Origin of the sequence: Pseudomonas sp. UFMG81 (genome assembly GCF_015354575.1) — a bacterium.
In the GTDB taxonomy this organism is placed as follows: domain Bacteria; phylum Pseudomonadota; class Gammaproteobacteria; order Pseudomonadales; family Pseudomonadaceae; genus Aquipseudomonas.
Map to the genome: position 1 here is coordinate 1 of NZ_JACAFQ010000027.1, position 55,710 is coordinate 55,710.

51 protein-coding genes, 4 tRNA genes and 2 pseudogenes (1 of these 57 only partly in view) are annotated in these 55,710 nt (G+C 64.5%); 28 read left to right on the forward strand and 29 right to left on the reverse strand.

Features of this window, described 5'->3' with window-relative positions; genetic code table 11:
• Positions 1-459: 459 nt before the first annotated feature.
• Positions 460-750 carry a hypothetical protein gene (locus IX761_RS18890; RefSeq protein ID WP_194791082.1) on the forward strand — a complete coding sequence of 97 codons (291 nt, stop codon included), beginning with the start codon at positions 460-462 and terminating at the stop codon, positions 748-750.
• Positions 751-787: 37 nt separating this feature from the next.
• On the opposite strand, the gene IX761_RS18895 is transcribed toward IX761_RS18890, so the two are convergent.
• From IX761_RS18895 to IX761_RS18920, 6 genes are all read right to left on the reverse strand, one after another.
• Positions 788-1,108: a helix-turn-helix domain-containing protein gene (locus IX761_RS18895; protein WP_194791083.1), complete on the reverse strand. Its 321-nt coding sequence runs from the start codon at positions 1,106-1,108 to the stop codon at positions 788-790.
• A complete protein-coding gene (locus IX761_RS18900) occupies positions 1,095-1,415 on the reverse strand; it encodes a transcriptional regulator (protein WP_194791084.1) in 321 nt (106 codons plus the stop codon). Before IX761_RS18900 ends, IX761_RS18895 begins: the two co-directional genes overlap by 14 nt.
• 113 nt (positions 1,416-1,528) lie before the next feature.
• Complete coding sequence (locus tag IX761_RS18905) at positions 1,529-2,191, reverse strand: hypothetical protein (RefSeq protein WP_194791085.1); 663 nt, start codon at positions 2,189-2,191, stop codon at positions 1,529-1,531.
• Positions 2,192-2,308: 117 nt separating this feature from the next.
• Positions 2,309-3,391: a pyridoxal phosphate-dependent aminotransferase gene (locus IX761_RS18910; protein WP_194791086.1), complete on the reverse strand. Its 1,083-nt coding sequence runs from the start codon at positions 3,389-3,391 to the stop codon at positions 2,309-2,311.
• 93 nt (positions 3,392-3,484) lie between these two features.
• Positions 3,485-4,066 carry a biliverdin-producing heme oxygenase gene (locus IX761_RS18915; RefSeq protein WP_194791087.1) on the reverse strand — a complete coding sequence of 194 codons (582 nt, stop codon included), beginning with the start codon at positions 4,064-4,066 and terminating at the stop codon, positions 3,485-3,487.
• Positions 4,067-4,132: 66 nt separating this feature from the next.
• The gene (locus tag IX761_RS18920; RefSeq protein ID WP_194791088.1) at positions 4,133-4,918 is read right to left on the reverse strand and encodes a sulfite exporter TauE/SafE family protein; all 786 of its coding nucleotides are present in this window, start codon (positions 4,916-4,918) and stop codon (positions 4,133-4,135) included.
• 191 nt (positions 4,919-5,109) lie between these two features.
• Between IX761_RS18920 and IX761_RS18925 the strand changes: the two genes are divergently transcribed.
• Entirely contained in the window at positions 5,110-5,493 is a 384-nt protein-coding gene (locus IX761_RS18925; protein ID WP_194791089.1) for a RidA family protein, read from the forward strand.
• 170 nt (positions 5,494-5,663) lie between these two features.
• On the opposite strand, the gene IX761_RS27690 is transcribed toward IX761_RS18925, so the two are convergent.
• The 3 genes and pseudogenes from IX761_RS27690 to IX761_RS18935 form a co-directional block, all read right to left on the reverse strand.
• Positions 5,664-6,404: a methyl-accepting chemotaxis protein gene (locus IX761_RS27690; RefSeq protein WP_416366804.1), complete on the reverse strand. Its 741-nt coding sequence runs from the start codon at positions 6,402-6,404 to the stop codon at positions 5,664-5,666.
• A gap of 114 nt (positions 6,405-6,518) precedes the next feature.
• Positions 6,519-7,550 (reverse strand): annotated as a pseudogene (locus IX761_RS27695) (cache domain-containing protein); the annotation flags it as partial.
• Positions 7,551-7,700: 150 nt separating this feature from the next.
• On the reverse strand, positions 7,701-8,579 hold the full coding sequence (locus IX761_RS18935; RefSeq protein WP_194791091.1) for a LysR family transcriptional regulator: 879 nt from the start codon (positions 8,577-8,579) through the stop codon (positions 7,701-7,703).
• A 101-nt stretch (positions 8,580-8,680) separates the two neighbouring features.
• Here IX761_RS18935 and IX761_RS18940 point away from each other — a divergent pair, with 101 nt between their 5' ends.
• Positions 8,681-9,109 carry a PACE efflux transporter gene (locus IX761_RS18940; protein WP_194791092.1) on the forward strand — a complete coding sequence of 143 codons (429 nt, stop codon included), beginning with the start codon at positions 8,681-8,683 and terminating at the stop codon, positions 9,107-9,109.
• A 49-nt stretch (positions 9,110-9,158) separates the two neighbouring features.
• Here IX761_RS18940 and IX761_RS18945 read toward each other — a convergent pair whose 3' ends face one another.
• A complete protein-coding gene (locus IX761_RS18945; RefSeq protein WP_194791093.1) occupies positions 9,159-10,193 on the reverse strand; it encodes a hypothetical protein in 1,035 nt (344 codons plus the stop codon).
• A 93-nt stretch (positions 10,194-10,286) separates the two neighbouring features.
• Positions 10,287-10,730 carry a GNAT family N-acetyltransferase gene (locus IX761_RS18950; protein ID WP_194791094.1) on the reverse strand — a complete coding sequence of 148 codons (444 nt, stop codon included), beginning with the start codon at positions 10,728-10,730 and terminating at the stop codon, positions 10,287-10,289.
• 188 nt (positions 10,731-10,918) lie between these two features.
• On the opposite strand from IX761_RS18950, the gene IX761_RS18955 reads away from it, so the two are divergent.
• Positions 10,919-11,479: an isochorismatase family protein gene (locus tag IX761_RS18955; RefSeq protein WP_194791095.1), complete on the forward strand. Its 561-nt coding sequence runs from the start codon at positions 10,919-10,921 to the stop codon at positions 11,477-11,479.
• A 41-nt stretch (positions 11,480-11,520) separates the two neighbouring features.
• On the opposite strand, the gene IX761_RS18960 is transcribed toward IX761_RS18955, so the two are convergent.
• The 4 genes from IX761_RS18960 to IX761_RS18975 form a co-directional block, all read right to left on the reverse strand.
• On the reverse strand, positions 11,521-12,216 hold the full coding sequence (locus IX761_RS18960) for a GntR family transcriptional regulator (protein WP_194791096.1): 696 nt from the start codon (positions 12,214-12,216) through the stop codon (positions 11,521-11,523).
• A gap of 19 nt (positions 12,217-12,235) precedes the next feature.
• On the reverse strand, positions 12,236-12,937 hold the full coding sequence (locus IX761_RS18965; protein WP_194791097.1) for a FadR/GntR family transcriptional regulator: 702 nt from the start codon (positions 12,935-12,937) through the stop codon (positions 12,236-12,238).
• A 70-nt stretch (positions 12,938-13,007) separates the two neighbouring features.
• The gene (locus IX761_RS18970; RefSeq protein WP_194791098.1) at positions 13,008-14,318 is read right to left on the reverse strand and encodes a C4-dicarboxylate transporter DctA; all 1,311 of its coding nucleotides are present in this window, start codon (positions 14,316-14,318) and stop codon (positions 13,008-13,010) included.
• A gap of 209 nt (positions 14,319-14,527) precedes the next feature.
• Positions 14,528-14,842, reverse strand: a complete 315-nt coding sequence (locus IX761_RS18975; protein ID WP_194791099.1) for a helix-turn-helix domain-containing protein — start codon at positions 14,840-14,842, stop codon at positions 14,528-14,530.
• A gap of 276 nt (positions 14,843-15,118) precedes the next feature.
• On the opposite strand from IX761_RS18975, the pseudogene IX761_RS27700 reads away from it, so the two are divergent.
• The 3 genes and pseudogenes from IX761_RS27700 to IX761_RS18985 form a co-directional block, all read left to right on the forward strand.
• Positions 15,119-15,400, forward strand: a pseudogene (locus IX761_RS27700) (PAS domain-containing protein); the annotation flags it as partial.
• A 174-nt stretch (positions 15,401-15,574) separates the two neighbouring features.
• Complete coding sequence (locus IX761_RS18980; protein ID WP_416366805.1) at positions 15,575-16,684, forward strand: methyl-accepting chemotaxis protein; 1,110 nt, start codon at positions 15,575-15,577, stop codon at positions 16,682-16,684.
• Between the two features lie 12 nt (positions 16,685-16,696).
• A complete protein-coding gene (locus IX761_RS18985) occupies positions 16,697-18,385 on the forward strand; it encodes a putative bifunctional diguanylate cyclase/phosphodiesterase (RefSeq protein WP_194791101.1) in 1,689 nt (562 codons plus the stop codon).
• A gap of 269 nt (positions 18,386-18,654) precedes the next feature.
• Here the strand turns inward: IX761_RS18985 and IX761_RS18990 are convergent, their stop codons facing one another.
• From IX761_RS18990 to IX761_RS19030, 9 genes are all read right to left on the reverse strand, one after another.
• Entirely contained in the window at positions 18,655-23,472 is a 4,818-nt protein-coding gene (locus IX761_RS18990; protein ID WP_194791102.1) for a dermonecrotic toxin domain-containing protein, read from the reverse strand.
• An 87-nt stretch (positions 23,473-23,559) separates the two neighbouring features.
• Positions 23,560-24,045, reverse strand: coding sequence for an Lrp/AsnC family transcriptional regulator (locus tag IX761_RS18995; protein ID WP_194791103.1), 486 nt, complete (start codon positions 24,043-24,045; stop codon positions 23,560-23,562).
• A gap of 13 nt (positions 24,046-24,058) precedes the next feature.
• Entirely contained in the window at positions 24,059-24,871 is an 813-nt protein-coding gene (locus IX761_RS19000; protein ID WP_228533723.1) for an ABC transporter ATP-binding protein, read from the reverse strand.
• Positions 24,872-24,875: 4 nt separating this feature from the next.
• The gene (gene hisM / locus IX761_RS19005) at positions 24,876-25,589 is read right to left on the reverse strand and encodes a histidine ABC transporter permease HisM (RefSeq protein ID WP_194791104.1); all 714 of its coding nucleotides are present in this window, start codon (positions 25,587-25,589) and stop codon (positions 24,876-24,878) included.
• Positions 25,586-26,293 (reverse strand): ABC transporter permease, encoded by a 708-nt coding sequence (locus tag IX761_RS19010; RefSeq protein WP_194791105.1) that lies wholly within the window; start codon positions 26,291-26,293, stop codon positions 25,586-25,588. Before IX761_RS19010 ends, hisM begins: the two co-directional genes overlap by 4 nt.
• Positions 26,294-26,390: 97 nt before the next feature.
• The gene (locus tag IX761_RS19015; protein WP_194791106.1) at positions 26,391-27,173 is read right to left on the reverse strand and encodes an ABC transporter substrate-binding protein; all 783 of its coding nucleotides are present in this window, start codon (positions 27,171-27,173) and stop codon (positions 26,391-26,393) included.
• Between the two features lie 299 nt (positions 27,174-27,472).
• Complete coding sequence (locus IX761_RS19020; RefSeq protein ID WP_194791107.1) at positions 27,473-28,519, reverse strand: ornithine cyclodeaminase; 1,047 nt, start codon at positions 28,517-28,519, stop codon at positions 27,473-27,475.
• A gap of 18 nt (positions 28,520-28,537) precedes the next feature.
• Positions 28,538-29,455, reverse strand: a complete 918-nt coding sequence (ctlX, locus tag IX761_RS19025) for a citrulline utilization hydrolase CtlX (RefSeq protein WP_194791108.1) — start codon at positions 29,453-29,455, stop codon at positions 28,538-28,540.
• 421 nt (positions 29,456-29,876) lie between these two features.
• Positions 29,877-31,655 carry a sigma-54-dependent Fis family transcriptional regulator gene (locus IX761_RS19030; protein ID WP_194791109.1) on the reverse strand — a complete coding sequence of 593 codons (1,779 nt, stop codon included), beginning with the start codon at positions 31,653-31,655 and terminating at the stop codon, positions 29,877-29,879.
• Between the two features lie 223 nt (positions 31,656-31,878).
• On the opposite strand from IX761_RS19030, the gene IX761_RS19035 reads away from it, so the two are divergent.
• From IX761_RS19035 to IX761_RS19060, 6 genes are all read left to right on the forward strand, one after another.
• Positions 31,879-32,973 carry an ABC transporter ATP-binding protein gene (locus IX761_RS19035; RefSeq protein WP_194791110.1) on the forward strand — a complete coding sequence of 365 codons (1,095 nt, stop codon included), beginning with the start codon at positions 31,879-31,881 and terminating at the stop codon, positions 32,971-32,973.
• Positions 32,973-34,070, forward strand: a complete 1,098-nt coding sequence (locus IX761_RS19040) for an ABC transporter ATP-binding protein (protein WP_194791111.1) — start codon at positions 32,973-32,975, stop codon at positions 34,068-34,070. Before IX761_RS19035 ends, IX761_RS19040 begins: the two co-directional genes overlap by 1 nt.
• On the forward strand, positions 34,067-34,930 hold the full coding sequence (locus IX761_RS19045; RefSeq protein WP_194791112.1) for a carbohydrate ABC transporter permease: 864 nt from the start codon (positions 34,067-34,069) through the stop codon (positions 34,928-34,930). Before IX761_RS19040 ends, IX761_RS19045 begins: the two co-directional genes overlap by 4 nt.
• 3 nt (positions 34,931-34,933) lie before the next feature.
• Entirely contained in the window at positions 34,934-35,734 is an 801-nt protein-coding gene (locus IX761_RS19050; RefSeq protein WP_194791113.1) for a carbohydrate ABC transporter permease, read from the forward strand.
• Between the two features lie 11 nt (positions 35,735-35,745).
• Positions 35,746-36,018: a DUF2160 domain-containing protein gene (locus IX761_RS19055; protein ID WP_194791114.1), complete on the forward strand. Its 273-nt coding sequence runs from the start codon at positions 35,746-35,748 to the stop codon at positions 36,016-36,018.
• Positions 36,019-36,108: 90 nt separating this feature from the next.
• Positions 36,109-37,848 (forward strand): ABC transporter substrate-binding protein, encoded by a 1,740-nt coding sequence (locus IX761_RS19060; RefSeq protein WP_194791115.1) that lies wholly within the window; start codon positions 36,109-36,111, stop codon positions 37,846-37,848.
• A 186-nt stretch (positions 37,849-38,034) separates the two neighbouring features.
• Here the strand turns inward: IX761_RS19060 and folD are convergent, their stop codons facing one another.
• A complete protein-coding gene (folD, locus tag IX761_RS19065; RefSeq protein WP_194791116.1) occupies positions 38,035-38,889 on the reverse strand; it encodes a bifunctional methylenetetrahydrofolate dehydrogenase/methenyltetrahydrofolate cyclohydrolase FolD in 855 nt (284 codons plus the stop codon).
• Between the two features lie 253 nt (positions 38,890-39,142).
• Between folD and IX761_RS19070 the strand changes: the two genes are divergently transcribed.
• The 12 genes from IX761_RS19070 (at position 39,143) to IX761_RS19125 (ending at position 49,549) form a co-directional block, all read left to right on the forward strand.
• A tRNA-Arg gene (locus IX761_RS19070) sits at positions 39,143-39,219 on the forward strand.
• Between the two features lie 34 nt (positions 39,220-39,253).
• A tRNA-His gene (locus tag IX761_RS19075) sits at positions 39,254-39,329 on the forward strand.
• 56 nt (positions 39,330-39,385) lie between these two features.
• Positions 39,386-39,470 (forward strand) — tRNA-Leu (locus tag IX761_RS19080).
• 38 nt (positions 39,471-39,508) lie between these two features.
• Positions 39,509-39,584 (forward strand) — tRNA-His (locus IX761_RS19085).
• 209 nt (positions 39,585-39,793) lie between these two features.
• Entirely contained in the window at positions 39,794-40,366 is a 573-nt protein-coding gene (locus tag IX761_RS19090; protein ID WP_194791117.1) for an HD domain-containing protein, read from the forward strand.
• 94 nt (positions 40,367-40,460) lie between these two features.
• Positions 40,461-40,760 (forward strand): DUF6388 family protein, encoded by a 300-nt coding sequence (locus IX761_RS19095; protein WP_194791118.1) that lies wholly within the window; start codon positions 40,461-40,463, stop codon positions 40,758-40,760.
• A gap of 333 nt (positions 40,761-41,093) precedes the next feature.
• Positions 41,094-42,407 carry a trigger factor gene (tig, locus tag IX761_RS19100; RefSeq protein WP_194791119.1) on the forward strand — a complete coding sequence of 438 codons (1,314 nt, stop codon included), beginning with the start codon at positions 41,094-41,096 and terminating at the stop codon, positions 42,405-42,407.
• A gap of 91 nt (positions 42,408-42,498) precedes the next feature.
• Positions 42,499-43,140 (forward strand): ATP-dependent Clp endopeptidase proteolytic subunit ClpP, encoded by a 642-nt coding sequence (gene clpP, locus IX761_RS19105; protein ID WP_023629742.1) that lies wholly within the window; start codon positions 42,499-42,501, stop codon positions 43,138-43,140.
• A gap of 108 nt (positions 43,141-43,248) precedes the next feature.
• Positions 43,249-44,532: an ATP-dependent Clp protease ATP-binding subunit ClpX gene (clpX, locus tag IX761_RS19110; protein ID WP_044487893.1), complete on the forward strand. Its 1,284-nt coding sequence runs from the start codon at positions 43,249-43,251 to the stop codon at positions 44,530-44,532.
• 153 nt (positions 44,533-44,685) lie between these two features.
• Positions 44,686-47,082, forward strand: a complete 2,397-nt coding sequence (lon, locus tag IX761_RS19115; protein ID WP_194791120.1) for an endopeptidase La — start codon at positions 44,686-44,688, stop codon at positions 47,080-47,082.
• 153 nt (positions 47,083-47,235) lie between these two features.
• The gene (gene hupB / locus IX761_RS19120) at positions 47,236-47,508 is read left to right on the forward strand and encodes a nucleoid-associated protein HU-beta (RefSeq protein WP_054892387.1); all 273 of its coding nucleotides are present in this window, start codon (positions 47,236-47,238) and stop codon (positions 47,506-47,508) included.
• A 181-nt stretch (positions 47,509-47,689) separates the two neighbouring features.
• Positions 47,690-49,549: a SurA N-terminal domain-containing protein gene (locus tag IX761_RS19125; protein WP_194791121.1), complete on the forward strand. Its 1,860-nt coding sequence runs from the start codon at positions 47,690-47,692 to the stop codon at positions 49,547-49,549.
• Positions 49,550-49,816: 267 nt separating this feature from the next.
• Here IX761_RS19125 and IX761_RS19130 read toward each other — a convergent pair whose 3' ends face one another.
• The gene (locus IX761_RS19130) at positions 49,817-50,857 is read right to left on the reverse strand and encodes a patatin-like phospholipase family protein (RefSeq protein WP_194791122.1); all 1,041 of its coding nucleotides are present in this window, start codon (positions 50,855-50,857) and stop codon (positions 49,817-49,819) included.
• Positions 50,858-51,012: 155 nt separating this feature from the next.
• Between IX761_RS19130 and IX761_RS19135 the strand changes: the two genes are divergently transcribed.
• The 3 genes from IX761_RS19135 (at position 51,013) to IX761_RS19145 (ending at position 52,954) form a co-directional block, all read left to right on the forward strand.
• A complete protein-coding gene (locus IX761_RS19135) occupies positions 51,013-51,291 on the forward strand; it encodes a hypothetical protein (protein ID WP_028692631.1) in 279 nt (92 codons plus the stop codon).
• Between the two features lie 14 nt (positions 51,292-51,305).
• Positions 51,306-52,073 (forward strand): CHAD domain-containing protein, encoded by a 768-nt coding sequence (locus IX761_RS19140; RefSeq protein WP_194791123.1) that lies wholly within the window; start codon positions 51,306-51,308, stop codon positions 52,071-52,073.
• 83 nt (positions 52,074-52,156) lie between these two features.
• The gene (locus IX761_RS19145; protein ID WP_194791124.1) at positions 52,157-52,954 is read left to right on the forward strand and encodes an acyl-CoA thioesterase; all 798 of its coding nucleotides are present in this window, start codon (positions 52,157-52,159) and stop codon (positions 52,952-52,954) included.
• Between the two features lie 259 nt (positions 52,955-53,213).
• Here IX761_RS19145 and IX761_RS19150 read toward each other — a convergent pair whose 3' ends face one another.
• The 3 genes from IX761_RS19150 to IX761_RS19160 form a co-directional block, all read right to left on the reverse strand.
• Complete coding sequence (locus IX761_RS19150) at positions 53,214-53,582, reverse strand: Mpo1-like protein (protein WP_194791125.1); 369 nt, start codon at positions 53,580-53,582, stop codon at positions 53,214-53,216.
• A 91-nt stretch (positions 53,583-53,673) separates the two neighbouring features.
• Complete coding sequence (locus tag IX761_RS19155) at positions 53,674-55,152, reverse strand: methyl-accepting chemotaxis protein (RefSeq protein ID WP_194791126.1); 1,479 nt, start codon at positions 55,150-55,152, stop codon at positions 53,674-53,676.
• Positions 55,153-55,239: 87 nt separating this feature from the next.
• Positions 55,240-55,710, reverse strand: partial view of a TatD family hydrolase gene (locus IX761_RS19160; RefSeq protein ID WP_194791127.1) — the 3' portion only. Its footprint extends 336 nt past the window's final position; only the last 471 of its 807 coding nucleotides appear in the window; the start codon falls outside the window, past its right edge; its stop codon occupies positions 55,240-55,242.

Genomic DNA, 55,710 nt, shown 5'->3' on the forward strand with positions numbered 1-55,710 from the left:
GGGCGGCGCCAGGAGCTGGGGGCGGGGGTGTTCATTGCGTGTCTCGGTGTGGGCTGCGTTTTCACTGTAGCCAATGCCGACTTGCGCGATTCGGAGCGCCTTCCGAATCGGATTTTCCCTATTCCATGTAGTCCATTTCCCAATCAAGCTTTTCCGGCCTTTCGGCGGTTGTCCTGTTCCCGCGCGCTCCGTAGTCTCGCCAAGTCGTCGCCAATTCGACGGCCGGGTGTGCAAGCCCGCAGGTACAGCGCAACTGCAAGTCGCCAATGGCGGCTATGCGTGGGAGGCCTTCGGGCCTGCCGGGTTCCTGTATCCTCGGTCTTGCACACCTGCGCATAGCTGCCACCCCATTCGAGTGCAAGCGGATGTCGGCAGTTTTCCCATGACGGTACAGGAGTGCTGAACCATGCTGAAAATCGTGCCCGATCCCCCTCGCACTGTGTCCCGGGAGGTTCGCCCATGACCACCGACACTCTCACCACCCGAACCTCCCGACCGACCACGGCCCATGCCCACTTCGGCACCTGCCACGACGCCCATCCACCGATGTTCTCGGTGCGTGCCGGTATCGATGGCGAAGATGCCCTGGTCTGCGCCGTCGCGGCGCTGCAAGCCGCCTACGAAACCAATGCCACGGCGCTGGAAAAGGCCGACGAGCCACTGCGCAGCCTGCTGGTGGCCACGGAAAACTCGCTGGAGAAGGGTTTGGCGTTGACCACGGCGGTGCTGGAGGGCATAGAGCGGGGTTGATCGATGACAGCGGGCCGCTCAAGCGGCCCCTTTTGTTCTAGGCCGTGCGGCTCTGCAGGACTTCACGGAACACATCGGGCCGTGCGGCGGCAATATGCAACAGCGATCGTGCCGCCCCTGAGGGGGTACGTCGACCTTGTTCCCACTCTTGCAGCGTGCGTACCGATACGCCAAGCAGTTCGGCGAATTGAGGCTGGGAGAGCCCCGTCTTGCTACGCGCCGCGGCGGCCTCGGTCAACTCGACCTGATGCACCGCGCCATATGCCCCGGCTTTGACATCGCGAATGGCCTGTAGCAGCTCATCGCCAATGTTGCGCTTGGCATCGCGCTGCAACAGCTCTTTTTCAGTCAGGGGCATGGTTCATTTCCTTCACGATCTTGCGCAGCAGGTGCGCGGGGATGTTCTCAGTGGCGCTCTTGCCGTAGATGAGCAGCGCTACCAGGGCGCCATTGGCCAACTCAGCGGTATAGATCACCCGCACCGCGCCGCGTTTACCCTGGCCTTCCACGCTCCAACGCACCTTGCGACATCCGCCAGAGCCCGGGATCACAGACCCGACATCAGGATGGTTGGCAAGGTGCTGCATGAATGCGCCGTGTTCATCCTCGGTCCAGTAGTCTGGCCATAGCTTGGTGAAGAGTGGAGATTCAATGATCGTCAGCATACTGCATCCCTACGTCGTTGACGTAGGGATTTTGCTGTCAGTAGCGGTAATGCAAAAGTGATCGCGTGTTTCCAGGCGTTGCGGGTCGCTGCTGTCACACGTCGGCAGCAGGCTCAGATTGAACTGCGTGCCGCTCCTGTCGCTGGCACTGGCTGCAGGGGTTGCGCGGGGGCGGCCGGGGCGATGGCCTGCGGCTGTGGCGCTTCCTCCGGCAACTGCGGCCCGCGGGCCTGCTGGGCGTAGTGACGGATCAGTTTCCAGGTGATCAGCGCGCCGCCAGTCAGGGCGATAAGCACGATCAGCACCACCAGCGCGGCTTTGCGGTCATCCTTGCCTTGGAACAGCTTGGTCACCCGCTCGAACGCCGCCGGCATGGCATGGGTGGCGCGCTCCAGGCGCTGGGCGGTGGCGAAGGCGTTCCACGCAGCCACGGCGATGTTGCTGAAGTTACGTTCGCGCCAGGCGTTTTCCAGCGAATGCACGGTGATCACCACGGCGCTGCCCATGGCCGGGATGATGATCAGCAAGTACCAAAGGCTGCTCACGGCATCGAGGTATTCCTGGGGCAATTGGCCGTTGGCGTAGAAGTACAGGGTCACCAGCAACAGCAGCACCGAGCTGAAGCCCAGGGTGGCTTCGATGGCGCCGGCCCAGGCCAGCAGGCGCATGGTGCCGCCGACATAGCGGGCCTCGTCCCAGATCTGGCCGACGGTGCGGCAGTTCCACCAGCTGATGGCAAGGTTGAGCGCAGAGACGAGGATGAGTATGAGCAGCATTGCCGGGTGACTCCTTTCAGTCGGCGGGTAGAGGCCAGTGGCCATGATCGGGCATGGCCATTGTCAATGCAATTGCAAGCAGATGTTTCCTTGCAATCGCCTCCCCCTTTTGCGTGCTCAGGCGGCGGTCACCCGCGCGAAGGCTTCACGGAACCTGCGCATGTCCGCTTCGTCGCCCACGCTCACGCGCATCCAGTTCGGCCAGCTTGGCCATACCCGGCCGACCAGCACCTGCTCCCGGGCCATGCGCTCGACCAGCGGCTGCGCCGGCTGGCGCAGGTCGATCATGAAGCAGTTGGCCTGGGAGGCGGTGCAATGCCAGCCGCGCTGGCCCAGCCAGGTGATGGTCTGGTCGCGCAGGCGGGCGTTGTCGGCCTTGCGCTGCGGCACCACGTTCGGGTCTTCCAGGCTGGCCAGGCCGCCCAGCAGGGTGCTGGCCGGGGCCACGTTCTCGCCGTCGTACAGTTCCAACTTCTGCAACAGTGGGGCCTGGCCAATGGCCAGGCCCAGGCGTGCGCCAGCCATGCCGTAGAGCTTGGAGAACGTGCGCAGCACCAGCAGTTCGGGGTGGTCCTTGACCAGGTCGAGGCAGCTGGGGGCATCGCTGAAATGGATATAGGCCTCGTCGACTACCACCACGCTGCCGGCCGGCTTGCGTGCCAGCAGGCGTTCGATGTCCTGGCGCGGCGTGAGGGTGCCGGTGGGGTTGTTGGGGTTGCACAGGTAGATCAGCCCCGGGTTGGCGTCGGCTGCCAGCATGGCGTCTATGTCATGGGCGTGGCGCTTGTCGAGGGCGACGGCGTGCACCGCAGTGCCGAAGCCCTGGGCCGCTTCGGCGGGGGCTTCATAGGAGGGTTCGGCGAGGACCAGGCTGCGCGGGCCAGTGAAGGCCATCACGGCATGTTGCAGGGCCAGTTTCGAACCGCAGAACACCTGCACCTGCTCTGGCTGCAGGCCGTGCTGTTCGGCGAACAGGTCGATCAAGCGGTACTGCGCCTTGTACGGGTAGCGGCCGCTCTGGGCGATCCCCGCCTGCATTGCCTGGCGCGCGGTGGCGCAGGGGCCCCAGGGGCTTTCGTTGTAGTCGATCTGCACCGGGCCTGTGGCCGTGGCGGCTGTAGCCTCGGCCCAGTGCAATTGGCTTAGCACGGGGAGGGCAAGGCCCAGGCCGACCAGCGAGCGACGTGATATCTCGGTCATGTCTCAACATCCCTGTTGTAAATTGTTACATGTAGGGACGAGGCTGGCTGGCGGGGATTAAGGGTGGCAGTTGGCTTTCATGGCGGGCTGTCGTCAATGGGCCAATACACGACGCGCCGCGAGCCATTGTTCAAAGCAATCGAATGTGCTGATTGCGGCCTGTACCGTGCGGGCTTCGGCTGCCGTGCCAAGCGCGGCCTGGGCGAGCCGGTCGAGGAAGCTGCGCCAATGGGCGCCGGTCAATGGCCCGTACACGTCGAGAAACGCCGCGCCGCTGTCACTGTCGATACCCAGGCGTTCGGCCATCGCCCGTTTGAGTACCTGGCCACCCAGGGTGGAGCCTTCGAGCACGTACATCACGCCCAGGGCGCTGGCTTCGTCGTCGATGGCGGGCAAGGTGCCACAGAGGGGCAGGGCGGCGAGCTCGGCGTCGCTCAGGCCAAGCGCCCGCAGGTCGTGCCGCAGGGCGGGAGCCTTGTGGCGCTGGGTGGGCTGGTGATCGGCCAGGGCGAGTTCCAGCGGCGCATGGAAGCCCAAGTAGGCCGCCAGCAGCTGCCGGTAGGCGTTCAAGTCGAAATGCTCGCTGAAGAACGGCAGGCGCTGTTCCAGGCGTTTATGGCTGGCGTGGGTGCCTTCACGCAGGGCAAGTAGCAACGGGCTGGGGGGATTGGCCATCGGGCGGCTCTGGCAGTGGGGACAGGGCCCGATACTGACAGATTCCGCCGACAAGCACCTGGTTGATCAGAACGCCAGCTTGTAGCCGATCAGCAACAGCATGGTCGCCAGGCAAGGCCGCAGCACGCGGTCGGAGATGCGCCCGGTGAGGTGGCTGCCCAGGTAGATGCCCGGCAGCGAACCCAGCAGCAGGTAGCCCAGCAGCGACCAGTCCATGTTGCCCATGCCGGCATGACCCAGGCCGGCCACCAGGGTCAGCGGTACGGCGTGGGCGATTTCGGTACCCACCAGGCGGCGGGTGACCAGGAACGGATAGAGCAGGAACAGTGCCACGGTGCCCAGCGCGCCGGCGCCGATCGAGGTCAGGGTGACCATCACGCCGAGGATCACGCCGGTAACGACGGTGAGGATGTTGAGGGTGCGGTCGCTGAGGTGGTAGTGGTCACCGGCATGTTTGCTGGCGAATGCTTGCAGGCGCGACTTGAACAGGATCGCCAGGGCGGTGAGGATCAGCACCACCGCCAGGCCTTGCTTGATCACGGCATTGAGCGCCGAAGTGTCGGTGTGCAGGGTGCTGAGGAACCACAGGGTAAGCGCTGCGGCAGGCACGCTGCCCAGGCTCAACCAGCCGGTGATTTTCCAGTCGATGTTGTTGTTGCGCCCGTGTACCCAGACGCCGCTGGCCTTGGTGATGGCGGCATACAGCAGGTCGGTGCCCACGGCGGTCGCCGGGCTGATGCCGAACCACAGCAGGATCGGGGTCATCAGCGAGCCGCCGCCAACGCCGGTCATGCCGACGATGAAGCCCACGACCAACCCTGCAATGGTGAAACCGAAAGAACCTACATCCATACGCTACTCGACGCCCAGCTTGCCCGTGATCGGATGCTTGCCAGCATATAGATTTTTTTATAGCCAAATAGACTTGTTCGTTATTAGGTTATAACCGCGTCGCAACGGCGACCCTGCGGGCCTTGACCGCCGCAGGCGAGCCAGTGAGGCTATTGCCGGCACGTATCAACCGACCCCCATGGAGGTATCCCGTGAGCAATGATATCCAGCGTTTCCCCAGCAGCCTGCCGTTTCCCTTTTCACGGGCGGTGAAGGCCGGCGGTTTTCTGTTCCTGTCCGGGCAGGTGCCGATGAGCGCCAGTGGCGAAGTGGTACGCGGTGACATCCAGGCCCAGACACGGGCCGCCTGTGAGCGCATCAGCGAGAGCCTGGCAGCCTGTGGCGCGCGTTTCGACCAGGTGGTGAAGGCCACGGTGTGGCTGTCGGACATGAGTCACTTCGCGGGTTTCAACGAGGTGTACAAGGAGTTCTTCGGTGCGGCGCTGCCGGTGCGCTCGACGGTGGCGTCGGCGTTGGCGCTGGGGGTGGATGTGGAGATCGAAGTGCAGGCGTTCGTCGGCGAAAACCAAGCCTGATGGCTGGCACGAACCCTTGTAGGAGCGGCCTTGCCGGGGCGCCGGACCGGCCGGAAAGGGCCGCGTAGCGGCCCCAGCAATCTAGGGCGCGAAGTTAAGATGCCGGGGCCGCTATGCGGCCCTTTCGCGACACAAGGCCGCTCCTACAGCGGCCTGCGCGCTCTCACAGGTCAGATACGGAAGCTGCCCACCAGCTGCTTCAGGCGCCCGGCCTGCTGGCTCAGGGCGTCGCAGTGGCGCAGGGTTTCGTTGAGGTTTTCCACCCCTTGCTGGTTCAGCGCGTTGATCTGGGTGATGTCCAGGTTCAGGCTCTCGACCACGGCAGTCTGCTCTTCGGTGGCGGTGGCCACCGACTGGTTCATGCCGTCGATCTCGCCGATGCGCTGGGTGACGCTGGCCAGGCGCTCGCCGGCCTCGTTGGCCACCTGCACGGTCTCTTCGCTGGACACCTGGCTGGTGTTCATGGTGTGCACCGCTTCGCGCGAGCCCACTTGCAGGCTGGTGATCATGCGGTGGATCTCTTCGGCCGACTCCTGGGTACGGTGGGCCAGGTTGCGCACTTCGTCGGCGACCACGGCGAAACCACGCCCGGCCTCGCCAGCGCGGGCGGCCTCGATGGCGGCGTTGAGCGCCAACAGGTTGGTCTGCTGGGAGATGCCCTTGATCACGTCGAGAATCTTGCCGATCTCGTCGGTGCTGGCGTTGAGCGTCTCGATCTGCTCGCAGGATTCGCTGATGCGTTGCGACAGCGCGGTCATGGCGTTGATCGCTTCTTCCACCACGGCGCGGCCGCCATTGGCCTGCTCGCTGGCGCCGCTGGCATGCTGCGAAGCGTCGGCGGCGTTGCGCGCGATCTCCTGGGTAGCAGCACCCAGCTCGTTGATCGCTGCGGCCACGCTGTTGGTGCGCATGCTCTGTTCTTCGGAACCGGTCAGCGAGGCGTTGGAGGCACCTACTACTTTTTCCGACAGGTCATGCACCAGGCGGGTGGCCGACGACACTTCGCTGATCGAGGCGTGGATACGCTCGACGAAACGGTTGAACGAGGTGGCCAGCTCGCCGAACTCGTCCTTCTGCTCCACGGCCAGGCGGCGGGTCAGGTCGCCTTCGCCTTCGGCGATGTCCTGCATGGCACGGCCCATGGTGGTCAGCGGGCGCATCAGCACCGGGATCAGCAAACCGAGCAGGCCGGCGATGACGGCCACGGCGATGAGCATGGCGATGATCGCCGAGGTGCGGAACTGGCTCAGTGGGGCGTAGGCCTTGTCCTTGTCAATCGACAGGCCGATGTACCACTGCGCCGACGGCAGGCCTGCGACCGGGGCGAAGGAGATGATGCGGTCCTTGCCGTCGAGGCTGACTTCCTGAATGCCGGGCTCGACCCGTAGCGGCGAGCCTGGGTAGATGTCCTTGAGGTTCTTCATCACCCGGTCCTTGTCCGGGCTGACGATGACCTGGCCGTCGCGGTCGACCAGGAACGCATGGCCGATGCCGCCGAAGTCCACGGCGTTGATGATGTCCACCAGGGTGTTCAGGCTCAGGTCGCCACCGACCACACCCAGCATTTCGCCGTTGGCCTTGGCCTTGACCGGCATGGCGATGGTCACCACCAGGCCACCTACGGCGGCCATGTACGGCGGGGTCAGCATGGTCTGGTTGGCGGCAACCGCCTGGCCGTACCAAGGGCGCTTACGCGGGTCATAGTCGTCGGGCATCTTGACGTCGGGGCGCTGGGTGAACAGGCCGGTGTTCTGGCCGAAGAAGGTGAACTGGAAGTTGCTGGTGTAGGACGGCTGGTCGACCAGGCCTGGCACGTTGCTGCCGGCGCCTTGCTGGGCGATGTCCTGGGCCAGGTTTTCCAGTACCAGGATGCGCCCGCTCATCCAGTTCTGCACGCTGCTGGCGGTCTGCAGGCCGGCCTGGCGGACCGACGATTCGATGTTCTGGCGGATGGTGTTGCGCTGCAAGTAGTCGTTGTAGAGGGTGAACAACGCAAATGCCAGGACGACGACGCCGCAGGCACTGAGCAGGATCTTGTGGCGGAATTTCAGGTTCATGTTTCGAGACCTTGATTCAGTGAGGGGAGGGCGCCGCGTGCTTGTGGCACGAGTGACGGGGCCTGTTCCCCAGCTATCGGCCGTTTGCGCAAAATGTTGAAGCACTAAATGTCGCAGGTTCTGGCAGGTATCCCCTTATGTTGTGACAAATCACTTCGAGGCCAGCCGTTGCACCAGCGCCCTGGCTGCCTGCCCCAGGGGTTGCTGCTTGAGCCAGAACGCATGCACCGGTAGCTCCAGGGCATTGTGGGTGTTGCGAAAGTCCAGCCGCACCAGGCGCCCGGCAGCGATCAGCGGGGCAACCCGCGACAGGGGCAGGTCGCCCCAGCCCAGCCCCGCCTCGACCATCTGCAACGCCAGGTCGAAGCTGTCGGTGCGCCAGTGCGAGGTGCCGATCGACGAGCGTGGGTCGGTCAGCGGCAGGTCGCGGCTGCGCACCAGGATCTGGCGCAGGTTGACCAGGTCCTCGAGGTCGCGGATGCGCCCCTCGACGTAGGCCGGATGCCTCGGCGAGAGCGTGGCCACCAGCGATTCCATGGCGATGTGCTGGAAACTGCGCCGTGGATCGACCTGTAGCCCGGCGAAAGCCAGGCACAAGTTCACCCGGCCCTCGTCGAGCAGGTGCAGGGCTTCTTCTTGTGGCGCCGAGAGCAGTTCGATGTCGAGCAGTGGGTGGCGCTCGCCCAGGTGGGCGATGGCACCGAGCAGCGGGCGCTGGTCGATGTCGGGCACCACGGCGATCGCCAGGCTGCTTTCCAGCCCGCGCGACAGCTCCAGGGCATGCACCGCCAGCAGGCCCAGCTGCTCGGCGATCAATCGTGCGTGGGGCTCCAGCGCCTGGGCCTGGGCAGTGGGGCGCACCTCGCGCGCGCCGCGCTCGAACAGCGCATAGCCCAGCTCCGCTTCAAGGTTGCCGATGGCCATGCTCACCGCCGAGGGCACCCGCCCCAGCGCCCGGGCGGCAGCCGAGAACGAGCCGTGGTCGAGCACGGCGAGGAACAGCAGGATGGTGTCGCTGGAAAAATTCATGGCAGTCTCCTTTCAGTAAATCTGAAAGCTGCCAACTTTTTCTGTCAAGCCTGGTGATGCATCCTTGCCGCCTTTCATGAACATCGCAACAAGGTAACCCCGTGCAAGGACTCCAACGCAAACTGGTCTACGTGACCTTCTACGAACTGATCGGCCTGTGCATGTCGACCCTGGGCCTGGCCTACCTGTCCGACACCCAGGCCTCGCACACCGGCCCGCTGGCGGTGATGATCACCACCATCGCCATGGCCTGGAACTTCATCTACAACAGCCTGTTCGAGCGCTGGGAAAGCCGCCAGGCCACCCGCGGGCGCAGCGTGAAGCGGCGGGTGGCGCATGCCATCGGCTTCCAGCTTACGTTGGTGGTGTATTTGATCCCGCTGATCGCCTGGTGGTTGGACATGAGCCTGCTGGAGGCGTTGGTGGTGGACTTCGCGTTCATCATCCTGGTGCCGTGCTACACCTTCGTCTACAACTGGGCGTTCGACCGAATCTTCGGGCTGCCGACCTCGGCGCTGGCGACGGCCTGAAGGTCATCCGCGGCCCTTTCGCGGCACAAGGCCGCTCCTACAGGGCCAATCACGGGACCAGGCGAATCAGTAGTGGCTCCTGTTCCCGTTCAGGCATCCGGTTCGCCAGCAAGCTGTCCTCCACCTGCCCCGACAGGTAGTACACCCCGGCCATGGCGCCGCTCTGGCGGTTCTCCATCAGTTCCTGCCATTCCTGGTTCAACGCCACATTGAGGATCACCCGCAGTTGCTCGACCATCTGCGGTTGCTCGCGGTCGTGGCTGACCATGCCGTAACCGGCCACCGCCAGCGAAATCAAGGTGCCCGCTGCCTTGCCCACCGCTGCGGCGATGGCGCTGGCGGCGCCACGCGGGGCAAGGGTGGCGCCGAGCTTCTCGCTGGCCTGGGTGGCCACCGACGAAAGCCCTGTCTCGGTCTGCCCCGGGCCTTTCGCGGCTTGTTGATGCAGGTGCTCGCGCAGCGATTGCCAGGCCGGTTGCTGGTCCAGCGACTTGGCCCTGAGCAGTTGATAGAGCGTGGCGTTGCGGGCGTCGGGCGGGCCGAGGGTGATGATCGGGATGCGGTTCAGGCGCTGGCTGAACTGCTCCGGTGGCGCGTTGTAGCGCTGGATGATCGCCGTCAGCTGCTGTCCGAGCAGTTGCAGGTACAGCTCGCTGGCGCGGTCGCGAATGCCTTCGGGGTTGATCTGCTCGGCCACCGGGTCGATCACCCGCTCGTGGTACTGCGTCTGCAGGTACAGGGCCAGACGCTTTTCCGGCGGCTCGGTGCCGTTGCCGCTGTTCATCTTGTACCAGGCCACCTTGAGGGTCAGCCATTGCTGGGTCCAGTAGCCGGTGAACCAGGGGATGAAGTCGTTTTCGGTGCGTTGCTGCACCTGTTCCTTCCACACCCGCATCGAGCGCCGGGCATAGTCGTTGGCCGAGCCTGCGGCGGCGGCCGAGGCTTCGATGATGTCCTGGTCGATGCGTTGCCAGACGGCAGGGGGCAGGTTTTGCGGGGGCGGTGGGGCCGCCGGGCGTTTGCCGGCACAGCCGGCGAGGGCCAGCAGGAGGCAGAGCGGGAGTGCCGCGAGGAGGGATTTCACGTGGGTTGCCTCCCAGGGAAGAGGCTGTGGGGGAATTATCCGAAGTATAGGTTGGGCCGCGGAGCGGCCCTCTGTGCAGGTTCGATTGGCATGTCAGCCCCCCAGTTTCAGGTGCAGCAACGGATAGGGATCACCCTGCCCATCCACCTCGGACCGTCCAATCCGGACGAACCCCTGCTTGAGGTAGAACCCCACCGCCTGGGGGTTTTGTTCGTTGACATCGACCTCGCTTACGCCCAGTTCATCGACCACGCTGGCCAGCAGTGCCTTGCCGATGCCCTGGCCACGGCAGGCGGGATCGACGAAAAGCATCTCCAGCTTGCCGTCATGCACGCCAGCAAAGCCATGGATGCGTCCGTCACCATCGCGCCAGGCGCGCAGCTCGACGAAACTCAGGTACTGCTCGCGCACCAGGGGGCGCAGACGTTCTATATAGCCTTCAGGCAGAAAGTCGTGGGTCGCCCGCACCGAGGCTTCCCAGAGCTCGGTGAGGCGGTCGTGGTGTTCCGTGCCCACCGGCACGATGCTGTGGTTCATGGTGTCTCCAGTTGAAAAGGGCCTCATGGTGGTCGCGCACCCCTGTGGGATCAGAAGTGTGTGCTGACTGTAGTGGCCCATTCGCCGGCAAAGCCGGCTCCTACAGGAAGTGCTTCGAATGGCATGGTACTGACCGCAGCGGCCACTGCGCTATGCTCGCACGCTGGTCCCTCACTTCGGAGACATAGGTGACTGCCCTCTGTGTTCCCAAAGCCGACGCACTGCTGTTGGTGGATGTGCAATGCGCGTTCATGCAAGGCCCGGACGCCGTTCCGGGCCACCTGGCGCTGCAGTTGAGCATCGCCCGCCTGCTGTCCAGGGCGCGCGCGGCCGGCGTGCCGGTGATCTTCCTGCAGAATGACGGTGACCCCGGTACGCCGGATGCCCCGCACAGCGCCGGTTGGCCGCTGTACTTCCCGCCAGCCCGAGGCGAGCACGTGCTGTTCAAGTGCGAGGATGATGGGTTCGCCGACACGCGGCTGGAAGCGCTGCTGCGCGAGTTGGGTGTTCAGCGCCTGGCCCTGTGTGGCCTGTTGTCGGAGATGTGCCTGGCGGCCACTGCCCGTGCCGCCTTGCAGCGTGGCTTCGGCGTGCTGCTACCCCACAATGGCCACGCCACCTATGACGTGCCGTCCGGCCCGGGCGGGTCGCTGGGTGTGCCTGCGGCCCTGGCGGCGCGGGCGGCGGAATGGTCGTTGGGGGATGAGGTGGTGATCTTGCCGGACGTCGACGCCGTGGTCTTTTCATAGGAGCCGGCTTTACACGTTGCCCCTCGCCAGCAAGCTGGCTCCTACAGGGGAGGGTGCTGGTCCAGGTCGAGCTTGGCTTCCAGGCGGTCCAGATGTTCGTGCATCAGCGCAAGCGCGGCTTCACCATCGCCATTTTCCACCGCGTCGATGATCGCCGCATGCTCCTGCCAGGCGCAGTGCTCGCAGCAGGGTGACTCGTAACGGGCGATGATCAGCGAGGTCATCGGCACCAGGCCATCGAGAAAGCGCGCCAATGGCGCATTGGCGGCCATCTGCGCCAGCTTCATGTGGAACTCGCCGCCCAGGCGGATCGCCGTGCAGCGTTCGCCCTGTTCATGGTGCTGGCGTTCGCGCTCCACCAGCTGGCGCAGCTGGCGGATCTGCGCCGGGCGCGCGCGCTGGGTGGCCAAACCGATCAGCGTGGTCTCGGCCAGGCGCCGGGCGCTGAGCACCTGGCGCGCCTGCTGCGGATCGGGCGCGGCCAGGTGCGCGGTGTGGCTGGGGCGCTGCACCACCACCTGCTGGTCGGACAGGCGCCCGAGCACCCGACGGATCACCGTACGGCTGACCCCGAACGCATTGCCCAGCGCCTGCTCGGGCAATGCACTGCCCGGCGGCAGGCGCTGCTCGAGGATGGCGTCGAACAGCCGGGGGTAGATCTGCTCCGCCGACAGGCGGGTCTCGCCGGCACCGAGCAGGGCAGGCAAGTGGGGGGCGGCTTGGGCGCAGGCGGTCATGGGCGCTCTCCTTCTTTATTCAGGGGCCTGGGTGGTCGTCCGGGATGTTCAGGGCGATGCCCATGCGCTCGCCTTCGGCGAGGATGTGCCGGCGCATCTGCAGGCTGGCCAGGGCGCTGTTGCGCTCGCGGATGGCGCGCACCACCGCTTCGTTTTCGCTCAGCCGCGCGGCCAGGTGTTCGGGCGACTTGCGCAGCATGTCGGCGCTCTCCTTGAGGGCGTTGCCGGTCTGCTGCACCACGCTCTGGAAGATCGGGTTGGTGGTCAGGGCGAACAACGCTTCGTGGAAGGCGATGTAGGCGTTGATGCCGGCTTCGCTGTCACCGGCGTCGAGGGCTTCGCGCATGTCCATCAGGGTCAGGCGCAGTTGGCCGATGTCCTGGCTGCCGGCCGATTGCGCCACCAGCCCGGCGATGAAGGGTTCGAGGGTGTAGCGCAGCTCCAGCACGTCGGCCAGGCTCGCCGCGGCGACCGCCTCCGGCTCGCTGGCGGTGGCGACATCGGCGTCCAGCACCAGCACGCCCTTGCCGGGCATCGAGCGCACCAGGCCCAGGGTTTCCAGCACGGTCACCGCCTCGCGCAGGCTGGGGCGGCTGATACCCAGTTGCTCGGCCAGCTCGCGCTGGCCGGGCAGCATGTCGCCGCTGCGCCACTGGCCACGGGCCAGGGCCTGGCGGAGCTTCTCCACCACTGAATTGACGACGGTCGATGAGCTGATCACGTTTCGCTCCTTGGTTGACGCTGCATCTTTGTGCCGAGCTGGCCGACGCTTGGCGCCGGCCACCGGGTACTTAGAATTCCTGTTGATGGGGTTGGCCCTGCTTGCGGGTGGGGGCGGCGAAACCAGGCTTGCCGGCCAGCACATTATTGGCGCGCTCCAGGTCGATATCCTTCTCCCAGCGGGCGATGGCCACGGTGGCAACGCAGTTGCCGATCAGGTTGGTCAGCGCGCGGCCGATGCCCATGAACCAGTCCACCGCCAGCACCAGCACCAGGCCCACCACCGGGATCGCCGGCACCGCGGTCAGGGTGGCGGCGAGGATCACCAGGGCCGAGCCTGGGATGCCGTGAGCCCCCTTGGAAGTCACCAGCGACACCAGAAGAATGGTCAGCAAGTCGGTCATCGCCAGCGGTGTGCCGGTGGCGTTGGCGATGAACACGATGGCCAGGGTCAGGTAGATGGAGAAGCCGTCGAGGTTGAACGAATAGCCGGTGGGGATCACCAGGCCGACGGTGGAGCTGCCGATGCCGAGGTGTTCGAGCTTGCGCATCACTTGCGGCAGTACGGCGTCGGAGGACGCGGTACCCAGCACGATGCTCAGTTCTTCACGCAGGTACTTGATCAGCGGCAGCAGCTTGAGCCCCGACAGGCGCATGACGGTGCCCAGGACGATCAGCACGAAGCCGGCGCAGGTGAGGTAGAACAGCGCCACCAGACCGCCCAGGTGCTGCAGCGAGCTGATGCCGTACTTGCTGGTGGTGAAGGCGATGGCGCCGAACACACCGAGCGGTGCCAGGCGCACGATCATGCCCATGATGCGGAAGATCACGTGGCTCAGCTCGTTGATCAGCCGCGAGATGCCCGAGGCCGACTCGCCCACCAGGTTCAGGGCGCTGCCGAACAGCACCGAGAACAGCAGCACCTGGAGGATGTTGTTGTCGGCGAAGGCGCCCACCACGGACGTCGGGATCAGGTCCATGAGGAAGGTGGTGGTGGTGTGCAGGTGCGCGCCACGTTCGGCCAGGGCACCGGCGTCGGCACTGGACAGCTGGTCGAGGTGGATGTTGGCGCCGCTGCCGATGCCGCTGGTGAAGGCGAACACCAGGCCGATCACCAGCGCCAGGGTGGTCAGCACTTCGAAGTAGATGACGGATTTGAGGCCGATGCGCCCGACCTTCTTCAGGTCGCCGGCGCCGGAGATGCCGCTGACCACCACGCAGAACACGATCAGGCCGATGAGCATCTTGATCAGCTTGATGAAGCCGTCACCCAGGGGTTTGAGTTGCAGGGAGAGCTCGGGGAAGCTCAGGCCACAGGCGACGCCGAGGGCGAGGCCGAGCACTACCTGGAGGAAGATCGAACGCGAACACCATTTGAGCATGGGAGGAGTCTCTGGTCGGTGTCCTTGCCCCCCAGCCACACGGAGCGAAAGAGTGCAGGACTTAATTATTGTGGTCTTACCGGTTTGTTCACTGCGAGGCTCATGTAACGCCGAAAAATCCTACAATGCAAGGGTTTTTGGCCTTACCGGTCTGACCAGTTGTGGTGCAGGATCGGCAAGAAGGCTCTACAAGGGTGCACAAGGGGATTTCAGGGCTTGGCGAGGACCTGATCGACGGCAGCGATCAGCTTGCCCAGGTCTTTGGTGGCGGCGTTGTGGATGACACCGAACAGGTAGGCACGCTGCTCTTGTTCGTCGTCCGGTTCGGCGAAGAAGGCTTTCGGCTTGACCCCCAGCGTCTCGGCGAAGTGCAGTAACGCCTCGACACTGGGGGTGTAGGTGCCGGTTTCGAAGCGGCTGATGGTCTTGGGGTCAAAGCCGGTGCGCTCGCCCAGTTGCGCCTGTGTGAGGCCCGCCAGTTTGCGGTAGCGGCGCAGGGCGGGACCTAGACCTGATCTCGTCATCGCTTAATTCCCATTTAGAATCAAGCACTTAACGATATCTATTCGCTTAAGGCAACGCCACGATTCATCACCTTTATTTGCAAAGTGTGATGGAATTCGTAGAATCGCCCGCTTTGACTGAACGGTCATTCAACTGCCTGCCTAAGGTGATCGCGCCCGGTTTCACGGTTGTGAAACGGCTGCCAGGCATTGGAGCCGGCCTGCCTCGAGCGGTTCCGGCACGCGGGTGCAGCCTGTCGGGCGGCCTGACGAATCGTTTGTGAATGGAGTCTCATCGTGCGTCTGAACCTGCCGGTCAATCCGGTCGAGCAAAGCTTCCCCGAGCATCAGCGGCTGATCTCCGCCACCGACACGGCCAGCCTGATCACCTACTGCAACGCCGAATTCGCCGCCATCAGTGGTTACAGCCAGGACGAGCTGATCGGCAGCCCGCACAACCTGGTGCGTCACCCGGACATGCCCGAGGCAGTGTTCGAATTGATGTGGCAGTACCTCAAGGCCGGCAAGAGCTGGATGGGCATCGTCAAGAACCGCTGCCGCAACGGCAACTTCTACTGGGTCAACGCCTACGTCACGCCCATCCTCGAAAACGGCCGGGTGGTGGGCTACGAGTCGGTGCGGGTGCGCCCGACTCGCGAGCAGGTGGCGCGCGCCGAGGCCCTGTACGCACGGCTGCGGGCCGGCAAGGCGGCGGTGTCGCCGGCACGGCGCCTGGGCCTGCTGCTGCGGGCCATGGCGGTACCGTTGCTGGGTGGCGCCCTCGCTGTGGGGGGCAATCGGCTGTGGCCGGGGCTGCCCGCGCAGGGCCTGACGCTGGCGCTGTTCGTCGCCGTCGGCGCCTGGGCGCAGAGCCGCATGGGCCGCCACCTGCGGCGCATCGCCGAGGGTGCCGGCGATACCTTCGGCGACCCGGTCGCGGCGCTGACCTACAGTGACCTGCACGGGCCGGCCGGCCAGCTCGAGCTGATCCTGATCAGCGAAGAGGCCCGGCTCAAGACCGCGCTAACCCGCCTCAGCGACCTGGCCGCGCAAATGGCCGAAGCCGCGCGTGATGCCGGCCAACTGTCGCGCGGCACCGAGGCGGCGCTGCTCGAACAGCGCGCCGAAACCGACCTGACCGCCACCGCCATGACCGAGATGGCCGCCTCCATCGGCGAGGTCGCCGGCCACGTGCAGCTCACCGCCCAGGAGGCGCACACCGCGCACTTGCTGGCCGAGCAGGGCAGCCAGGTGGCCGACGCCAGCGGTGCGGCGATCAATGGCCTGGCCGACACCGTCGGGCAGATCAACCAGGCGGTCAACGACCTGGCTGGTCAGACCGGTGCCATCGCCGAGGCCGCCGGGATGATCCGCGCCATCGCCGAGCAGACCAACCTGCTGGCGCTCAATGCCGCGATCGAGGCGGCACGGGCCGGTGAGCATGGCCGGGGTTTCGCGGTGGTCGCCGACGAGGTGCGTGCGCTGGCCGACAAGACCCGCCAGTCCACCCTGCATATCCAGGCCATCACCGACACCCTGCGCGGCGGCGCCGAACAGGCGGTGAGCATCGCCAGCCTGGGCATCGAGGGCGCGCAGCAGGGCGTAAGCCAGGTGGCCCAGGCCCAGGACGCGTTGCAGGGCATTCGCCAGGCGGTGCTGCGCATCAGCGACATGAGCCAGCAGATGGCCGCGGCCTCGCAGCAGCAGTCGGCGGTGGCCGAGGATGTTTCGCGGCAGATCAATGGCGTGGCCGGTACGGTCCAGCTGAGTGCTCAGCAGGCCAATGCCGCCGCCTCGCGCGGTGCAGAACTGGAGCAGGTGTGCGCCGGATTGCGCGCCCTGGTGGAGCGTTTCAACCGCTAGGTTGCCAAGGTTATGGACGACAACTACCGCGCGGCCGTGGACGCGGCCGCGATCTTTTCCGAGACCGACCTGGGTGGGCGCATCACCTACGTCAACCAGCAGTTCTGCAGTATCTCTGGCTACAGCCGCGAGGAACTGCTGGGGGTCAACCACCGCATCCTCAACTCTGGGTTGCACGAGCCGACGTTCTTCCTCGACATGTGGCGCTCGCTGGCAGCAGGGCGGGTGTGGAAGGGCGAAATCTGCAACCGGGCCAAGGATGGTTCGCTGTACTGGGTAGACAGCACCATGGTGCCGCTGATCGACCCGCAGACCAACAAGGTGCGCAAGTACGTGTCGATCCGCTTCGACATCACCGAGAAGCGCCAGCTGCTGCACACCCTGCAATGGCGCGTGGGGCATGACGTGCTGACCGGCCTGCCGAACCGCGCCTACCTGTCTGACTTGCTCAACCAGGCGTTGGCCTTCTCTCGCCGCGAACGTGTGCCGCTGGCGGTGTGCATGCTCGACCTGGACGGTTTCAAGGCGGTCAACGATGGCTACGGCCATGCCACCGGCGACCTGTTGCTGGTGGAGGTGGCCCGGCGCCTGCAGGGTATCCTGCGCGGTGGCGATGCGGTGGCGCGGCTGTCGGGTGACGAGTTCGTGCTGATCCTGCGCAATGTCGAGGGGCCGCGGCCGTTGCATGCCGCCTTGCAGCGCGTGTTGCAGGCCCTGGCCGCGCCTTATGTGGTGCGCGAGCAACCCTTGACCCTCAGCGCCAGTATCGGCGTGACCCTGTTCCCTCAGGATGAAGAAGACGCCGACACCCTGGTGCGCCATGCCGACCAGGCCATGTACGTGGCCAAGCAGCGCGGGCGCAACCGCTACCACCTGTTCGATGTGTCGCAGGAGCAGGAGCTCAAGGCCACCCACCAGACCGTGACCCGAGTGCGCCGGGCCCTGCGTGACGGCGAGTTGCGCTTGTACTACCAGCCCAAGGTGAACATGCGCAGCGGCCGGGTGATCGGCTTCGAGGCCCTGCTGCGCTGGCTGCACCCCTCGAAGGGGCCGGTGCCGCCGGGGGAGTTCCTGCCGCTGGTGGAGCAGACCGACCTGATCGTCGAACTGGGCGAATGGGTCATCGACCAGGCCCTGAGCCAATTGCAGCAGTGGCAGCAAAGCGGTTGCGACTGGTCGTTGAGCGTGAACATCGCCGCCCGCCAGTTGCAGCGTGGCGATTTCGCCGAGCGCCTGGCCCAGTTGCTGGCACATCACCCAGGTGTCGACCCGGCGTGTCTGGACCTGGAAATCGTCGAGTCGGTGGCCATCGACAACCTGGCGCACGTCGGCCGTTGCCTCGACGCCTGCCGTGCCCTCGGCGTGCGCTTTTCGCTGGACGACTTCGGTACCGGCTATTCCTCGCTGAGTTACCTCAAGCGCTTGCCGGCGCAGACCATCAAGGTCGACAAGTCGTTCGTGCGCGACATCCTGCATGACCATGACGACCTGGCGCTGACCACCGCAGTGATCGGCCTGGCGCGGGCCTTTGGCCGCGAGGTAGTCGCCGAGGGGGTGGAGAGCGTCGAACATGGCCGGGTACTGATGGGGCTGGGCTGCGAGTTGGCCCAAGGGTATGGCATCGCCCGGCCGATGCCGGCAGAGCAGGTGCTCGCTTGGGCGGCCGGCTATCGGCAACCCAGCGAGTGGTGCAAGGCGTGAAGGTGTTCCCGGCGGCGGGCCTGTGCGTGGGCGATGCCGGCACTCACGGGCGCCAACTGTCTTGCACAGGTTTTCTGTAGGAGCGGCCTTGCCCGCGAAGGCACCGCGCTGGATGGCACGGGCTACGCCCGTGTTCGCGGGCAAGCCCGCTCCCACAGGGATCGCGCAGGCTTTTTAGATTTTGAGCAAGACAGTTGCTCCTACAGAGGCCTGCGCAAGACAGTTGCTGCCACAAGGGGCGCGGTGGGCTTAAAAGAACGTGACCGCAATCATGCCAGCAGATCCGCGATCATGGCTTCGGTCAACTCGCGCAGCAGCGCGGCCTCGGCGGCCTGTCGGCTGCTCAGCAGCAACTGCGCCGCGCGCTGGTATACGGCGTTTTCGTCCGGGTAGCGATTGGACACCAGGTCGATACGCTGCAGCACACCGTCAATCTGCCACGCCAGGCCCTGCACATCGCCCAGCTCACGCTCCAGCGCCGCGACATACTCCGCTGCTACCGCCGGGCCGCGGTAGGCGCCCAGCGGCGCGGCTTCGCTGAAACTGTCGAAGTACTCGCTGGCCCCCGACCACCGCTCGGCCAAGGCTTCATAGGCCTGCGGCCGCAAGCGCCGTACCCAGGGCGCCCAGAAACCCTGGTCAACAGCCCAGTCGACCAGGCGTTGGCCGTCGGCTTCCAGGCTCACGGCGTCGGCCAGGCGGGCAAGGGTCGCCTCGCTCAGCCGCGCCAGGTAGTCGAAGCTGATTTCATCGGGTTGCGGTGGCAGACGCAGCACGTTGCGTAGGTGGATACGCGCATGCAGCGCCATCTCCACTTCATCGAGCAGGTAGTTGGGCTCAGTCAGTTCGGCATCGCTGAGGTCGTCGTCGCTGTGCAGCGGCGGGGCAGCGTCGCGGTCGGCCTGGTCCACCGCCTCGCCCAGGGCTCGGCGCCGGGCCACTCGGGCGTTGTACAGCTCTGCAATGCGGGTATCCAGCTGCTGCTGGCGTAGCAGGGCGGTGGCGCTGTCGATCGCCACTCGCTCGTCGGCAAGCCCGGGCGTGGCATGGATGACGGTCTGCCACACCGTGACCTCGGTCTCGACCTGCTGGAACAACAGGCTGGCCTGGTCGACACAGGTCATGGCGGCATCGTTGAGGGTATCGATGATGTGTTGTTGCACCTGGGCACGGCCCCACCCCCCGTCGGTCGAGCCCTGGCCATCGCCGGCCAGCGCCTCCAGCACCCGTTGCATGCGCTGGCGCATGGCTGGCGGGTGGCGTAGGAAGTCAGCAGTGTCGGGCAGGCGCTCCATCAGGTCGTACAGCGGTCGCCACTGTGGGTCGGGGTAAGTCAGGGCGATGTGATCGAGCAGCCTGTCAGGCCAGCCGGCAGACCACTGCGGCGGGCTGTCCGGGAGGGTGTGGGTGCTCAGGCCGGCGTCCTGCAGGCGGTTGCGAGCGGCATCGGTGAAGGGGTTTTCGTCGAAGGTGTAGAGGATGTCCTGGTCGCCTGCACGCACGGCCATGGCGAAGCTGCTGTTGCGCAGGTCCGGCGCATCGCTCAAGGCGTTACGGTTCAGTTCCAGTCGGCGCAGCACCAGCGGCTGCTGTTCGAGCAACCCCTGCAAGCCGATTGGCCATTGAGCGATGCCGGTGTATTCCAGGTCCAGCCATTCCAGCTGGGTCCAGCCGGTGACATCCGGCGGGAAGTCCAGTGGGTTCTCGTACAGTGACAGGCGGCGCAGGCGGTTGAGCCCGGCCAGCGCAGTACGCGTGGCTTCGTCCAGTTCGATCTGGTTCTGCCCCAGGTACAGCTCGCTTAGTGCCGGCCAGCGTTGCAGGGCCTGGAAGTGTTCGGCGCCCAGTTCCAGCTCATTGAGATCGGCCTGGAAGACCCGCAGCTCGGGCAACTGCGCGAGGCTTTCAAGGCTTGCTACCGACAGGGCTTGCAGCGCTTGGGCAAAATTGAGGTAGGTGAGCCGTGTCAGTCGGCCCAGGATGGCCAGTTGCCCGGGGGCGTCCAGGTCCAGCAGGGCGCCTGAAAGGTCCAGTGTTTGCAGGTGGGACATCAGGGCCACGGATTCAGGGATCATGGCAAGGGTACTGTTGCCCAGGTTCAGGTGCCGGACCTGGGGAAAGGCGAGCAGGAAGTGGTTGGGGTCGACCGAGGGCTCCAGATCTTGCACGGACAATTCACGCACGTGTGGCAGTTGCACGGGCAGGGTTGGTAGCTCGTCGAGGTACTGGCCATGGATGCGCAGGCAGACATGGTTGATGTTGGCGGCTACGTCGGGCTCGCTTTCCCGCCGCCAGGCCTGGCGGATACGGTTGGCCACCACGCCACGGCGTATGCGACGCTGCTCGAAGGTTCCCGCGCGGACATTGTCCGGGTCGTGCACCCAGCGTTGCAGGCTCTGATCCAACTGCCGGTACTCGCCGCGCAGGCGTTCGAGCAGACGGCCGAAGGCGCCCGGCCGGGGGCCCGCCTCGGCGCGCAGGGCGGCACGCAGCACTTCGCGGTCAGCCGTGGGCGAGGCGGGGTACAGCTGGTCGAACAGTTGGTCTTCACTGAGCCAGCCGCGGCCGCGGCCACTGAGCCGGTAGCCGATGCGGCGGTTGCCTGGCAGCCGGGTCGGTAAACGGTACATCGGCCGTATGGGCACCATGCCCAGGGTGTGGGCGGCCCGCCGTCGGTCGCTGACCGCCAGTTCGAACAGCGCATCGCACAACCCCGGCGCGTCATGCACCTGCAGTTTCAGGGCGACCCGCTCGCTGTCGGGTAGCGCCTGGAGAATGGCCTGGAACAGATCGCCGAGATTGGCCAGCACCTGGTCGCGCTCATCGCGGGGCTCGTATTGGCCAGCCTTGCGCACGATGATCTTCAGCTGCTTGCCCTCGGCGCCGGCGGCATGTACCAACTGGCCGTCCTCGCGCAGTTCAAGGCGCACGTCGCCGGACCAGCCCGGCAAGTGCTCCAACAGGCCTAGCGCCAGGGCGTCACGATCAGCGCTGGCGCCCGCGGACTGCTGAAGGCCAGCCAGCGCTCGGTTGATTCGCGCTTCGCGCTGATACACGCGGGCGGTATCGGCCATTTTCAGCGGTACCCGCGCCTTCTGGTGCAACCGAGCCAGGTCGGCCGGGTCGGCGCTCGCGACGATCTCGTTGCAGGCGCGCCGGCTGAGCGAAGGAAAATCCCGCTGCAGGACCTCGCTGCCAGGCAAGGGTGGCAGGCTGCCGGGCACTTTGGCGCCGAGCGTTTCGAAACTGTCGGCCAGCAGAGCGGGCAGCGGCTGGTGGTCGACCAGGGCCATGCGCAGATTCGTGGCGTCATAACCGCTGCAGCGCAGCGCCCGCTCCAGCGCCTGCTGGTCAAGGCCGGCGCCGACCGGGCCGACCCGTTGCAGCAACTGCGGGGTGTCCCAGCTCAGCGGGCGCTCGTGGGGCAGCAGCCAGGCACCCTGGTCATTGCCCAGCAGTTGCGGCTGGTGCTGGTGCCCGCGGCCTTTGCCCAGGCGCCAGCCGCCATGGCCGTCGCGCTCCAGCGGGCAGGCTTTGCCCTGGTGATCGAGCCAGGCCTTACCCTGCCAGTGATGAAGGCCGTCGGCTGCCGGCAGCGTGCCTTCGGGCCAGGGTGCGGGGCGCGAGAAGGGCGAGAGGTCACCAGGCCACAGGCGTTGGCGGTTACCCTGGGTGACAGGGTGCCATTCGTGCAAGGCGCCGGGGGTTTCGACGAACGCACCGGCGGCACCGAGCACCGCCACCTGCGCCAGGTTCTCCAGCACATCGAACAGCTGCTCGATGGCCGCCTCGGCATCGCCCTCGTTGGCTGCATGCACGCCGTCGAGGAACTCGCCGAGCAGCTGCGCACCGCCGATCACCATCATCACTTCGCCCAGCGCCGGTACGAACAGCGCGGCAATGTTGAGCACGCTCATGCCCAGGCCCAGCCAGCCGCTGATGCTGGCCAGCAGCGCGGCGCGGTCGCGCTGGGCTACCGGTACCGCGACTGCCGCAGCATCGTGCAGCTTGCGCTGCACGTGGGTGCGTGCCCGCTTTGTGAAGCAGTCGTTTTTCCACGAGGTGAAGGTCAATGGCAGGCGGGCGTTCTTGTCCAGGGTTTCTTGCCACAGGTCGGTGGGGGCTGGGAACAGCCGTCGAGTCCAATGGCTGGGGGCGTCTTTTTCCCGAGTTGGCGCACTGGCTTGCACGGTGGCATAGGGGTAGCTCGGGTACAGGGCGTCGTGCAGCTTGCTGGCGAACTCGGGCTGGCGTGCTTGATCGACATAGCGGGTGAACAGGCGGCGTTCGTCGTCCTTCCACAGCGCCTGGGTGAGCGCCCGGCTCAAGGCTTTGAACGAGCTGTACTGACGCATGGCCTGGCGACGATGCCCGGGCAGGTACAGTACGCAGGTTTCGCTGGTCTTCAGCGGGTCCAGGCGCAGCACCAAAGGGCCGTCGAGGGGGATGCCGAACAGGCTGAGGTAGCCGCAGTACAGGGTCCGTTGTTGGCCGTCGACGGTCACCTGGCGGGTGTCGGACAGTGCGGCCTCACCCAGTGTTTCGCCCAGTGGGTCCAGATGGCCCTGCAGGCGTGCGGTGGTCAGTTCGGCGGCGAATGCGGCGCGGTCTTGCGCGCGCACCAGGTCACGGAAAGCCTCGTTGTCGACGTGATCGGCCAGGTGGTACTGGTAGCGTTGACCCAGATCGAGGTTGCGTACACCGCTGACGAACACCTTGGTGTCCAGGTCGAGTGGCGTCGAACTGTCGTCGTCCTGGTAAAGCTTGACCTTGGCGCCGTCGTCGAAATTCTGCAAGGCAGCTTCGAGCCAGGTCAGGTCGCGCTGGTCGTCCTGGCTCCACAGCAGCGTGTTGTCCAGCGGCGGCAAGGTGGCGCCTGGGTACCAGCGTGGCAGGGCGTCTTCCAGCAGCGGCCGGCAGAATGCCTCGATCGGCTGCACGGGCTCCAGCGCCTTGGCCACGGCGCGGCTGGCGCGGTAGCTGGCGAGGGTGCGCTGCTTGAGCACATGCCGCTGGTGAGGGCTGGCGTGCTTGTACCATTGCGGGTGGTGTTTGTGCAGGTGGCTCAGGTGTGGCGAAAGGGGCATGGCTGCTCTCCTGGTGGGAAAGCAGCGAGGTTAAGGCCGGAGCTGCGGCGGGGCGGGGTAGATAGCTACCGCGCCCGTTGCGAAGGGCTACAACTGCGGTGCCGTGCTCTTCACCGCCGCCAGCTCCGGGTGCGCCACCAGCTTGTCGATATGCAGCTCGTCGTTGTTCATCCAGGTCTCGGTCAGCACCCGGTAGTGCTCCATGTCGCGGCAACGAATGCGCAGGCTGTAGTCGAAATGGCCGCTGATCAGCTGGCAGTCGTAGACCTGCGGGCAGGCCCGCACGGTGGCTTCGAAAGCTTTCTGCGCGGCGCGCCCGCTCTGGTTGGACAAGGCCACCAGCACCAGCAGCGACAGGCCTGGTGAGACTTGCTGCAGGTCGATGATCGCGCCGTAGCCGCGAATCACCCCGCGCCGCTCCAGCTTGCGCACCCGCTCCAGGCAGGGCCTGGGGGTCAGGTGCACGAGGGTGGAAAGCTTTTCGAAGGTGATCCTTCCGTGGTGGCGCAGCACGTCGATGATCGCTTCGTCGATGCGGTCCAGCGGTGCGCTGGGGGTGGCCTTGGTATCCATATGCGGCGTGACTTCACTTGAGGCGGTTGGAGAGGAACTGGCGCAGGCGCTCGCTCTGTGGCCGGTCGAGGATCTCGGCGGTACCGTGCTCCTCGACCAAACCCTGGTGCAGGAACAGCACCTGGCTCGACACCTGGCGGGCAAAGCCCATTTCGTGGGTGACCATGAGCATGGTACGTCCTTCCTCGGCAAGCGTCTGTATCACCTTGAGCACTTCACCGACCAGCTCGGGGTCCAGCGCCGAGGTGGGCTCGTCGAACAGGATGATTTCCGGCTCCATGGCCAGCGCCCGGGCGATGGCCACGCGCTGCTGCTGGCCACCTGACAGGAACGCCGGGTATTGGTCCGCCGCCCGGGCCGGCAGGCCGACCTTGTCCAGGTACTTGCGCGCCCGTGCCTCGGCCTCGCTGGCGCCGATGCCCAGCACCTTGCGTGGCGCCAGGCAGATATTCTCCAGCACCGTCAGGTGGCTCCACAGGTTGAAGTGCTGGAACACCATGGCCAGGCGCGTGCGCAGGTTATGCAGCTGGGCCGCTGGCGGGGTGCCCTGGCTGAGGTCGAGGGTCTGCCCGTCGAGGGTGATGCTGCCGGCGTTGGGCTGTTCGAGGAAGTTGATGCAGCGCAGGAAGGTGCTTTTGCCCGAGCCGCTGGCGCCGATCAGGCTGATCACGTCGCCCTTGCGCGCTTGCAGCGACACGCCCTTGAGCACCTGGTGTTCGCCGTAGTGCTTGTGCAGGCCGTCGACGCTGAGTTTGATCGTACCCGTGTGGGCATGGGCGGCCGGGGCCTGTTGGAAGGTCTTCAGTGGCAGTGCGGTAGCAGTCATCAGGTCAGCCTCGGGCAGGGTCAAGGAAGCGCATCCAGCGGCGCTCGGCCAGTCGGAACAGGCCGACCAGGGCGAAGGACAGCAGCATGTACAGCAGGGCGGCCACACCGAAGGCCTGGAAGGTGAGGAAGGTCGCGGCGTTGGCGTCGCGGGCCACCTTGAGGATGTCGGCGACGGTGGCGGTAAAGGCCAGGGAGGTGGCGTGCAGCATCAGGATCAGTTCGTTGCTGTAGGCCGGCAGCGAACGGCGCAGGGCCGCTGGCAGCACCAGGAACAGGTTGAGCTTCCAACCACGCAGGCCGTAGGCCTGGGCTGCCTCCAGCTCGCCGGCGGGCAGGTTGCGGATGGCCCCGGCGAAGATCTCCACGGTGTAGGCGCAGGTGTTGAGCACGAAGGCCAGCAGGGTGCAGTTGAGCGCGTTGCGGAAAAACTGATCGAGCAGGGCGTGGTCACGCACCACTTGCAGGCTGTACAGGCCGGTGTAGCAGATCAGCAACTGGACATAGAGCGGCGTGCCGCGGAACACGAAGGTGTACAGCTGCACCGGCAGGCGCAGCCAGGCGTGGCGCGAGGTGCGGGCCAGGGCCAGCGGCAGCGAGAGCAGCAAACCCAACACCATGCTGACCACGAACAGCCACAGGGTCATGGTCAATCCGGAGAAACCGCTGCCATCGTTGTACAGGTAGGCCGGGCCGTATTGCTGGAGGAGTTCGATCATCGCGCCAGCTCCTTGATGCCGATGTTGTAGCGCCGCTCGAGGCGCTTGAGCAGCTGGTTGGACAGGGTGGTGATGACCAGGTAGACCAGCCCGGCGATGCACAGGAAGAACAGCACGTCGTTGGTGGTCTTGCCGGCGTTCTGCGCGGCCTTGACCAGGTCGGCCAGGCCGATGATCGACACCAGCGCGGTGGACTTGAGCAGCACCAGCCAGTTGTTGCCCAGCCCCGGCAGGGCAAAACGCATCAGTTGTGGGAACAGCACCAGCCGAAACCGCTGCGCCCGGCTCAGGCCGTAGGCGGTGGCGGCTTCCAGCTGGCCGGCGGGCACGCTGAGGATGGCGCCGCGGAAGTTCTCGGTGAAGTACGCGCCATAGATGAAGCCCAGGGTGATCACCCCGGCGCCGAACGGGTCGATCTCCACATAGTCCCAGCCCAGCGCTTCGGTGAGGTCGTTGAGCCAGATCTGCATGCTGTAGAAGATCAGCAGGATCAGCACCAGGTCGGGGACGCTGCGGATCAAGGTGGTGTAGAGGGTGGCCGGGATGCGCAGCAGCTTTGCGCGCGACAGCTTGGCGCTGGCGCCGAGCAGGCCCAGCAGCAGGCTCACGGCCAGCGACAGCAGGGCCAGCTTGAGGGTCATCCAGGTGCCTTGGGCCAGCAGCGGGCCGAAGCCTTGCAGGCCGTGGGAGAGGAAGTCGTGCATGACAGGGATCTCGCAAGGAGGCCATCGCGGGGCAAGCCCGCTCCCACGCAGTGGTGAGTCCGTGGGAGCGGGCTTGCCCCGCGATCAGCGCTGTAGGTCACTCGTTGTAGATGTCCAGCTCGCCGACGTACTTCTTCTGGATCGCGGCATAAGTGCCATCGGCGTGGATCATGGCGATGCCCTTGTCCAGCAGCGCCTTGAGCTCCGGGTCGGTCTTGCGCAGGCCCATGGCGATGTCCAGCGGCAGGCTCGGGTCCTTGATCGCCGGGCCGCTCTTGAAGTCGGCGCCTTCGGGTTTGGAGAGGAAGTTGAGCTGGGCTTCGAGCTTGTCGGTGACGGTGGCGTCGAGGCGGCCGTTCATCAGGTCGGCGTAGTTCTGGTCCTGGGCCTGGTAGGCCTTGACCTGCGCGCCCAGTGGCGTCAGCACGGCGCGGGCGTAGGCTTCCTGCAGCGAGCCTTGCAGCACACCGACCTGCTTGCCCTTGAGCGACTCGACGCTGTCACCGAAGCCTGCGGACTTGCGCACGATCACTGAGGTGGGGCTGAGGAACAGGCGGTTGGTGAAGTCGATCTGCTTCTGGCGCGCCGGGGTGACCGCCATCGACGACATGATGGCGTCGAACTTGCGCGCCCGCAGGGCCGGGATCATGCCGTCGAATTCGTTGTGCACCCAGGTGCACTTGACCTGGAGCTTTTCGCAGATGGCGTTGCCCAGCTCGATGTCGAAGCCTTGCAGGCTGCCGTCGGCGGCGACGGATTCGAAGGGGGGGTATTCGGGGTAGACGCCGAAGCGGATCTCGGTCCACTCCTTGGCCTGGGTGACGGTGGTGGCACACAACGAGAACAGCAGCACGCCGAGGCGTTTTCGTAGGGTGAGCATAGGTGTAGGTCCCTGGGTGTTGTTATTGGAAGTAGGGGCAGTGCAAGCGCGTAGGTCTGTAACTGTTGTTGTGGGTGACTCGTTGGTCGCGGTCAGGATGCGCGAGGTAGAGCGGTTTTTTGTGTCGTTTGCCGGCTCGCTGGGGACCGGATTCGGCTGTTGAGTGGTTTTCAGCAGCCGAATCGGCTGTTGCGACAAGGATTTATGGAAGTGCGACAGCGGTTTCTGTCATCGCAGGGCAAGCCCGCTCCCACGTGCATCAACCCGCGTGGGAGCGGGCTTGCCCCGCGATCGTGCCATCAGGCTGCGCTGGCCTTACGCTCGACCGCCGCCGGCTGCAACAGCGCAAACAGATCCTTCGGATTGGCCAGCTCGGGCACCAGGTTGATGTCATGGCCAATGTCCAGCGCCTTGGCCACATCCAGCACATAGCGCAGCGCCGAGTAGTCCTCGATGGCAAACCCGACCGAGTCGAACAGCGTCACCTGCTCGGCGCTCTCACGCCCGGCCGCGATCCCTTCGACCACTTGCCAGAACTCGGTGGTCGGCGAGCCGGCCGGTAACTGCTGGATCTCGCCTTCGATGCGGCTCTGCGGTTCGTACTCGACGATCACCCGGGCCCGCTCGACGATGTCGCGGTGCAGTTCGGTCTTGCCTGGGCAGTCGCCACCCACCGCGTTCAGGTGCATGCCCGGCTCGATCATCTCTGGGGTGAGGATGGTGGCGTAGGCCTTGTCGGCGGTGACCGTGGTGACGATGTCGGCGCCGCGCACCGCCTCGGCCACGCTGCCGGCGATGGTCAGTTTCAGCTGTGGATAGCCGGTCAGGTTGGCCGCGAGTTTTTCCGAGGCGGCGCGGTCGATGTCGAACAGGCGGATCTCATCGATACCCAGCAAGGTGTGGAAGGCGATGGCCTGGAACTCGCTCTGCGAACCATTGCCGATCAGCGCCATGCGTTGGCTGCCCTCGCGCGCCAGGTAGCGGGCGGCCAGGGCCGAGGTGGCGGCGGTGCGGATCGCGGTGGTCAGGGTCATTTCGCTGAGCAGCACCGGCGCGCCGGTATCCACGTCGCCTAAAGCGCCGAAGGCCATCACCGTGAGCAGGCCGTTGTGGGTGTTCCTGGGGTGGCCGTTGACGTACTTGAAGGCGTACAGGCTGGCGTCGGACACCGGCATCAGCTCGATCACCCCATCGGGTGAGTGGTTGGCCAGGCGCGGGCATTTTTCGAAGTCGTGCCAGCGCAGGTAGTCCTGGCGGATGTACTCGGCCATCTCGGCCAGGCACGTGGGCAGGCCCTTGCGGTTGACCAGGCGGGCGAGGGCTTGCACGTCGATGTAGCGGGTCATGGTGAGGCTCCTTTGAGATCAGTGGCGCGAGGGCAGGTGCACTTCGGCGAGCATGCAGCGCGCGCTGCCGCCGCCGATGCGTTCGATATGGTCGATATTCACCACCAGTGGCTGGCTGTGGCGCTCGACCTGCTGGCGTTGGCCGGCGTCCAGCGAGCGCCAGGCGCTGCGCGACATCACCAGCAGCGAGCGGCCGGCGCGGTCGTGTACTTCGAGCATGTTGCCGGCGAAGTTTTCGAGCTGGTCGTGGTTCAGCGCCAGCACCTGCTTGCCGGTGTCGCGCAGCGAGTGCTCGAGGGTGCGGCGTTCGCTGGCATGGGGCAGGGCGTCGAGGCACACCACGGCGAGCTGGCGGCCGACGTTCATCATCACGTTGCTGTGGTAGATCGGCGCATGCTGGCGGTCGACGGCGTGGAACAGGCACAGGCGGTAGTCCAGCTGCTCGGCGAACTGGCGCAGCGCGTGTTCGTGCGTGCGGCCGGAGTGGCAGGCGTAGCTGATGCGGTGTTCGCGGTCCAGCACCATGCTGCCGGTGCCTTCGAGGAACAGGTTGTGCTGTTCCAGCGGGCTCAGGTCGATGGTCTGCTTGATGGCGAAGCGCTCGGTCAGTGCCTGGAGCACGCCCTTGCCACGCTCCAGGCGACGGTTCTGGCCCTCCATGGGGTAGAGCACCAGGCTGCCGTCGGCGTGGCTGCTCCACCAGTTGTTGGGGAAGATCGAGTCGGGGGTGTGGGGCTCGGGGGTGTCCTGCACCACCAGCACCTCGACACCGTGCTGGCGCAGGGCATCGACATAGCCGTCGAACTCTGCCAGGGCCTTGGCGTTGGCGCTTTCAGGGTCCAGCGGGGCCTGCTGGAAACGGTTGTTGACGGCGGTGTCGGGGTTGAAGGCGAACCGCGCCGGGCGAATCATGAGGACGGTATTTGTTGTTTGCATTGGGCACGCATCCACGGGTGGGCTGTGTGGCCATTGTCGGGGGGATTGCAGTGGGATACCGGCTGAAGCGGGTGGGAGGCGGCGGCGGGTTCAGCTGAAATAGCGGGTTTGGCAGCACAATCTGCTGTGTCTGCGGCAACCCTATCGCTGGCAAGCCAGCTCCCACAGGTACAGAGCAAGTCTTGAGCATGGCACGGTCAGGGTGGGAACAACGGACCGCCTTTTGTAGGAGCGGCCTTGCCGGGGCGCCGGACCGGTTGGAAAGGGGTGCGCAGCGCCCTCAGGATCTCGAATACACCTCAAGATCGTCGGGGCCGCTTTGCGGCCCTTTCGCGGCACAAGGCCGCTCCTACAGAAAGTGTGCAACCCGATACAATGTGTGAGCCGGCTTGCCGGCGATGGGGCCAGTACAGGCACTGCATCACTCGCTGGAAGTCACCAGGCCCTGTTCGCGCAAACGCTTGTAAAGGGTCGTGCGACTGATGCCCAGCGCGCGTGCCACGGATGAGAGATTGCCATTGGCGCGGCGCAGCAGATCGCCCAGGTCGATCGGGCCCTGTTCACGTGTTGGTGTGTCCACGCAATCACCGGCCTCTGCCAGGAAATTGTCCGGCAGATGCTCCACCCCGACCGGCTGAGTGCCAGCCAATGCCAGCGCCACTTGCATCACACTGACCAGCTCTCGCAGATTGCCCGGCCATGGATGCTGCTCCAGCAACGCCAGGACGTCATCCGCCAAACGTTCGGACTGCCCTGGCTCGCGATAACGGCCATGCACCTCCTCGATCAGTGCCCGCCGGTCACTGCGTTCGCGCAGCGCCGGCAGTACCAGCGCCAATCCGGCGATGCGGTAGTAGAGGTCCTGGCGAAACCGCCCGGCGCGCACCTCGGCGGCCAAGTCCAGGTTGCTGGCCGAGACCACGCGAATGTCCAGCGCTACCGGCTCGCCGCTGCCCAGCGGCTGGATGCTGCGGGTTTGCAGTACGCGCAGCAGACGGGCCTGGGTGGCCAGGGGCATGTCGCCGATCTCGTCGAGGAACAGCACACCACCGTCGGCCTTGCGGATCAGCCCGGGGTTGCCTTTCTGGTGGGCGCCGGTGAAGGCGCCTTTCTCGTAACCAAACAGCTCCGACTCCACCAGTTCAGTGGGTATCGCTGCGCAGTTCACGGCGATCAGTGGCTGGCGCGCGCGGCTGCTGGCCTGGTGCAGAGCGGTGACGAACACCTCCTTGCCCACGCCAGTCTCGCCCTGGATCAGCAGGGGGATGTCTTTCTCGAACAGCAGGCCGGCCTGGGCCAGGGCCTTGCTCACCCGTGTGTCGACGAGGCTCGGTGCACGCTGGGTGGGTGGCCGGCGTGGCCCTTGCCACTGGCAGTGCAAGCGCTGGCGGCCATGGGCGAGCAGGGCGAAGGGACGGCCCTCGGGCTGTTCGAGGATCTGCCGCAAGGGTGTCTGGAACAGCTGTGCCAGGCTCTGGTGACGCGGGTCAGCGCCCAGCAGGCTGTCGGCGCGGTGGTTGGCGGCCTGCACCTGGCCGCGTTCGTCGAACAGCAGCAGGCCGGCCCAAGGGCTGTCGAGGTTGTCGGCGCCGGTATTGAACAGCAATTGCCAGTGCTGCTCCGCCGGCCCTGTGAGGATCAGGCGGTTCTCCAGGCTCTGGCCGATCATGCGCACCAGGCCCAGGGTCTGGTCGGCGGGCAGGTAGCCGTCGCTGGCGATGTCGAGCACGCCCACCAGGCGCCGCTGCGCATCGAACAGCGGTGCCGCGGCGCTGGCCATGTAGCGGTTCTGGCGCAGGTAGTGTTCGTCCTGGCCGACATGGATCGCCTGGCCGCACACCAGCGCGGTACCCAGCGCATTGGTGCCGACACCTTGCTCGCGCCAGCGCGCGCCAGGGCTGAAGGCATGCTGCTGGCGTGGGTCGACGAAGCGCCGGGTGCCCCAGGCTTCGAGCAGGCAGCCGCTGGCGTCGCCGAGCATCACCAGGTGGCTGGCGTTGCCCAGCAGATGGGTGTACTGCGGCAGTACTTGATCACGGGTCAGTTGCAGCAAGGCCTGGTTACGTTCGAGCAAGGCATCGAGTTCGGCGCCGGTCAGGCAGTCGAAGTCGGGGGTGTGCTGGGGTTGCAGGCCGTGTTCGCGGCAGCGCATCCAGGAGGCCTGGATCAGTTGGGCATGGGTCGCAGCGGCGTGGGCCATGGGCCTGTCCTGTGGGTTGTTGTTTTCATGCAGACCGCGCTTGAGTGTCGTTCAGGACTGTTCATTGTCAAACCGGTGGCTGTCCAGTTGTTCAGCCAGGCTGTACAGCGCTGCACAGGTGATTGCAGCTGCCGGGGCGCAGCAGGCCGTGCCAGAGCGGTCGTGGTCACCTGGCACGGAACTGGCTGTGTGTGCGGGACAACAACTACAAGAAGGCCACGCCATGTCCCTGGTGCTGGAACGGGTACGTCGCAGTGTCGACAACCAACGGTGGATCGACGACGCCAGCCTGCGTTTCGAACCCGGCTCGTTCAACGTGCTGCTGGGCCGCACCCTGGCCGGCAAGACCAGCCTGATGCGCCTGATGGCCGGCCTCGACCGTCCGGACAGCGGCCGCGTGCTGATGGACGGCGAGGACGTCACCGGGCGCCCGGTACGCGAGCGCAATGTGTCGATGGTCTATCAGCAGTTCATCAATTACCCCACGCTCACGGTGTTCGAGAACATCGCTTCGCCCTTGCGCCAGGCGCGCATGGCCGAGCCCGAAATACAGCGGCGCGTGCGTGAAACCGCCGAGATGCTGCGCATAGAAGCGTTTCTCGGGCGCCTGCCACTGGAGCTGTCGGGCGGCCAGCAGCAGCGCACCGCCATGGCCCGGGCGCTGGTCAAGGACGCCTCGCTGATCCTGTTCGACGAGCCGTTGGTCAACCTCGACTACAAGCTGCGCGAGGAGCTACGCCAGGAGCTGCGCAGCCTGTTCGCCGAGCGCAAGTGCATCGCCGTGTATGCCACCACCGAACCCAATGAGGCGCTGGCACTGGGCGGCACCACCACGCTGCTGCATGAAGGGCGGGTGATCCAGAGCGGCGCCACCACCGAGGTCTACCAGCGGCCGGCCAGCGTATTGGCCGCCGAGCTGTTCTGCGAACCACCCATCAACCTGGTGCCCGGGCGCATTGCCGGCAACGAGGTGAGCCTGGCCGGTGCCGTGCACTTCGCCCGCCATGCCGACTTGCGCGAGCTGCCCGATGGCGACTACCGCTTTGGCATCCGCCCCGGCCACCTGGCCCTGGTGCCGTCGCGCGATGACGACCTGGAGCTGGCCGTGCTGGTGGAATTGGCCGAGATCAGTGGCTCGGAAACCTTCCTGCATGTGCGCAACGAGCACTGGCGGATGATCCTGCATCTACCTGGGGTGCACGAATACCCGGTGGACACGCCGATCCGCGTATTCATCCCCACCCGCAAGCTGTTCATCTTCGACAGCGCCGATGCCCTGGTGCAGGCGCCACGCCTGCCTGCCGCGAGGAGTGCCTGATGGCCGAGATCCGCCTGCGCCAACTGGCCCACAGCTACAGCCGCGCACCCAGCAGCGCCGACGACTACGCCCTGCACGAACTGGAACACGTGTGGGCGCAGGGCGGCGCCTATGCCTTGCTCGGGCCGTCCGGCTGCGGCAAGTCGACCTTGCTCAACATCATCTCCGGGTTGCTCAGCCCGTCCCATGGCGAGGTGCTGTTCGACGGCAAGCCGGTCAACACCCTCACCCCGCAACAGCGCAACATCGCCCAGGTGTTCCAGTTCCCGGTGGTGTACGACACCATGAGCGTGTTCGACAACCTGGCGTTCCCACTGCGCAATCAGGGCCTGGACGAGGCGCGGGTGCGGGCGCGGGTGGAGGAAATCGCCGAGGTGCTCGACCTCTCGGCGGTGCTGGGCAAGCGTGCGCGCAACCTCAGCGCCGACGAGAAGCAGAAGGTCTCCATGGGCCGTGGGCTGGTGCGCGACGATGTGTCGGCGATCCTCTTCGACGAGCCGCTGACGGTGATCGACCCGCACCTGAAATGGAAGCTGCGGCGCAAGCTCAAGCAGATCCACGAGCAGTTCAACATCACCATGATCTACGTTACCCACGACCAGCTGGAGGCCTCGACCTTCGCCGACAAGATCGCGGTGATGCATGCCGGGCGCATCGTCCAGTTCGGTACTCCACGCGAGCTGTTCGAGCGGCCACGGCACACCTTCGTCGGCTACTTCATTGGCAGTCCGGGGATGAACCTGATCGACGTGTGCGCCGAGGCGGACGGGGTGAGTTTCGGTGACATTCACCTGGCGTTGCCCGAGGCTGTGCGCGAGCGCTTGGCGACCATGCCGGGCGGGCGTTTGCAGGTGGGTATCCGCCCGGAGTTCGTGCAGGTCTGGGAGCAGCCGTTCGACGACGCCATCGAGACGCGCGTGGTGGACGTGGAGGACCTGGGCACCTACCGCATCCTCACCTTGATGTTGGCGGGCGTCACGCTCAAGGCGCGCCTGGGCGAGGACCGGGTGATCCCACGGGAGCGCGCCTGGGTCAGCCTGCCGCCGCAATGGCTGATGCTCTATCTGGACGATGTGCTGGTGGAGGCCGAGGCATGAACAAGGTACAGAACAACAAAGCCTGGTGGCTGGTGCTGCCGGTGTTCCTGCTGGTGGCGTTCAGCGCCGTGATCCCGATGATGACAGTGGTCAACTACTCGGTACAGGACATCTTCGATGCCTCCAGCCGCTACTTCGTCGGCGCCGACTGGTACCGCCAGGTGCTGCGCGACCCGGCGCTGCACGACGCGCTGCTGCGCCAGTTCATCTATTCCGCCTGTGTGCTGGCCATCGAGATCCCGCTGGGCATCGCCATCGCCCTGACCATGCCGACCCGTGGGCGCATGGCCTCGGTGTGCCTGATCGTCATGGCCATCCCGCTGCTGATCCCGTGGAACGTGGTGGGCACCATCTGGCAGATCTTCGGCCGCGCCGACATTGGTTTGCTCGGGGCGACGCTGGCCAAGCTGGGGGTCAACTACAACTATGCAGGCGACCCATTCGACGCTTGGGTCACCGTGCTGGTGATGGATGTCTGGCACTGGACGTCGCTGGTGGCGCTGCTGTGCTACTCGGGTTTGCGTGCCATCCCCGACGTTTATTACCAGGCCGCGCGCATCGACCGGGCCTCGGGCTGGGCGGTGTTCCGGCATATCCAGCTGCCCAAGCTCAAGAATGTGCTGCTGATCGCAGTGATGCTGCGCTTCATGGACAGCTTCATGATCTACACCGAGCCGTTCGTGCTCACCGGCGGAGGGCCGGGCAACGCCACCACTTTTCTCAGCCAGACCCTCACGCGCATGGCGGTGGGGCAGTTCGACCTGGGGCCGGCGGCGGCGTTCTCGCTGGTGTACTTCCTGATTATCCTGCTGGTGTCGTGGCTGTTCTACACCGCCATGACCCACGCTGATAAGGAGTAGGCCATGAGCAAGCGCAAAACCCTGGTCCTGCTGGTGTACTTCTTCTTCCTGCTGGTGCCGATCTACTGGTTGCTGAACATGTCGTTCAAGAGCAACAGCGAGATCCTCGGCGGGCTAACCTTGTGGCCGCAGGCGTTCACCCTCGACAACTACCGGGTGATCTTCACCGATGCCAGCTGGTACAGCGGCTACATCAATTCGCTGTACTACGTGTGCCTGAACACGGTCATCTCGCTGAGCGTGGCGCTGCCGGCGGCGTATGCCTTCTCGCGTTACCGCTTTCTCGGTGATCGCCACCTGTTCTTCTGGCTGCTGACCAACCGCATGGCGCCACCGGCGGTGTTCCTGCTGCCGTTCTTCCAGCTGTATTCGTCCATTGGCCTGTTCGACACGCACATTGCCGTGGCCCTGGCCCACTGCCTGTTCAACGTGCCATTGGCGGTGTGGATCCTCGAGGGGTTCATGAGCGGTGTACCCAAGGAGATCGACGAAACCGCCTACATCGACGGTTACAGCTTCCCGCGCTTCTTCGTGAAAATCTTCATCCCGCTGATCGGCTCGGGGATCGGGGTGACGGCGTTCTTCTGCTTCATGTTTTCGTGGGTCGAGCTGTTGTTGGCGCGCACCCTCACCTCGGTGAATGCCAAGCCGATCGCCGCGGTGATGACCCGCACGGTGTCGGCCTCGGGGATCGATTGGGGTGTGCTGGCCGCCGCCGGGGTGCTGACCATCCTGCCAGGCATGCTGGTGATCTGGTTCGTGCGCAACCATGTGGCCAAGGGCTTCGCCCTGGGCCGGGTGTAGGAGGGCGGGTGATGGAGTGGATGGCCTGGACGCTGCCGACGGCGTTGTTCTTCGCAACGATCGGGGTGGTGTTGCTGTGCATGACGGTGTTCGAGTTGCGCCGCCCGTGCCTGGAGCGGCGTGGTTGGTTGCCGATCGCCACGACTCGCGGCGACCGGCTGTTCATCGGCTTGCTGGTCAGTGCCTACCTGCACCTGCTGGTGGTGGGGGTGAGCGACTGGCCATTGTGGGTGGCCTCGCTGTTGTCGCTGGTCTGGCTGGTAGCGGTGCTGCGCTGGGGGTGAGGAAATGGCCTTGTGTCGCCTGTGCTGGCCTCATCGCCGGCAAGCCGGCTCCCACAGGGCGAGGGGTCCTTCAATAATCTGGAGATCACAATGTTCGAGAACAACCATAAACGGCGACATTTGACCCTGGCCGCATTGTTGGTGCTGGTCGGTGTGCACGGCACGGCCTGGGCAGACCAGTACGAGGACGCGGCAAAGAAATGGATCGGCAGCGAATTCAAGCCCTCGACCCTGACCCCGGAGCAGCAACTTGAAGAACTCAAGTGGTTCATCAAGGCCGCCGAGCCGTTCCGTGGGATGAAGATCAACGTGGTGTCGGAAACCATCACCACCCACGAGTATGAGTCCAAGGTACTGGCCAAGGCCTTTACCGAGATCACCGGCATCCAGCTGACCCACGACCTGCTGCAGGAAGGCGATGTGGTGGAAAAGCTGCAGACGCAGATGCAGTCGGACAAGAACATCTATGACGGCTGGGTCAACGATTCTGATTTGATTGGTACGCACTTTCGTTATGGCAAGGTGGAATCCATCACTGACCTGATGGCCAATGAGGGCAAGAACTACACCTCGCCCACGCTGGACCTCAAGGACTTCATTGGCATCTCCTTCACCACCGCACCGGACGGCAAGGTTTATCAGTTGCCTGACCAGCAGTTCGCCAACTTGTACTGGTTCCGCGCCGACTGGTTCGAGCGCCCGGACCTGAAAGCCAAGTTCAAGGCGAAATACGGCTACGAGCTGGGTGTGCCGGTGAACTGGTCGGCCTACGAGGATATCGCCAAGTTCTTCAGCGAAGACGTCAAGGAAATCGACGGCAAGCGCGTCTATGGCCACATGGACTACGGCAAGAAGGACCCGTCGCTGGGCTGGCGCTTCACCGACGCCTGGTTCTCCATGGCCGGGGGCGGCGACAAAGGCCTGCCCAACGGCCTGCCGGTGGACGAGTGGGGTATCCGCGTGGAGGACTGCCACCCGGTGGGCTCCAGCGTGACCCGCGGTGGCGACACCAACGGCCCGGCGGCGGTGTTCGCCACGCAGAAGTACGTGGACTGGATGCGTGCCTACGCGCCCAAGGAAGCCCAGGGCATGACCTTCTCCGAGGCGGGGCCGGTGCCGGCCCAGGGCAATATCGCCCAGCAGATCTTCTGGTACACCGCGTTCACCGCCGACATGACCAAGCCCGGGCTGCCGGTGGTCAACGCCGACGGCACTCCCAAGTGGCGCATGGCGCCATCGCCCAAGGGGCCGTATTGGGAGGAGGGGATGAAGCTGGGTTACCAGGACACCGGCTCCTGGACCTTCTTCAAGTCCACCCCTGAAAAGCAGCGCCTGGCGGCCTGGCTGTACGCCCAGTTCGTCACCTCCAAGACCGTGTCGCTGAAGAAGACCGTGGTCGGGCTGACGCCGATCCGCGAGTCGGACATCAACTCCCAGGCCATGACCGACCTTGCGCCCAAGCTTGGTGGGCTGGTGGAGTTCTACAGAAGCCCGGCGCGGGTGCAGTGGACCCCCACCGGCACCAACGTGCCGGACTATCCGCGCCTGGCGCAGCTGTGGTGGAGCCATATCGCCGAGGTGGCCAGTGGCGAGAAGACCCCGCAGCAGGCGCTGGACGGGCTGGCGCGGGACCAGGACAAGATGATGGAACGGCTGCAGCGTTCCAACGCCCAGGCCACCTGCGCACCGAAGCTCAACCCGGAGCGCGATGCCCAGTACTGGTTCGACCAGCCCGGGGCGCCGAAGCCGAAGCTGGCCAACGAGAAGCCCAAGGGCGAGACGGTCAGCTACAACGAGCTGCTCAAGTCGTGGGAGGCGGCGCGCAAGTGATTGGCTGAAGACCGGGTTGACCCTATCGCCGGCAAGCCGGCTCCCACAGGAACCGCACTGTACTTGAAGGCTCTGCAAAACCTGTGGGAGCGGGCTTGCCCGCGAAGAGGCCAATGCAGCGAATACAAAACCACCCGGCAAAAAAAACGGCACCTGCCAGAGGTGCCGTCTTCATTTCACACTGTCTTACTTGTGCAACGCTTCAGCCGCATACAGCGTGTTTTCCAGCAGGCAGGCGCGGGTCATCGGGCCGACGCCGCCCGGTACCGGGGTGATCCAGCCGGCGCGGGGCAGGGCGGTCTCGTAGACCACGTCGCCGACCAGCTTGCCGTCTTCCTGGCGGTTGATGCCGACGTCGATGACGATCGCGCCTTCCTTGACCCACTCACCCTTGACCAGGCCCGGCTTGCCGGCGGCGACCACCAGCAGGTCGGCACGGCCGACGTGGCCGGCCAGGTCCTTGGTGAAGCGGTGGCAGACGGTGACGGTGCAACCGGCCAGCAGCAACTCCATGGCCATCGGGCGGCCGACGATGTTGGAGGCGCCGACGATCACCGCGTTCATGCCGTACAGGTCCTGGCCGGTGCTTTCCAGCAGGGTGATGATGCCTTTCGGGGTGCATGGGCGCAGCAACGGGATGCGTTGTGCCAGGCGGCCGATGTTGTACGGGTGGAAGCCATCGACGTCTTTGTCCGGGCGAATGCGCTCGAGCAGCAGCGAAGCATCCAGGTGCTCCGGCAGTGGCAGCTGCAGCAGGATGCCATCGACGGCCGGGTCGTCGTTCAGGCGGTCGATCAGGTCGGTCAGGGCTTGCTGCGTGGTATCGCTGGGCAGGTCGAACGCTTGCGAGATGAAGCCGACCTCTTCACAGTCCTTGCGCTTGTGCGAGACATAGACTTGGGAGGCGGGGTCGGTACCGACCAGGATCACCGCCAGGCCTGGCGTACGCAGGCCCTGCTGGCGGCGTTCGGCGACACGTTGGGCGATCTGCTTGCGCAGGTTGGCGGCGATCGCCTTGCCATCGATCAGGTGTGCAGTCATAGACGCGTGATTAACCATCGAGAAGGGAACATATAAGAAGCGCGCATTCTCGCACGACACGGCGCAAGGGCAAAGGCGCGTGGTCGGGCAAATCCCCTAAGCCCTTCAATAATTTAAATTTTTTATAGAAAGGTGTTGACGGGTTGTAGGGCCGACTATAAGATTCGCCGCACTTGTCGGGCACTGCCTGGCACGGGTTGGCAAGGCCGGGCAGAATAAGCGGTTCGTTTGTTCGGTCAGGCTGGTAGCTTAAGCGCCCGTAGCTCAGCTGGATAGAGCATCCGCCTTCTAAGCGGATGGTCGCAGGTTCGAGTCCTGCCGGGTGCGCCATTAGGCCTGGGCAAGTACGCAGTAGCGCATTATGGTGGGCGTAGCTCAGTTGGTAGAGCGCCGGATTGTGATTCCGGTTGTCGTGGGTTCGATTCCCATCGTCCACCCCAGATTCTGCAGAGGCGCCTCGATTGAATGATCCGGCGCCTTTGTTTTTGAGTTGCATGCGGACGTGGTGAAATTGGTAGACACACTGGATTTAGGTTCCAGCGGCGCAAGCTGTAAGAGTTCGAGTCTCTTCGTCCGCACCATGTTTCTGTAAGGTTGTACAACGTAGCACCGCATTATGGTGGGCGTAGCTCAGTTGGTAGAGCGCCGGATTGTGATTCCGGTTGTCGTGGGTTCGATTCCCATCGTCCACCCCATATTTGTAAAAGGCGCCTGATCGTAAGATCAGGCGCCTTTTTGCTTTTGCGGCGGCTGAAATTGGCCTGTGCCGATGAGTTGTGGCGCAGGCCTTGCGGGGGGGGGGCTGGATTGCCAGCGATCAGGCAGTCCAGATAGTGCTCCCGCAGCACATGGCGGCCAGGAGGGCTACTATCATGCGCTTGCGATGGGCTCAGGAGCATGGAGTATGAGTATGGATACTGTTGTCTCGGGCCAATACTCGGCTTTGCAGGTGCTTCGGGTGGCCATGGAGGGGTGTGCGACAGTCAGGCTCAGTGATGGGGTGAGCGTGCTGCAGCACTCGCTATGGGCTGCCCATCAGGCCTTGAGTGCCAATTGCAGTGGCGCGATCATCGTGGCTGCGTTGTTTCATGATATCGGGCACTTTGTGTGCGCCGGGGATCCTGAGTTGGCGGGTTACCACCGGGATCGCGAGCACGCCGCCCTGGGGGCTGCCTGGCTTGGGCGCTGGTTCGGGCCGTCGGTGTGTGCGCCGGTGGCGATGCATGTCGACGCCAAGCGCTACCTGGCGACAGTGGATGAGTCGTATCGGCTGCAGCTGGGGGCGGGGTCGTTGCAAAGCCTGGAAAACCAGGGCGGCTTGATGTCCGGCGCCGAGCTTCGGGCCTTCCGGGTGCTCGAGCATTTTGACGGTGCGCTGGCAGTCAGGCGTTTCGATGATGCGCCCTACCACGGTGGAGCGCTTGCCCCCTATGCCTGCTATGAGCGCGTCGTGGCCGCCTCGATGATGGCCATCTAGGGCTTCGTTGCCCTCTGGTGGGTTTGCGCTAAAAGCTGATAGATTTCAGCCGGTTGACCGTCCGGCTAAGTGAGCTGGCAGAGGAATGCCGTAAATGATCGCTAAAGAAGCGCGCCAGGCCTTGGCGCTGCAACGTTTCGCCGAAGCCAATCCCCAGTTGCTCGAGGAAATCCGCGAGCTGGATCCGCGCGAGCAGGCGCAGCAGATCGAGTGGGCATTCGAAGATGCTGCCGATGAGCAGGGTATCCAGCCCTGGGAGTTGGCCTTGCAGTTGATCGCAGAGTCGCCTGAGCAGTTGCAAACCATGCGCCTGGAGACTCACCGTGAGGTGGCCGAGGCGCTGGGGATGGAGTGGGAAGAGTATTGCCAGTTCAATGAGATTGAGCCGGAGTAGGGGGTTCGGGTTTTTTGGCGGGTTGTCGAGTGAGACCTGGCACCTGCAAGCCTTCACTCGATCCCCCTTGAAATCCCACACAAAAATCCCATATCGCAACTATCAGCTGTTTGTTTGACAAGGTTTTACAATCGCGCGGCTCAAGAAGGCCTGCGCGGTCACCGTTTAAACAGGCTCGACGCCACGGCGGGCGGGTCTTACAAGGAAATCGACCGGCGTGTGACGCCGACCTCCAGGGTGGGGTGACTTCTGCTGCATGAGTCACTAGAATGCTTGCCCTTGATTCTGGAGTCGGGTTACCGCCGGCTAACGTCTGTGCAACGAGGAATATCCATGCAAGTTTCTGTTGAAAACACTTCCGCTCTCGAGCGCCGCATGACCATCGCCGTTCCGGCCGAGCGCGTCGAGAACGAAGTCAACAAGCGTCTGCAGCAGACTGCCAAGCGCGCCAAGGTTGCCGGCTTCCGCCCAGGCAAGGTGCCAATGAGCGTGATCCGCCAGCGTTTTGAAGCCGATGCCCGTCAGGAAGCCTTCGGTGACCTGGTTCAGGCTTCCTTCTACGAAGCCATCGTCGAGCAGAAGCTGAACCCGGCTGGCGCCCCTGCCGTCGAGCCGAAATCGTTCGAAAAAGGCAAGGACCTCGAGTTCGTCGCCATCTTCGAAGTCTTCCCCGAGTTCACCGTTTCCGGCCTCGAGTCGATCAGCGTCGAGCGCCTGAGCGCCGAAGTGGCTGACGCCGACCTGGACAACATGCTGGAAGTGCTGCGCAAGCAGAACACCCGCTTCGAGGCCGTCGAGCGCGCCGCGCAGAACGACGACCAGGTCAACATCGATTTCGTCGGCAAGGTCGACGGTGAAGTGTTCGCCGGTGGTTCGGCCAAGGGCACCCAGCTGGTACTGGGTTCCGGCCGCATGATCCCAGGCTTCGAAGACGGTCTGGTTGGCGCCAAGGCCGGTGAAGAGCGCGTTGTCAGCGTGACCTTCCCCGAGGACTACCAGAACCTGGACCTGGCTGGCAAAGCCGCCGAGTTCACCATCACCGTCAACAGCGTGTCGGCCCCTGTGCTGCCTGAGCTGAACGAAGCCTTCTTCGCTCAGTTCGGCATCAAGGAATCCACGCTTGAAGGTTTCCGCGCCGAAGTTCGCAAGAACATGGAGCGTGAGCTGCGCCAGGCCATCAAGGCCAAGGTCAAGAACCAGGTCATGGACGGTCTGCTGGACGCCAACCCGATCGAAGTGCCAAAGGCCCTGCTGGAGAACGAAGTCAACCGTCTGCGCGTGCAGGCCGTTCAGCAGTTCGGTGGCAACATCATGCCTGAGCAACTGCCGGCCGAGCTGTTCGAAGAGCAAGCCAAGCGCCGTGTGGTGCTGGGCCTGATCGTCGCCGAAGTGGTCAAGCAGTTCGACCTGAAGCCAGACGACGCCAAGGTTCGCGAAGTGATCGAGGAAATGGCTTCGGCTTACCAAGAGCCAGAGCAGGTCATCGCCTGGTACTACAAGAACGACCAGCAACTGAACGAAGTGCGTTCGGTTGTACTGGAAGAGCAAGTTGTAGATACTGTCCTGCAGAAAGCGACTGTGACCGACAAATCGGTCTCGTACGAAGAAGCCGTCAAACCAGCCCAGGCTCCTGCCGCCGCTGAGTAACAGGCTACTCTCGTAGGAAACCCCCACAAGCCAGCCTTCGCGCTGGCTTGTGTGTATTCAAGCCATGACTATTTGGGAGTGAGTGCAGGACATGTCCCGCAATTCTTATATTCAGCAGAGCTCTGACATCCAGGCCGCAGGCGGCCTGGTCCCGATGGTTATCGAGCAGTCCGCCCGTGGCGAACGTGCCTACGACATCTACTCGCGCCTCTTGAAGGAGCGGGTGATCTTCCTGGTCGGCCCTGTAGAGGACTACATGGCCAACCTGGTGGTGGCGCAACTGCTGTTCCTTGAGGCGGAAAACCCGGACAAGGATATCCATCTGTACATCAACTCGCCGGGTGGTTCGGTAACTGCCGGCATGTCGATCTACGACACCATGCAGTTCATCAAACCGGACGTCTCGACCATCTGCATCGGCCAGGCCTGCAGCATGGGCGCCTTCCTGCTGGCGGCCGGTGCCGCTGGCAAGCGCCACTGCCTGCCGAACTCGCGGGTGATGATTCACCAGCCGCTCGGCGGCTTCCAGGGCCAGGCGACCGACATCGAGATCCACGCCCAGGAAATCCTCAACATCAAGGCGCGCCTGAACGAGCTGCTGGCCCATCACACCGGCCAGCCGCTGGAAACCATCAAGCGCGACACCGAGCGTGACAACTTCATGAGCGCTGCGCGCGCGGCCGAGTACGGCCTGATCGACTCGGTCTACGACAAGCGGCAACTGGCATCCTGAAGCAATGCGCCAGAGCGGGTGGGCGTACAGTGCGCCCGCCCGCGGACTTGAAAAAGCCTGCGATTGCCTTCATCTTGTGTTTCAAGCCTACCGGATTGGATCGATCGAATGACTGACACCCGTAACGGCGAGGACAACGGCAAATTGCTCTATTGCTCCTTCTGCGGCAAAAGCCAGCACGAAGTGCGCAAGTTGATTGCCGGCCCCTCGGTATTTATCTGCGACGAGTGCGTCGACCTGTGCAATGACATCATCCGTGAGGAGGTGCAGGAAGCCCAGGCCGAGAGCAACGCGCACAAGCTACCCTCGCCGAAAGAAATCAGCGGTATCCTGGACCAGTACGTCATTGGTCAGGAGCGCGCCAAGAAGGTGCTTGCCGTAGCGGTGTACAACCACTACAAGCGCCTGAACCAGCGTGACAAGAAGGGCGACGAAGTCGAACTCGGCAAAAGCAACATCCTGCTGATCGGGCCAACCGGCTCGGGCAAGACGCTGCTCGCCGAAACCCTCGCACGCCTGCTGAACGTACCATTCACCATCGCCGACGCCACCACCCTGACCGAAGCTGGTTATGTGGGTGAGGACGTCGAGAACATCATTCAGAAGCTGCTGCAGAAGTGCGACTACGACGTGGAAAAGGCCCAGATGGGCATTGTCTACATTGACGAGATCGACAAGATCTCGCGCAAGTCGGACAACCCATCCATCACCCGTGACGTTTCGGGCGAGGGCGTGCAGCAGGCATTGCTGAAGCTGATCGAAGGCACCGTGGCCTCCGTGCCGCCGCAAGGCGGTCGCAAGCACCCGCAACAGGAATTCCTGCAGGTTGACACCCGCAACATCCTGTTCATCTGCGGTGGCGCCTTCTCGGGCCTGGAAAAAGTCATCCAGAACCGCTCCACCAAGGGTGGCATCGGTTTCAGTGCCGAAGTGCGCAGCAAGGAAGAAGGCAAGAAGGTCGGTGAGTCGCTGCGTGAAGTCGAGCCAGACGATCTGGTCAAGTTCGGCCTCATTCCGGAATTCGTCGGCCGCCTGCCTGTGCTGGCCACGCTCGACGAGTTGGACGAAGCTGCACTTATGCAGATTCTGACCGAACCGAAGAACGCGCTGACCAAGCAATACGCCAAGCTGTTCGAAATGGAGAGCGTCGACCTGGAGTTCCGCAGCGATGCGCTCAAGGCCGTTGCTCGCAAGGCTCTGGAGCGCAAGACCGGCGCCCGCGGCCTGCGTTCCATTCTCGAGGGCGTGCTGCTCGACACCATGTACGAGATTCCTTCGCAGAAGGAAGTCAGCAAGGTGGTGATCGATGAAAGTGTCATCGAGGGTACTTCGCAGCCGCTGCTGATCTACGAGAACAGCGAGCCGCAAGCCAAGGCCGCCCCCGACGCCTGATCGGGCAAGGGGCAGTATGTGAAAAGGGGCCTTCTGGCCCCTTTTTGCATTTCACGGTTTCCGCGCTTGTAATTTCAAAGGGCTGCCCCCACATTAGCCCCAAGCACCATTTCCACCGGTTTCCGGCCACAAGGCCGCTGTAGAGGCGAAATCATGAAGACCACCCTCGACTTGCCTCTTTTGCCATTGCGCGACGTTGTCGTCTATCCGCACATGGTCATCCCACTGTTCGTGGGGCGTGAGAAGTCCATCGAAGCCCTAGAAGCCGCGATGACGGGCGAAAAGCAGATCCTTCTGCTGGCCCAGAAGAACCCAGCCGACGATGATCCGGGCGAAGACGCCCTGTACCGCGTCGGCACCGTCGCGACCGTCCTGCAACTGCTCAAGCTGCCCGATGGCACCGTCAAGGTGTTGGTCGAGGGTGAGCAGCGCGGCGCGGTCGAGCGTTTCACCGAGGTCGATGGGCATGTTCGCGCCCAGGTCGAGCTGATCGACGAAGTCGAAGCCGCCGAGCGCGAATCCGAAGTGTTCGTGCGCACCCTGCTGTCGCAGTTCGAGCAGTACGTACAGTTGGGCAAGAAGGTCCCGGCCGAAGTGCTGTCGTCGCTCAACAGCATCGAAGAACCAGGGCGCCTGGTCGATACCATGGCCGCGCACATGGCCCTGAAGATCGAGCAGAAGCAGGAAATTCTTGAAATTGTCGACCTGCAGACGCGGGTCGAGCACGTGCTGGCGCTGCTGGATGCCGAAATCGACCTGCTGCAGGTCGAGAAGCGCATTCGTGGTCGGGTCAAGAAGCAGATGGAGCGCAGCCAGCGCGAGTACTACCTGAATGAGCAGATGAAGGCCATTCAGAAAGAGCTTGGCGATGGCGATGAAGGTCATAACGAAATCGAAGAGCTGAAAAAGCGCATCGATGCCGCCGGCCTGCCGAAAGATGCGTTGGCCAAGGCCCAGGCCGAGCTGAACAAGCTCAAGCAGATGTCGCCGATGTCTGCCGAAGCCACCGTGGTGCGTTCGTACCTCGACTGGCTGGTGCAGGTACCGTGGAAAGCCCAGAGCAAGGTGCGCCTGGACCTGACCAAGGCCGAGGAAATCCTCGACGCCGATCACTACGGGCTGGAAGAGGTCAAGGAACGCATCCTTGAGTACCTCGCCGTGCAGAAACGCGTGAAGAAGATCCGCGGCCCGGTGCTGTGCCTGGTCGGCCCGCCTGGCGTGGGCAAGACCTCGCTGGCCGAGTCGATCGCCGCGGCCACCAACCGCAAGTTCGTGCGCATGGCCCTGGGTGGCGTGCGTGACGAGGCCGAAATTCGCGGCCATCGCCGTACCTACATCGGTTCGATGCCGGGTCGTCTGATCCAGAAGATGACCAAGGTGGGCGTACGCAACCCGCTGTTCCTGCTCGACGAGATCGACAAGATGGGCAGCGACATGCGTGGCGACCCAGCGTCGGCGTTGCTGGAAGTGCTCGACCCGGAGCAGAACCACAACTTCAACGATCACTACCTCGAGGTCGACTACGACCTGTCGGACGTGATGTTCCTGTGCACCTCGAACTCGATGAACATCCCGCCGGCGCTGCTCGACCGTATGGAAGTCATCCGCCTGCCGGGTTACACCGAGGACGAGAAGATCAACATCGCGGTCAAGTACCTGGTACCCAAACAGGTCAAGGCCAACGGGTTGAAGAAGGATGAGCTGGAAGTCGACGTGTCGGCGATCCGTGACATCATCCGCTACTACACCCGCGAAGCCGGCGTGCGTGGCCTGGAGCGGCAGATCGCCAAGGTGTGCCGCAAGGTGGTCAAGGATCACACCGGGCAGAAGCAGGTCAAGGTCAAGGTCACGGGTGAACAGCTCGAGCAACTGCTGGGCGTGCGCAAGTTCCGCTACGGCCTGGCCGAGCAGCAGGATCAGATCGGCCAGGTTACCGGCCTGGCCTGGACCCAGGTGGGCGGCGAACTGCTGACCATCGAGGCCGTGGTCATCCCCGGCAAGGGCCAGTTGATCAAGACCGGCTCGCTGGGCGATGTCATGGTCGAGTCGATTACTGCCGCGCAAACCGTGGTGCGTAGCCGCGCCGCGAGCCTGGGGATCGCTGCAGACTTCCACGAGAAGCGCGACGTTCACATCCATATGCCCGAAGGTGCCACCCCCAAGGATGGCCCGAGCGCCGGTATTGGCATGTGCACCGCGCTGGTCTCTGCGCTGACGCAGATCCCGGTGCGCGCCGACGTGGCGATGACTGGCGAGATCACCCTGCGTGGCCAGGTCCTGGCCATCGGCGGCCTCAAGGAAAAACTCCTGGCGGCGCACCGCGGTGGGATCAAGACCGTGATCATCCCCGAGGAGAATGTTCGCGACCTCAAGGAAATTCCGGAAAATATCAAACAGGATCTTCAGATCAAACCGGTCAAATGGATTGACGAAGTCCTCCAAATTGCGCTGCAATACGCCCCGGAGCCCTTGCCAGATGTGGCTCCGGAGATTGTCGCGAAAGATGAAAAGCGCGACGGCGATGCTAAGGAAAGAATCAGCACGCACTAGTACGTATTTCGCTGGGGGGCTTTGGTTGACAGCGTTTTCGGGCCCTTGCTATAAAGCGGCACGCCATTGTCAACAGGCCAACCAGCGCTCGTTTCATAAGCTTTTCATTACATACTTAGAAACAAACTCAATAGAGATATAAGGGGACTTAGAGTGAACAAGTCGGAACTGATTGACGCTATCGCCGCATCTGCTGACATCCCGAAAGCTGTAGCCGGCCGTGCGCTGGACGCAGTCATTGACTCCGTGACCGGTGCCCTGAAAGCAGGCGACGACGTCGTTCTGGTTGGCTTCGGTACCTTCTCGGTCAAGGAGCGCGCCGAGCGCACCGGCCGTAACCCGCAAACCGGCAAGGCTATCAAGATCGCTGCCGCCAAGGTTCCAGGCTTCAAGGCTGGTAAAGGCCTGAAAGACGCCGTCAACTAAGTCGTCTCTTTCAGCCGGCCAGGGCATGTTCTGGCCGACCGCGTGACGGCGGGTCGCAAACGTTCCCGCTGGCACGCTCGCTTCGAAAAGGCGCATCCACTGGATGCGCCTTTTTTCTATCAGGACTCTACCCACGCTCCGCGGTTGTCGACGCAGTGGTACAACCGTTTCTGGGGGACGCATGCTGCAGAATATCAGGGACAATTCACAAGGTTGGATTGCCAAGACCATCATTGGCCTTATCGTCGTGCTGATGGCACTGACCGGTTTCGAAGCCATCTTCCAGGCCGCGAGCCACAGCCAGGACGCCGCCAAGGTCAACGGCCAGACCATCAGCCAAAACGAGCTGAGCCAGGCTGTCGACATGCAGCGCCGCCAGCTGATGCAACAGCTGGGCAAGGATTTCGACCCCGCGCTGTTGAACGAGAAGATGCTGCGTGAAGCCGCGCTCAAGGGGCTGATCGACCGCAAACTGCTGTTGCAGGGTGCCGAAGACGCCAAGTTCGCTTTCTCCGAAGCTGCGCTGGACCAACTGATCCTGCAGACGCCTGAATTCCAGGTGGATGGCAAGTTCAGCGCCGAGCGCTTCGATGCCGTCATCCGCCAGATGGGCTACGGCCGTATGCAGTTCCGCGAGATGCTCGCCCAGGAAATGCTCATCGGCCAGCTGCGCACTGGCCTTGCCGGCAGCAGCTTCGTCACCGACAAGCAGGTCGACGCCTTCGCCCGCCTGGAGAAGCAGACCCGTGATTTCGCCGCACTGACCTTCAAGGCCGACCCGGCCGCAGTCAAGGTGAGTGACGATGAAGTCAAGGCGCACTACGACCAGCACGCCAAGGAGTTCATGACCCCCGACCAGGTGGTCATCGACTACATCGAGCTGAAGAAGTCGGCCTTCTTCGACCAGGTCAAGGTCAATGACGACGAGCTCAAGGCTTTGTACGAGAAGGAGATCGCCAACCTTGGCGAGCAGCGCCACGCCGCGCACATCCTGATCGAGGTCAACGACAAGACCAGCGATGCCCAGGCCAGGGCCCGCATCGAGGAAGTCCAGCAGCGGCTGGGCAAGGGTGAGGACTTCGCCAAACTGGCCAAGGAATTCTCCCAGGACCCAGGTTCCGCCAGCACCGGTGGTGACCTCGGCTTCGCCGGCCCAGGCGTGTACGACCCGGCCTTCGAGGACGCACTGTACAAGCTGGCCAAGGACCAGGTGTCCGCGCCGGTACGCACCGAGTACGGTTACCACCTGATCAAGCTGCTGGGTGTCGAGGCACCGGACGTACCGAGCTTCGCCAGCCTGAAGGACAAGCTGACCCGCGAGCTGAAGACCCAGCAGGTGGAGCAGCGCTTCGTCGAAGCCACCAAGCAGCTGGAGGATGCCGCGTTCGAGGCTTCCGACCTGGCCCAGCCAGCCCAGGACCTCAATCTGAAAGTACACACCTCCGCGCCGTTCGGCCGCGAAGGCGGCGAGGGCATCACCGCCAACCGTTCGGTGATCCAGGCCGCCTTCAGCGAGGAAGTGCTGGAAGAGAGCGCCAACAGCAACGGTATCGAGCTCGACCCGGAGACCGTTGTGGTGCTGCGCGTCAAGGAGCACCGCAAGCCTGAGCAGATGCCGCTGGAGGCCGTGGCCAAGAACATCAGCGCGCAACTGGCCAAGGAAAAAGCCACTGCCGAACTGAAGTCCAAGGCTGACAAGCTGATCGCCGGCCTGCGCGATGGCTCGATCAAGGCCGCCAGCCAGAGCTGGAAGGTCCAGGAAGCTGCTACCCGCGGTCAGGACGGTATCGACCCGGCCGAGCTGCAGGCGGTGTTCCGCCTGGGCAAGCCTGAGTCCAAGGACAAACCGGTGTACGGCAGCGTGGTACTGGCCGATGGCAGCCTGGTGGTCCTGCAGCTCAAGGGTGTCAACGAAGGTGCCGCCGCCACCGACGAGGAGAAGGCGCAGATTCGCCGCTACCTCGCTTCGCGTGCGGGTTCCCAGGACTTCGCCGCCTACCGCAAACTGCTCGAAGGCAGCGCCGACATCACGCGCTACTGAGTGCAGCAGCAATGACCAAACAGGCCGCGTAAGCGGCCTGTTTGGTTTCTGGCTGAAGATGAAATCAGGCCGTCTTGCACAGATCTTCTGTAGGAGCGGCCTTGTGTCGCGAAAGGGGTGCGCAGCGCCCCCAGGTTCTCGAGTACGGCCAAGATCGCAGGGGCCGCTCTGCGGCCCTATCGCGGCACGAGGCCGCTCCTACAGAGACCGCGCAAGATGTGGGAGCCGGCTTGCCGGCAATGAGGCCGGAACAGGCACGACGCTCTGCTAGCGCCGCACCCCCTCATGACTGTCCAGCGTATCCCGGGCAATCTCCCGCCCCAGCGCGATCAGCTCCGGCGCCTTGTAGAACTCGAAGAAGCGGCACACCCGCTTGGGCACGTTGATCAGCACGTCCGGTGGATAGCCGGCGATCTTGTATTGTGCCAGCGACGTTTGCATCACCTCGAAACTCTGGTTGATCAGGTCGAGCAGTGACGCAGGCCCGACGTTGTCGATGATGAACGAGCCGGTGGCGGACTTGGGCGCACCTTCGGTTTCCGGTGCCGCGGCCGGTTGCTGCCCCTCCGGATTGGCGCTCTCGCCAAGCCAGGGGTTGGGTGGTGCCAGCCCGTCGGCGGTGATTTCCTGCTCGATGCGCATCAATTCCTCGGCCGGTTTGCGCCGAAACGGCAGCCGCGAACCAAGCGAGCTGATCAGCGAGTCGAAGCGCATCTTGAACGCCGCCGGGCGCTCGATCACAGGCAGCTGGTATTGCTTCTGGTTGGTGGCGTTGAGGTTGACCGCGATGATCAGGTCGCAGTGGCTTGACACCACCGGCACGATCGGTAGCGGGTTGAGGATGCCGCCATCGACCAGCATGCGATTACCTTGCACCACTGGCGTGAACAGGCTGGGGATCGCCGCCGAGGCGCGCATCGCCTGGTGCAGGCAGCCTTCCTGGAACCAGATCTCCTGCTGGTTGGTAAGGTCAGTGGCCACCGCCGTGTAGGGGATGCGCAACTGCTCGATATTGATCTCGCCGACGATCTTGCGAATCTGCCCGAACACCTTGTCGCCGCGGATCGCTCCCAGGCGGAAGCTGACATCCACCAGGCGCAATACGTCGAGGTAGTCCAGGCTCTCGATCCAGCTGCGGTACTCGCCGAGCTTGCCGGCGGCATAGATGCCACCGATCACCGCGCCCATGGAGCACCCGGCGATACAGCTGATTTCGTAGCCGCGCCGTTCGATCTCCTCGATCACACCGATGTGCGCATAACCCCGGGCGCCCCCCGAGCCGAGCACCAATGCCACACGTTTACCCATGATCTTCCCCCACGACTTTTGCCACCATGGTCCAACAATGCACCCAATGCCACCTGTGCTTCAATGTAGCCCGCGCTGGGCTACGCTGAGCAGGGCACTTTTTGCTAGCCTCGCCGTCGAACAGCCACCTTTGTTCCCTACCTTGAGGTATTACCATGAAAGCCTGGATCACCCTTCCTCTGATTGCCCTGGCCTTGGTCGGCTGCGCGGGCAAGACGGCCTATCGCGACAGCTGCGCGACTCAGCTCGATGCCGCCTGGAAGGAACTGGACCTGGCCAAGGCCGAAGGGTTCGCCGGTACCGTGAGCTACTCCAAGGCATTGTCGCTGCTGACCGGGGCCAAAACCCAGCAGCAGTTCGAAGGGTTCGAGGGCTGTACCCACAAAGCCGAAAAAGCCCGTTTCTACATTCGTGAGTCCCGCGCCGGTCGTTGATCAAGGAGCGCACCATGGCTGCCATGCTCGATCATGTGGTTGTCCAGGTACTGGCCCTGCACGTGCGCCTGCTGGCGTGCCGCGAACGCCTGGCCGCCGACACCGACAGTGAAGCGCTGCATGACCTGCGCACGACACTGCGTCGCCTGCGCAGCCTGTTGCGGCCGCTGTGCGGCCTGCCAGGCGTGGAGCAACTGGAAGAAGCGGCGCAGGCATTGGGCACCTTGACCACGCCGCTGCGTGATCGTGAGGTGCTGGCGGCGCAACTGATCGGGCGTGGCCATCTGCAGGCGGGGCAGTGGCGTCTGGAGGGCCGGGCGCGCACTTTCGCCAATGTGGCGCAAAGCCCGCAGCTCAAGCGAGTGCTGGCGATCCTCGATGCATTCCCGATGTTCCTGCGCGCAGCCGATCGCGAAGGGCTTGCCCAGCGCCTGGCCCGTCGCGTCGACAAGCGCCTGCAGAAGCAATGGCGCAAGCTGGGCGAGGCGCTGGCAGACCCGGCCCATGACCGGCACCGCCTGCGCCTGCTGATCAAGCGTGTACGTTATGGCGACGAGGCCTACCCGCAGCTCGACCACGCGGGCAGCAAGCTGCGGCGTCTGCTGAAGCGGGCCCAGGGCGATCTGGGCGACTGGCACGATCGCGTGCAGTGGTTGCTTCAAGTGCGCGAACACCCTGACTTGGCAGGCTGCAAAGTGGCCTGGGAGCACGAGTTGCACGCCGCCGAGCGCAAGTCCGATGTCACCCTCGAGGCCCTGGGCAAGGCCCTGGCGCGCCGATAACCCCTGCAAATGACCGATATGCGGGCTGCCGCGCCGTCGGGCGCTGGTTAAGATCGAGACTTTTGCGCAGGAGCCAATGGCAGATGAACTTCAATGAGTTGCTGGAGGCCGCGCGGGCGAATCCACAGGCGGTCAGTGTTCCGCCGGGCTGGGCGCAGGGGCGGGCGGTGTTTGGCGGCCTGATGGCAGCCATGGTGCACGAGGTGATGCGTGCCAAGCTGGGTGATGATCGCCCGGTGCGCTCGCTGGCCATCACCTTTGTCGGCCCGGCGGCGCCGGATGTGCCGATCAGCCTTGAGGTCGAGGTGCTGCGCGAAGGCAAGGCGGTCAGCACGCTGCTGGGGCGTGCCGTGCAGGACGGCCAGGTGGTGACCCTGGTGCAAGGCAGCTTCGGGGCAGGGCGGCCCAGCGTGGTGGCGGTCGATGCGCCACCGGCCATGCCGATGAAACCGTTGCTGGAGGCCGCGCCGGAGCTGCCCTACATCAAGGGCGTCACCCCTGAGTTCATGCAGCATGTGGCGTTTCGCTGGGCGGTGGGCGGGCTGCCGTTCAGCGGTAATGACTCACGCCATATGGGTGGCTGGGTGCGTTTGCGCGATGTGCCCGAAGCACCGGTCGAGGTGGCGCACTTGCTGGCGTTGGTCGACGCCTGGCCGCCGAGCCTACTGCCGTACCTGAAGCGGCCAGCCGCTGGCAGCACCCTCACCTGGACCATCGAGTTCGTCCAGCCGACACCGCGCTTGTCGACGCTGGACTGGTGCCGGTATGTGGTCGAGACCGAGCATGCGCGCGATGGCTATGGCCACGCCGCTGCCAAGTTGTGGACGGCGGAAGGTGAGCTTCTGGCGTTGAGTCGGCAGACGGTAACCGTGTTCGCCTGACGTTCGGTTGGGGATGCTTCGCCTCCCATCGCCGGCAGGTAGCACGACCCCTGTAGGAGCGGCCTCGTGCCGCGAAAGGGCTGCATCGCAGCCCCAGCCATTTAAGTAACAACATCGATCGCCGGGGCCGCTTTGCAGCCCTTTCCGGCCGGTCCGGCGCCCCGGCAAGGCCGCTCCTACAGAAAAGCCGTGCAAGACAGTCGCTCCCACCGGGTCAGGTATTGAGGCCCTTGTGGGCGCTGGCTTGCCAGCGATGAGGTCAACGCCGATGCTTGTGCCGTTCCCGCCAGGCACGCCACCAGGCTCCGCTGAGCACGAACCTGGGGAAGGTGATGAACTGCTCGGTCAGCAGGCGCTGCACGGCGTCCTTGCGGTTGGCGAAGGGTTCAGGCTGCTCGGCCTCCAGGCGATGCCCTTGGCGTTGCAGGCCCAGCCCGGCGGCCAGGGCGATGATGCCCACGGCGATTTGTGACAGATCCAGCCCGAACAGCCCCGACAACACCAGCAGCGCACCAATGATGAACAGCGGTACGGCAATCAGGTGCAGGACCAGGTTGGTGGGGTGGCGGTGGTTGTGGTGATAGCCACGCCATTGCCAGGCGGGCAGGTTGGGCAGTCGTTTGCTCATGGGCAGTTCCTCGCAGACATGCCCACAGCTTAGTGCGGCCCCTTTGCAGGGGCCAATCGAGGCTGGCTATGGTGACCATAGCCCGAAAAACCTAGAGCTTGAGTTGGCCGATAGCCTTGTTCAACTCACCGGCCAGGGTCGCCAGTTCGTTGCTGGTGGTGGCCGAGCCTACGGTCTGCTGCACCGTCTGTTCGGTGACGTCGCGGATGCTCACCACCGCACGGTTCATTTCCTCGGCCACCTGGCTCTGCTGCTCGGCGGCCACGGCGATCTGGGTGTTGCTTTCGCGCATCTGAGCCACGGCGCTGGTGATCTCGGCCAGGGCCTCGCCGGCCTCGCGCGCCTGCTTGACGCAGTCGTCGGCCTTGTACGAGCTCTCCTGCATGAAGTCCACCGCGTCACGAGTGCCGGCTTGCAGGTCGCCAACCATGGTGGTGATCTCGTCGGTGGAGTTCTGCACACGCTTGGCCAGGTTGCGTACTTCGTCGGCGACCACGGCAAAACCGCGGCCAAGGTCGCCGGCCCGGGCGGCCTCGATGGCAGCGTTGAGCGCCAGCAAGTTGGTCTGTTCGGCGATGCTGTGGATCACCCCGACCACGCCGTTGATCTTCTGGCTGTCCTCGGCCAGTTGGCGGATCATCTCGGCGGTTTGCTGCACGCCGCTGGACAACCCGGCGATCGAATCCTGCACCCGGCTGACCACGGCCTGGCCGCTACCGGCCAGGGTGTCCGCAGTCTGCGACAGGTCGCGGGTGGCGCCGGCGTGCTGGGCGATGTGGTGCACGGTGGCGGTCATTTCGTTGATCGCAGTGGCGGCCTGGTCGGTCTCGCTCTGCTGGCCGATCATGCCGTGGCGCACCTCGTCCATGCTCCCGGCCAGGCGCGCGGCGCCCGAATCGAGCTGGGCGGCGGTGCGCGCCACGGTGCTGACCACCCGGTGGTAGGTGGTTTGCATGGCGTTGAAGGCGCCGGCCATCTGCCCGACTTCGTCGCCACAGGCCAGCGGCACGCGCGCGGCGAGGTCGCCGGTCTTCTCCACGTGCAGCATCACGTCCTTGAGGGTGTTGAGCTGGCTGAGCAGGAAGCGGATCAACAGTTGCGAGGCACCGAGCATGGCCAGCATGAGCACCAGCACGCACACCGCGTAGTTGCTGAAACGGTCGAAATACACCTGGCTGAGGCTGGGTGAGTGAGCGAGCACTGCGAACTGCTGCTCGCCCCGACGGATCACCTGGGCGCCACGCAGCGGGTTGTCGCCTGCGATCCAGGCGCCGGGGAGCTCGACCCAGCCCTGGGCATCGCGCAGCGCTTCAAGCGGCTCACCGTTGACTTGCGGTGTCTGCCCGTTGCGCCAGCTGATCACGCCCGGCAATGGCGGCAAGGGTTGCCCGGCGGGCCAGGCGGCCAGCAACTGGGCCTGGCTCTGCGCCTGCGCCTGGGCGCCGCTGGCGCGGGCCTGCTGCTCGAGGTGCACCGCATACAGCACCAGCATAAGGGTGGTGACGAAGGCCACAGCGTTGACGGCCCAGAACTTGTATTTGAGGGAAATATTGCTAAGCCAGGCACCCATGGTAGGTCTTCTCTGAATTGGCGAAAAACATTGTTGGCAAGGTGCCATCATTGTGCCCGCCAAGGCCAGGACCCTTGTTGATATGCGTCAACAAACCTCAGGCAGGTTGAAGAACGCCCGGGCACAGGCGGTGGTGTGTGCGGCGGTCTGCTCGATGGTCTCACCGCGATGCAGCGCCACCTCGCGCAGCACCTCGGGCAGGAAGGCAGGCTCGTTGCGGCCGTTCTTCGGTTTTGGCCGCAGGCTGCGGGGCAGCAGGTAGGGCGCGTCGCTCTCCAGCATCAGGCGACCGGTGGGGATGCTGCCAACCAACGGATGCAGGTGGGTGCCACGGCGCTCATCGCAGATCCAGCCGGTGATACCGATGTGCAGGTCCAGGTCGAGGTAGGCGAACAACGCCTGACGCTCGCCGGTAAAGCAGTGCACCACCGCAGCGGGCAGGTGGTCGCGGTAGCCCTTGAGGATTGCCAGCAGGCGTTCGCTGGCATCGCGCTCATGGAGGAATACTGGCAAGCGCAGCTCGGCGGCCAGCGCCAGTTGGGCTTCCAGGGCCTGTTC

What these genes read in the sequence shown, in the direction of transcription:
- IX761_RS18890 (WP_194791082.1), top strand. Translation starts at nt 460, where the DNA reads ATGACCACCGACACTCTCACCACCCGAACCTCCCGACCGACCACGGCC.
- IX761_RS18895 (WP_194791083.1), bottom strand. Translation starts at nt 1,108, where the DNA reads ATGCCCCTGACTGAAAAAGAGCTGTTGCAGCGCGATGCCAAGCGCAAC.
- IX761_RS18900 (WP_194791084.1), bottom strand. Translation starts at nt 1,415, where the DNA reads ATGCTGACGATCATTGAATCTCCACTCTTCACCAAGCTATGGCCAGAC.
- IX761_RS18905 (WP_194791085.1), bottom strand. Translation starts at nt 2,191, where the DNA reads ATGCTGCTCATACTCATCCTCGTCTCTGCGCTCAACCTTGCCATCAGC.
- IX761_RS18910 (WP_194791086.1), bottom strand. Translation starts at nt 3,391, where the DNA reads ATGACCGAGATATCACGTCGCTCGCTGGTCGGCCTGGGCCTTGCCCTC.
- IX761_RS18915 (WP_194791087.1), bottom strand. Translation starts at nt 4,066, where the DNA reads ATGGCCAATCCCCCCAGCCCGTTGCTACTTGCCCTGCGTGAAGGCACC.
- IX761_RS18920 (WP_194791088.1), bottom strand. Translation starts at nt 4,918, where the DNA reads ATGGATGTAGGTTCTTTCGGTTTCACCATTGCAGGGTTGGTCGTGGGC.
- IX761_RS27690 (WP_416366804.1), bottom strand. Translation starts at nt 6,404, where the DNA reads ATGCGCACCAACAGCGTGGCCGCAGCGATCAACGAGCTGGGTGCTGCT.
- IX761_RS18935 (WP_194791091.1), bottom strand. Translation starts at nt 8,579, where the DNA reads ATGAATTTTTCCAGCGACACCATCCTGCTGTTCCTCGCCGTGCTCGAC.
- IX761_RS18950 (WP_194791094.1), bottom strand. Translation starts at nt 10,730, where the DNA reads ATGAACCACAGCATCGTGCCGGTGGGCACGGAACACCACGACCGCCTC.
- IX761_RS18960 (WP_194791096.1), bottom strand. Translation starts at nt 12,216, where the DNA reads ATGACCGCCTGCGCCCAAGCCGCCCCCCACTTGCCTGCCCTGCTCGGT.
- IX761_RS18970 (WP_194791098.1), bottom strand. Translation starts at nt 14,318, where the DNA reads ATGCTCAAATGGTGTTCGCGTTCGATCTTCCTCCAGGTAGTGCTCGGC.
- IX761_RS18975 (WP_194791099.1), bottom strand. Translation starts at nt 14,842, where the DNA reads ATGACGAGATCAGGTCTAGGTCCCGCCCTGCGCCGCTACCGCAAACTG.
- IX761_RS18980 (WP_416366805.1), top strand. Translation starts at nt 15,575, where the DNA reads ATGGCGGTACCGTTGCTGGGTGGCGCCCTCGCTGTGGGGGGCAATCGG.
- IX761_RS18985 (WP_194791101.1), top strand. Translation starts at nt 16,697, where the DNA reads ATGGACGACAACTACCGCGCGGCCGTGGACGCGGCCGCGATCTTTTCC.
- IX761_RS18990 (WP_194791102.1), bottom strand. Translation starts at nt 23,472, where the DNA reads ATGCCCCTTTCGCCACACCTGAGCCACCTGCACAAACACCACCCGCAA.
- IX761_RS18995 (WP_194791103.1), bottom strand. Translation starts at nt 24,045, where the DNA reads ATGGATACCAAGGCCACCCCCAGCGCACCGCTGGACCGCATCGACGAA.
- IX761_RS19000 (WP_228533723.1), bottom strand. Translation starts at nt 24,871, where the DNA reads ATGACTGCTACCGCACTGCCACTGAAGACCTTCCAACAGGCCCCGGCC.
- hisM (WP_194791104.1), bottom strand. Translation starts at nt 25,589, where the DNA reads ATGATCGAACTCCTCCAGCAATACGGCCCGGCCTACCTGTACAACGAT.
- IX761_RS19010 (WP_194791105.1), bottom strand. Translation starts at nt 26,293, where the DNA reads ATGCACGACTTCCTCTCCCACGGCCTGCAAGGCTTCGGCCCGCTGCTG.
- IX761_RS19015 (WP_194791106.1), bottom strand. Translation starts at nt 27,173, where the DNA reads ATGCTCACCCTACGAAAACGCCTCGGCGTGCTGCTGTTCTCGTTGTGT.
- IX761_RS19020 (WP_194791107.1), bottom strand. Translation starts at nt 28,519, where the DNA reads ATGACCCGCTACATCGACGTGCAAGCCCTCGCCCGCCTGGTCAACCGC.
- ctlX (WP_194791108.1), bottom strand. Translation starts at nt 29,455, where the DNA reads ATGCAAACAACAAATACCGTCCTCATGATTCGCCCGGCGCGGTTCGCC.
- IX761_RS19030 (WP_194791109.1), bottom strand. Translation starts at nt 31,655, where the DNA reads ATGGCCCACGCCGCTGCGACCCATGCCCAACTGATCCAGGCCTCCTGG.
- IX761_RS19035 (WP_194791110.1), top strand. Translation starts at nt 31,879, where the DNA reads ATGTCCCTGGTGCTGGAACGGGTACGTCGCAGTGTCGACAACCAACGG.
- IX761_RS19040 (WP_194791111.1), top strand. Translation starts at nt 32,973, where the DNA reads ATGGCCGAGATCCGCCTGCGCCAACTGGCCCACAGCTACAGCCGCGCA.
- IX761_RS19045 (WP_194791112.1), top strand. Translation starts at nt 34,067, where the DNA reads ATGAACAAGGTACAGAACAACAAAGCCTGGTGGCTGGTGCTGCCGGTG.
- IX761_RS19050 (WP_194791113.1), top strand. Translation starts at nt 34,934, where the DNA reads ATGAGCAAGCGCAAAACCCTGGTCCTGCTGGTGTACTTCTTCTTCCTG.
- IX761_RS19055 (WP_194791114.1), top strand. Translation starts at nt 35,746, where the DNA reads ATGGAGTGGATGGCCTGGACGCTGCCGACGGCGTTGTTCTTCGCAACG.
- IX761_RS19060 (WP_194791115.1), top strand. Translation starts at nt 36,109, where the DNA reads ATGTTCGAGAACAACCATAAACGGCGACATTTGACCCTGGCCGCATTG.
- folD (WP_194791116.1), bottom strand. Translation starts at nt 38,889, where the DNA reads ATGACTGCACACCTGATCGATGGCAAGGCGATCGCCGCCAACCTGCGC.
- IX761_RS19090 (WP_194791117.1), top strand. Translation starts at nt 39,794, where the DNA reads ATGAGTATGGATACTGTTGTCTCGGGCCAATACTCGGCTTTGCAGGTG.
- IX761_RS19095 (WP_194791118.1), top strand. Translation starts at nt 40,461, where the DNA reads ATGATCGCTAAAGAAGCGCGCCAGGCCTTGGCGCTGCAACGTTTCGCC.
- tig (WP_194791119.1), top strand. Translation starts at nt 41,094, where the DNA reads ATGCAAGTTTCTGTTGAAAACACTTCCGCTCTCGAGCGCCGCATGACC.
- clpP (WP_023629742.1), top strand. Translation starts at nt 42,499, where the DNA reads ATGTCCCGCAATTCTTATATTCAGCAGAGCTCTGACATCCAGGCCGCA.
- clpX (WP_044487893.1), top strand. Translation starts at nt 43,249, where the DNA reads ATGACTGACACCCGTAACGGCGAGGACAACGGCAAATTGCTCTATTGC.
- lon (WP_194791120.1), top strand. Translation starts at nt 44,686, where the DNA reads ATGAAGACCACCCTCGACTTGCCTCTTTTGCCATTGCGCGACGTTGTC.
- IX761_RS19125 (WP_194791121.1), top strand. Translation starts at nt 47,690, where the DNA reads ATGCTGCAGAATATCAGGGACAATTCACAAGGTTGGATTGCCAAGACC.
- IX761_RS19130 (WP_194791122.1), bottom strand. Translation starts at nt 50,857, where the DNA reads ATGGGTAAACGTGTGGCATTGGTGCTCGGCTCGGGGGGCGCCCGGGGT.
- IX761_RS19135 (WP_028692631.1), top strand. Translation starts at nt 51,013, where the DNA reads ATGAAAGCCTGGATCACCCTTCCTCTGATTGCCCTGGCCTTGGTCGGC.
- IX761_RS19140 (WP_194791123.1), top strand. Translation starts at nt 51,306, where the DNA reads ATGGCTGCCATGCTCGATCATGTGGTTGTCCAGGTACTGGCCCTGCAC.
- IX761_RS19145 (WP_194791124.1), top strand. Translation starts at nt 52,157, where the DNA reads ATGAACTTCAATGAGTTGCTGGAGGCCGCGCGGGCGAATCCACAGGCG.
- IX761_RS19150 (WP_194791125.1), bottom strand. Translation starts at nt 53,582, where the DNA reads ATGAGCAAACGACTGCCCAACCTGCCCGCCTGGCAATGGCGTGGCTAT.
- IX761_RS19155 (WP_194791126.1), bottom strand. Translation starts at nt 55,152, where the DNA reads ATGGGTGCCTGGCTTAGCAATATTTCCCTCAAATACAAGTTCTGGGCC.